Origin of the sequence: Pseudomonas sp. MD195_PC81_125, assembly GCF_014060985.1 — a bacterium.
GTDB lineage: Bacteria > Pseudomonadota > Gammaproteobacteria > Pseudomonadales > Pseudomonadaceae > Aquipseudomonas > Aquipseudomonas parakoreensis.
Window position 1 is genome coordinate 1 of the sequence record NZ_JABULD010000261.1, and the last position, 54389, is coordinate 54389.

General features: G+C 61.2%; 40 protein-coding genes and 9 pseudogenes. 19 read left to right on the top strand and 30 right to left on the bottom strand.

The window, feature by feature from the left end:
* Positions 1-496, bottom strand: a 496-nt coding sequence (locus HT737_RS11400) for a hypothetical protein (protein ID WP_182402577.1), incomplete at its 3' end; no start/stop codon positions are given.
* A gap of 451 nt (positions 497-947) precedes the next feature.
* On the opposite strand from HT737_RS11400, the gene HT737_RS11405 reads away from it, so the two are divergent.
* Positions 948-1811 (top strand): DMT family transporter, encoded by an 864-nt coding sequence (locus tag HT737_RS11405; RefSeq protein WP_182402580.1) that lies wholly within the window; start codon positions 948-950, stop codon positions 1809-1811.
* A gap of 113 nt (positions 1812-1924) precedes the next feature.
* Here the strand turns inward: HT737_RS11405 and HT737_RS11410 are convergent, their stop codons facing one another.
* Positions 1925-2818 carry a DMT family transporter gene (locus tag HT737_RS11410; protein ID WP_041070290.1) on the bottom strand — a complete coding sequence of 298 codons (894 nt, stop codon included), beginning with the start codon at positions 2816-2818 and terminating at the stop codon, positions 1925-1927.
* 219 nt (positions 2819-3037) lie between these two features.
* On the opposite strand from HT737_RS11410, the gene aceK reads away from it, so the two are divergent.
* From aceK to HT737_RS11425, 3 genes and pseudogenes are all read left to right on the top strand, one after another.
* A complete protein-coding gene (gene aceK / locus HT737_RS11415; RefSeq protein WP_047292357.1) occupies positions 3038-4759 on the top strand; it encodes a bifunctional isocitrate dehydrogenase kinase/phosphatase in 1722 nt (573 codons plus the stop codon).
* A gap of 288 nt (positions 4760-5047) precedes the next feature.
* A pseudogene (hrpA, locus tag HT737_RS11420) lies at positions 5048-8907 on the top strand (ATP-dependent RNA helicase HrpA).
* Between the two features lie 220 nt (positions 8908-9127).
* Complete coding sequence (locus HT737_RS11425) at positions 9128-9337, top strand: DUF2788 domain-containing protein (protein ID WP_003228500.1); 210 nt, start codon at positions 9128-9130, stop codon at positions 9335-9337.
* Here HT737_RS11425 and HT737_RS11430 read toward each other — a convergent pair.
* The 4 genes and pseudogenes from HT737_RS11430 to HT737_RS11445 form a co-directional block, all read right to left on the bottom strand.
* Positions 9332-9967 carry a pseudouridine synthase gene (locus HT737_RS11430; protein WP_041065061.1) on the bottom strand — a complete coding sequence of 212 codons (636 nt, stop codon included), beginning with the start codon at positions 9965-9967 and terminating at the stop codon, positions 9332-9334. The genes HT737_RS11425 and HT737_RS11430 overlap by 6 nt on opposite strands.
* A gap of 72 nt (positions 9968-10039) precedes the next feature.
* Positions 10040-11538: pseudogene (gene amn / locus HT737_RS11435) on the bottom strand (AMP nucleosidase).
* A gap of 192 nt (positions 11539-11730) precedes the next feature.
* On the bottom strand, positions 11731-13380 hold the full coding sequence (locus HT737_RS11440; protein ID WP_182402582.1) for an acyl-CoA dehydrogenase family protein: 1650 nt from the start codon (positions 13378-13380) through the stop codon (positions 11731-11733).
* Between the two features lie 97 nt (positions 13381-13477).
* Complete coding sequence (locus tag HT737_RS11445) at positions 13478-15832, bottom strand: hybrid sensor histidine kinase/response regulator (protein WP_182402584.1); 2355 nt, start codon at positions 15830-15832, stop codon at positions 13478-13480.
* Between the two features lie 473 nt (positions 15833-16305).
* Between HT737_RS11445 and HT737_RS11450 the strand changes: the two genes are divergently transcribed.
* The 4 genes from HT737_RS11450 (at position 16306) to HT737_RS11465 (ending at position 19824) form a co-directional block, all read left to right on the top strand.
* Positions 16306-17103, top strand: coding sequence for a hydroxymethylpyrimidine/phosphomethylpyrimidine kinase (locus HT737_RS11450; protein WP_182402586.1), 798 nt, complete (start codon positions 16306-16308; stop codon positions 17101-17103).
* An 18-nt stretch (positions 17104-17121) separates the two neighbouring features.
* Positions 17122-17745: a thiamine phosphate synthase gene (thiE, locus tag HT737_RS11455; RefSeq protein WP_041065048.1), complete on the top strand. Its 624-nt coding sequence runs from the start codon at positions 17122-17124 to the stop codon at positions 17743-17745.
* 15 nt (positions 17746-17760) lie between these two features.
* The gene (gene hemL, locus HT737_RS11460; RefSeq protein WP_121187372.1) at positions 17761-19044 is read left to right on the top strand and encodes a glutamate-1-semialdehyde 2,1-aminomutase; all 1284 of its coding nucleotides are present in this window, start codon (positions 17761-17763) and stop codon (positions 19042-19044) included.
* A 225-nt stretch (positions 19045-19269) separates the two neighbouring features.
* Positions 19270-19824, top strand: coding sequence for a tetratricopeptide repeat protein (locus HT737_RS11465; protein ID WP_047296791.1), 555 nt, complete (start codon positions 19270-19272; stop codon positions 19822-19824).
* Between the two features lie 166 nt (positions 19825-19990).
* Here HT737_RS11465 and HT737_RS11470 read toward each other — a convergent pair whose 3' ends face one another.
* The gene (locus tag HT737_RS11470; RefSeq protein WP_003185742.1) at positions 19991-20320 is read right to left on the bottom strand and encodes a DUF1820 family protein; all 330 of its coding nucleotides are present in this window, start codon (positions 20318-20320) and stop codon (positions 19991-19993) included.
* A 133-nt stretch (positions 20321-20453) separates the two neighbouring features.
* On the opposite strand from HT737_RS11470, the gene miaB reads away from it, so the two are divergent.
* The 5 genes from miaB to lnt all read left to right on the top strand — a co-directional run bounded on the left by miaB (position 20454) and on the right by lnt (position 26197).
* Entirely contained in the window at positions 20454-21782 is a 1329-nt protein-coding gene (gene miaB / locus HT737_RS11475; RefSeq protein WP_182402588.1) for a tRNA (N6-isopentenyl adenosine(37)-C2)-methylthiotransferase MiaB, read from the top strand.
* A 284-nt stretch (positions 21783-22066) separates the two neighbouring features.
* The gene (locus HT737_RS11480) at positions 22067-23065 is read left to right on the top strand and encodes a PhoH family protein (protein ID WP_097089326.1); all 999 of its coding nucleotides are present in this window, start codon (positions 22067-22069) and stop codon (positions 23063-23065) included.
* Positions 23058-23552, top strand: a complete 495-nt coding sequence (gene ybeY / locus HT737_RS11485; protein WP_182402590.1) for an rRNA maturation RNase YbeY — start codon at positions 23058-23060, stop codon at positions 23550-23552. Before HT737_RS11480 ends, ybeY begins: the two co-directional genes overlap by 8 nt.
* Before the next feature lie 5 nt (positions 23553-23557).
* Positions 23558-24397 carry an HlyC/CorC family transporter gene (locus HT737_RS11490; RefSeq protein ID WP_003228526.1) on the top strand — a complete coding sequence of 280 codons (840 nt, stop codon included), beginning with the start codon at positions 23558-23560 and terminating at the stop codon, positions 24395-24397.
* Positions 24398-24673: 276 nt separating this feature from the next.
* Positions 24674-26197 (top strand): apolipoprotein N-acyltransferase, encoded by a 1524-nt coding sequence (lnt, locus tag HT737_RS11495; protein WP_182402604.1) that lies wholly within the window; start codon positions 24674-24676, stop codon positions 26195-26197.
* 174 nt (positions 26198-26371) lie between these two features.
* Here lnt and HT737_RS11500 read toward each other — a convergent pair.
* Both HT737_RS11500 and HT737_RS11505 read right to left on the bottom strand, forming a co-directional pair.
* A pseudogene (locus tag HT737_RS11500) lies at positions 26372-27133 on the bottom strand (YdcF family protein).
* A gap of 105 nt (positions 27134-27238) precedes the next feature.
* Positions 27239-27508, bottom strand: a complete 270-nt coding sequence (locus tag HT737_RS11505; RefSeq protein ID WP_182402606.1) for a hypothetical protein — start codon at positions 27506-27508, stop codon at positions 27239-27241.
* Between the two features lie 311 nt (positions 27509-27819).
* On the opposite strand from HT737_RS11505, the pseudogene leuS reads away from it, so the two are divergent.
* The 5 genes and pseudogenes from leuS to HT737_RS11530 all read left to right on the top strand — a co-directional run bounded on the left by leuS (position 27820) and on the right by HT737_RS11530 (position 33927).
* Positions 27820-30425, top strand: a pseudogene (leuS, locus tag HT737_RS11510) (leucine--tRNA ligase).
* Between the two features lie 88 nt (positions 30426-30513).
* Positions 30514-31119, top strand: coding sequence for an LPS assembly lipoprotein LptE (lptE, locus tag HT737_RS11515; protein ID WP_041065019.1), 606 nt, complete (start codon positions 30514-30516; stop codon positions 31117-31119).
* Positions 31120-31158: 39 nt separating this feature from the next.
* A complete protein-coding gene (gene holA / locus HT737_RS11520; protein ID WP_025108700.1) occupies positions 31159-32196 on the top strand; it encodes a DNA polymerase III subunit delta in 1038 nt (345 codons plus the stop codon).
* 182 nt (positions 32197-32378) lie between these two features.
* Positions 32379-32543 carry an alternative ribosome rescue factor ArfA gene (arfA, locus tag HT737_RS11525; RefSeq protein ID WP_064390740.1) on the top strand — a complete coding sequence of 55 codons (165 nt, stop codon included), beginning with the start codon at positions 32379-32381 and terminating at the stop codon, positions 32541-32543.
* 61 nt (positions 32544-32604) lie between these two features.
* Complete coding sequence (locus tag HT737_RS11530; protein ID WP_095668222.1) at positions 32605-33927, top strand: lytic murein transglycosylase; 1323 nt, start codon at positions 32605-32607, stop codon at positions 33925-33927.
* 105 nt (positions 33928-34032) lie between these two features.
* Here HT737_RS11530 and HT737_RS11535 read toward each other — a convergent pair.
* From HT737_RS11535 to HT737_RS11595, 13 genes and pseudogenes are all read right to left on the bottom strand, one after another.
* Positions 34033-34979 (bottom strand): annotated as a pseudogene (locus HT737_RS11535) (LD-carboxypeptidase).
* Between the two features lie 127 nt (positions 34980-35106).
* Complete coding sequence (gene lipA / locus HT737_RS11540) at positions 35107-36105, bottom strand: lipoyl synthase (protein WP_162130488.1); 999 nt, start codon at positions 36103-36105, stop codon at positions 35107-35109.
* A gap of 25 nt (positions 36106-36130) precedes the next feature.
* Entirely contained in the window at positions 36131-36778 is a 648-nt protein-coding gene (gene lipB, locus HT737_RS11545; RefSeq protein ID WP_025108695.1) for a lipoyl(octanoyl) transferase LipB, read from the bottom strand.
* The gene (locus HT737_RS11550) at positions 36778-37053 is read right to left on the bottom strand and encodes a DUF493 domain-containing protein (protein ID WP_027612895.1); all 276 of its coding nucleotides are present in this window, start codon (positions 37051-37053) and stop codon (positions 36778-36780) included. Before HT737_RS11550 ends, lipB begins: the two co-directional genes overlap by 1 nt.
* 85 nt (positions 37054-37138) lie before the next feature.
* Positions 37139-38296, bottom strand: coding sequence for a D-alanyl-D-alanine carboxypeptidase family protein (locus HT737_RS11555; RefSeq protein ID WP_003228546.1), 1158 nt, complete (start codon positions 38294-38296; stop codon positions 37139-37141).
* A gap of 187 nt (positions 38297-38483) precedes the next feature.
* Positions 38484-39495: pseudogene (locus HT737_RS11560) on the bottom strand (septal ring lytic transglycosylase RlpA family protein).
* Positions 39495-40504, bottom strand: a pseudogene (gene mltB / locus HT737_RS11565) (lytic murein transglycosylase B). Before mltB ends, HT737_RS11560 begins: the two co-directional pseudogenes overlap by 1 nt.
* A gap of 17 nt (positions 40505-40521) precedes the next feature.
* A complete protein-coding gene (rodA, locus tag HT737_RS11570) occupies positions 40522-41625 on the bottom strand; it encodes a rod shape-determining protein RodA (RefSeq protein WP_047296919.1) in 1104 nt (367 codons plus the stop codon).
* A 31-nt stretch (positions 41626-41656) separates the two neighbouring features.
* A complete protein-coding gene (mrdA, locus tag HT737_RS11575; protein ID WP_182402592.1) occupies positions 41657-43552 on the bottom strand; it encodes a penicillin-binding protein 2 in 1896 nt (631 codons plus the stop codon).
* Between the two features lie 10 nt (positions 43553-43562).
* Positions 43563-44029, bottom strand: a pseudogene (gene rlmH, locus HT737_RS11580) (23S rRNA (pseudouridine(1915)-N(3))-methyltransferase RlmH).
* Positions 44030-44038: 9 nt separating this feature from the next.
* Positions 44039-44533, bottom strand: a complete 495-nt coding sequence (rsfS, locus tag HT737_RS11585) for a ribosome silencing factor (protein ID WP_007960601.1) — start codon at positions 44531-44533, stop codon at positions 44039-44041.
* A 72-nt stretch (positions 44534-44605) separates the two neighbouring features.
* On the bottom strand, positions 44606-45328 hold the full coding sequence (gene nadD, locus HT737_RS11590) for a nicotinate-nucleotide adenylyltransferase (protein WP_374011157.1): 723 nt from the start codon (positions 45326-45328) through the stop codon (positions 44606-44608).
* Complete coding sequence (locus HT737_RS11595; RefSeq protein WP_121187386.1) at positions 45297-46568, bottom strand: glutamate-5-semialdehyde dehydrogenase; 1272 nt, start codon at positions 46566-46568, stop codon at positions 45297-45299. Before HT737_RS11595 ends, nadD begins: the two co-directional genes overlap by 32 nt.
* A gap of 177 nt (positions 46569-46745) precedes the next feature.
* On the opposite strand from HT737_RS11595, the pseudogene HT737_RS11600 reads away from it, so the two are divergent.
* A pseudogene (locus HT737_RS11600) lies at positions 46746-47442 on the top strand (DNA-3-methyladenine glycosylase).
* A gap of 52 nt (positions 47443-47494) precedes the next feature.
* Here HT737_RS11600 and HT737_RS11605 read toward each other — a convergent pair.
* The 8 genes from HT737_RS11605 to HT737_RS11640 form a co-directional block, all read right to left on the bottom strand.
* Positions 47495-47887, bottom strand: coding sequence for a DUF2802 domain-containing protein (locus HT737_RS11605; RefSeq protein WP_007961680.1), 393 nt, complete (start codon positions 47885-47887; stop codon positions 47495-47497).
* Positions 47888-48373, bottom strand: coding sequence for a chemotaxis protein CheW (locus tag HT737_RS11610; protein ID WP_003222936.1), 486 nt, complete (start codon positions 48371-48373; stop codon positions 47888-47890).
* A gap of 90 nt (positions 48374-48463) precedes the next feature.
* Positions 48464-49402 carry a CheW domain-containing protein gene (locus HT737_RS11615; RefSeq protein ID WP_182402598.1) on the bottom strand — a complete coding sequence of 313 codons (939 nt, stop codon included), beginning with the start codon at positions 49400-49402 and terminating at the stop codon, positions 48464-48466.
* 105 nt (positions 49403-49507) lie between these two features.
* Positions 49508-50296, bottom strand: coding sequence for a ParA family protein (locus tag HT737_RS11620; RefSeq protein ID WP_182402600.1), 789 nt, complete (start codon positions 50294-50296; stop codon positions 49508-49510).
* A gap of 43 nt (positions 50297-50339) precedes the next feature.
* A complete protein-coding gene (gene motD, locus HT737_RS11625) occupies positions 50340-51230 on the bottom strand; it encodes a flagellar motor protein MotD (protein ID WP_003222931.1) in 891 nt (296 codons plus the stop codon).
* A gap of 15 nt (positions 51231-51245) precedes the next feature.
* A complete protein-coding gene (locus HT737_RS11630; protein WP_007967839.1) occupies positions 51246-51986 on the bottom strand; it encodes a flagellar motor protein in 741 nt (246 codons plus the stop codon).
* The gene (locus HT737_RS11635; protein ID WP_041072948.1) at positions 51986-53122 is read right to left on the bottom strand and encodes a chemotaxis response regulator protein-glutamate methylesterase; all 1137 of its coding nucleotides are present in this window, start codon (positions 53120-53122) and stop codon (positions 51986-51988) included. The genes HT737_RS11630 and HT737_RS11635 overlap by 1 nt, the downstream gene beginning before the upstream one ends.
* Before the next feature lie 49 nt (positions 53123-53171).
* Positions 53172-54389 (bottom strand): chemotaxis protein CheA (locus HT737_RS11640; RefSeq protein ID WP_182402602.1); only part of this gene is annotated, 1218 nt, incomplete at its 5' end.

Below are 54389 nucleotides of genomic sequence, written 5' to 3' on the forward strand. Positions count from 1 at the left end.
ACTCAAAACCCAGTTGCCTGTAAAGAGGAACTACTGCTGGAAGAGGTTCCTGAATTTCTATTTGTTCGCTGCCTATGATTCGTGCGAAGTGCGTAACGGCGGTCAAGGCAAACGTGGCGATGCGGCTCTTGAGAGGGTGATCCGTTCCCGGTTGGCCTTCAAGGCGCACGATTTTCACGCGCAACCTGCTCTGGTTAGGATTCGCGAAGCAAAGTCCGCAAAGCTCTTGATCAAACCAGATTGCCAAATCGAACGCCATCGGTTCTCTGGCCTTCCACCTGACAACTTCCTGCCAGGAAAAATGAGGATCAAGCCATTGTTCATAGGCATTCAGGGCCAGAGCATCGATGGCCTCAAAACGAACTCTGGAGTGGTCCAGATCCACGATCCCGTTCTGTTGCAGATCTTTCTGCAGTTTGGCAAAAGTAATACCGGCCTGCTTCCGCGCCTCTGACCGATAGACCTGATACCGCAAATATGTCCGTTCCCTTGGCATGTGATCCCGAGCATTCCGTGTCTCCCCATCAATGGGCCTATCCGTTGCTCATCAGCCTATTCACCTCGCCGCCAACTGTCCCTGCTGGCCCTTTGGCCAAATCATTGCAATCCATGTCCCGCGCTGGTTATAGTCGGCGCTCGTGAATCAGCTGATTCACATTTCAAATCCTTCAAAAAAGATCAGTCCCAATGCCTGCATCCCTCATCAACGCGGTAGTCGATTCAGCGGTCAACGCTGGCGTCGTGCCGTGCGGGAATCAGCAGCCCGGGCAGATCAGTCATTACCCTCCACCTGTCAGTAGCACGCCGGTGTGCGCCGTCGTATCACCGCCGGGCGTTGGCGTTTCGGGCTGATCGGCATTCTTTGCTGACCCCTGCGCCCGCCAGAAACACCTACTGAATTTCAGCCTCGGCTGAGTTGGCTATTTGCCTGACTACAGGTGGTATTCATGTTTGTCCTTTCGAAACAATCCGCGCTCGCGGCGATGTCCACGAGCCTGTTCGTTCTGCTGTGGAGCAGTGGTGCGATCTTCTCCAAATGGGGCCTGGCCCATGCCTCGCCCTTTGCTTTTCTATTGATTCGCTTTGTGATCGCCCTGTGCGGGCTGCTGCTGTTGACGCCGCTGCTCAAGTTGAAGCTGCCCAAGGGTGGCAAACCGATGCTGTTCGCGATTGCAACGGGCCTGGTGTTGTTGGGCGCGTATCAGATTTTTTATCTGTTGGCGCTCAACACCAAAGTCACGCCGGGGGTGATGGCGACCATCATGGGCGTACAGCCGATCCTCACTGTGGTGTTGATGGAGCGGCAGCGCTCGGCGAGCCGGATGTTCGGTCTGGCGCTGGGCCTGGCCGGGCTGATCATGGTGGTTTACCAGGGGATCGGTCTGGCGGGGATGTCTTGGGCCGGGATGCTGTTCGGCCTGCTTGCACTGGCGAGCATGACTCTGGGTTCGATCATGCAGAAACGCATCACCGACAATCCCCTCGGCACGCTGCCAGTGCAATACCTAGCCGGACTGTTGTTGTGCGGGATATTTGTGCCGTTTCAACCGTTCCACTTTGAGCACAGCGCCGGTTTCATCGTGCCGGTGTTGTGGATGGGACTGGTGGTGTCGGTGCTGGCGACGCTGTTGCTGTACCGCCTGATCGCTCGGGGCAATCTGGTGAACGTCACCAGTCTGTTCTATCTGGTGCCAGCGGTGACGGCGCTGATGGACTATCTGATTTTCGGCAATCGTCTGGCGACGCTGAGTGTGCTGGGGATGCTGTTGATCATTGTCGGTCTGGCGTTTGTGTTCCGTAAAACCGGCTGATCCGTAAACTGATCGCGGCTGTTCGGCCGCCTTCGCGAGCAGGCTCGCTCCCACAGGGGAATGCATTCCAAATGTGGGCTTGCTCGCGAAGACTGACTTATCGACGCCGCCAATCAGCGGGCGGTTGCTACCGCCGGCTTCAACACCAACCACAACGCCAGCGCAATCAACACCCCGCCGTACAAGTGAGCCATCGACAGCGGCTCATCCAGCAGTAACGCACCCCACAACACGCCGAACGCCGGGATCATGAAGGTGACGGTCATCGATTTGACCGGGCCGATGGAACTGAGCAAGCGGAAATAGATGATGTAGGCGAACGCGGTGCAACCCAGACCCAGGCCCAGCAGCGATAGCCATACACTCCAGCCGCCCCAGCTTGCCGGTGGTGCGGTGATCACGCTGTAGCCGAACAGCGGCAAGAGAAACAGCGAAGCGCCGAGCATGCTGCCCACGGCTGAGAGACGACTGTCGAGCCCACCGCTGTGATCCAGCCAGCGTCGCGTGAGAAATCCGGCGAAACCGTAGCAGGTGGTGGCAAGCAGGCAGGCGAGGGCGCCCATGAGCAATGGCAGATCGAAAGCCACCGGCCCTGCACGCGTCAGCACACCGACCCCGAACAAGCCGAGAAACACCCCGGTCAGCTTCGCGGCAGTGAGTTTTTCACTGAAAAACAGCCCGCCAATCAACACGCCCATCAACGGCGTGGTGGCGTTGAAGATTGCCGAGTAACCGGCCGGCAACACTTGCGCCGCCACCGAATACAGCGTCGCCGGAATCCCCGAGTTGATCACCCCCAGCAACATCACCGTTTTCAGTTTGCCTTTGAAGTCCCAGCTGATGCGCATCAACCCGAGAATCACCAGCAGCCCGACGGCCGCTATCGACACCCGAAAGAACGCGGTCGGAATGGTGCCGATCACCGGCGCAATAATGCGCATGAACAGGAAACTCGCGCCCCAGATGGCTGCCAGCGACAGCATGCGGAAAATATCGACAGCGCTCACGATGGCACTCCTTCCTTGATCGGGACGAGAGTGTTGCCGAGCGCCCCGGCGATGGCAACCGCTAATCGGGCATTTAATTCGCTGCAGCGGGTTGCCTGGTGAAAAATGCCAGCGATGTGCGCTGGCGTTCCGGTTTTGGCAGAAATTGCACTTCACCTGCACCCGGTTCCGTGGCTAAGCTCAGGCACAGATTTCCACTTGCACGCCGAGGTCTCATCTATGCCGCAGCAATGGCCAGCCACCGACATCGCCCGCATGATCCTCGATGGCTTTGACGATTACCGCGAGCACTTCCGGCGGATTACCGATGGCGCGCGCGAGCGCTTCGAGCAGGCGCGCTGGCAGGAAACGCAGACCGCCTCGGCGGCGCGGATCAATCTCTACGAGGAAAAGGTCGGCGAAACCATCGCCCGCCTGCGCGAGCATTTCGACGACGAGACGTTGATGAATGTCGGCAGCTGGCCGTTGGTGAAAAGTGCCTACATCAGCGTGATCGACCTGCGCTTCGACGATGAGCTGTCCGAGACCTGGTACAACTCGATCTTCTGCGGGCTGTTCAGCCACGACCTGATCAGCGACGGCTGCATGTTCATCCACACCACCCGGCCGAGCCTGCGCCGCGCCCGGGCTGCGCAAACCCGCACCTATAAGCCGCAGGGCCAGTTGTCGTCGATGCTTGCGAGCATCTTTGCCGACTACCGTTTCAGCGAGGATTACGCCGATCTGCCCGGCGATCTGCAGCGCCTCGAAGCGCAACTGCGCGAGAATTTGCCGGACTGGGTGTGCAAGGATCCGGAGCTGAGCGTCGAGCTGTTTTCCTCGGTGCTGTACCGCAACAAAGGCGCGTATCTGGTGGGGCGCATCTACACCCCCAACGAGCAGTGGCCGCTGGTGATTCCGCTGCTGCACCGCGAAGGCCGCGGGATTCAGATCGACGCGCTGATCACCGACGAAGCCGATGTGTCGATCATCTTCTCTTTCACCCGTTCGTATTTCATGGTCGATGTGCCGGTGCCGGCGGAGTTCATCGGTTTCCTGCGGCGCATTCTGCCGGGCAAGCACATCGCTGAGCTGTACACCTCGATCGGCTTCTACAAACACGGCAAGTCCGAGTTCTACCGCGCGCTGATCAATCACCTGGCCAACACCGACGATCAATTCATCATGGCGCCGGGCGTGCGCGGCATGGTCATGAGCGTGTTCACCCTGCCGGGCTTCAACACCGTGTTCAAGATCATCAAGGACCGTTTCTCGCCGTCGAAAAACGTCGACCGGGCGACGGTGATCGAAAAATACCGATTGGTGAAAAGTGTCGACCGCGTCGGGCGCATGGCCGATACCCAGGAATTCGCCGACTTCCGTTTTCCACTGAGCAAGTTCGATCCGGCGTGCCTGGAAGAGCTGCTTGACGTCGCGCCGTCGACGGTCTCGGTCGAAGGCGACACGGTGTTGATCCGCCACTGCTGGACCGAGCGCCGCATGACCCCGCTCAACCTCTATCTGGACAACGCCAACGAAGCGCAGGTGCGCGAGGCACTGGAGGATTACGGCCTGGCGATCAAGCAACTGGCGGCGGCCAATATCTTTCCCGGTGACATGCTGCTGAAGAACTTCGGCGTTACCCGGCATGGGCGGGTGGTGTTCTACGACTATGACGAAATCTGCTTCCTGACCGAAGCCAACTTCCGCCACATCCCCGCGCCACGCACCCCCGAGGACGAAATGGCTTCCGAGCCCTGGTACTCGATCGGGCCGCTGGACGTGTTTCCCGAGGAGTTTCCGCCGTTCCTGTTCGCCGATGCCGGGCAGCGCAAACTGTTCGATCAACTGCACGGCGAGTTGTACAACGCCGATTACTGGAAGGGTCTGCAGGAGGCGATTCGCGCCGGCAAAGTCATCGACGTATTCCCTTACCGCCGCAAAGGGCTGGATAATGAATGACGCCCGGGTAAACACATTGTGGCGAGGGGATTTATCCCCGATGGGGTGCGTAGCACCCCCCAAAAACCTTCAACTCAGACGCTTCAGTCCGACTTTCATATCCAGTCGGCGACTGCTGCGCAGCCGATCGGGGATAAATCCCCTCGCCACAAAAGCACCTCGCAGTCGTGTTCAGTGACGCAAATCTGCGACAATCGGCCCTCTGCACATATAGACGACCGAATTGCGTACCCGATGACCGACGAATCGCCCTCCATCGACAAACTGCTGAAAAACCTTGATCACGCCATGCTCGCCGACCGTCACCGGCTGCGGCGGCAGTTGCTCGAGCTGCGCAAGAAACCCGACGAGGCCAAACTGGCCCAGTGGGTGACGCGCCTGCAGGCGTCCAGTGATCAGGTGCTGGCGCGCCGTGCCAGCCTGCCGGTGATTCGTTACGACGACAGCCTGCCGATTGCCGCCAAGCGCGATGAGATCAAGGCTGCGCTGGAGAAGCATCAGGTCCTGATCATTGCCGGCGAAACCGGTTCGGGTAAAACCACGCAGTTGCCGAAAATCTGCCTGGAAATCGGTCGCGGTCAGCATGGCTTGATCGGCCACACCCAGCCGCGCCGAATCGCGGCGCGCAGTGTGGCCAGTCGGGTCGCCGAAGAACTCGGTACGCCACTGGGCGCGCTGGTCGGTTATCAGGTGCGTTTCGAAGATCAGAGCGATGCCAACACCCTGATCAAACTGATGACCGACGGCATCCTGTTGGCGGAAACCCAGAATGACCGTTATCTGGAACGCTACGACACGATCATCGTCGACGAAGCTCACGAACGCAGCCTGAACATCGACTTCCTGCTCGGTTACCTGAAAACCCTGCTGCCGCGTCGTCCGGACCTGAAAGTCATCATCACCTCGGCGACCATCGATCTGGAGCGCTTCTCCAGGCATTTCGATGACGCGCCGATTGTCGAAGTGTCCGGCCGCACCTTCCCGGTTGAAACCTGGTATCGCCCGCTGACGCTTGAGCAGGATGAAGAAGGCAACCGCGTCGAAGACGACCTGACCGTCGATCAGGCGATCCTCGCCACCCTCGACGAGATCGCCGCCTACGAGCGCAGTGAACGCCGCAGTCCCGGCGATGTGCTGGTGTTCCTGCCCGGCGAGCGCGAGATTCGCGACGCCGCCGACATGCTGCGCAAGGCTCAGCTCAAACACACCGAAATCCTGCCGCTGTACGCGCGCCTGTCGCCGGCTGAACAGCAGCGGATTTTCCAGTCGCATCCGGGACGCCGCGTGGTGCTGGCGACCAACGTCGCCGAGACCTCGTTGACCGTGCCGGGCATCCGGTACGTGATCGACAGCGGCACCGCGCGCATCAGTCGCTACAGCTATCGCGCCAAGGTCCAACGCCTGCCGATCGAAGCGATTTCCCAGGCCAGTGCCAATCAGCGTAAAGGTCGTTGCGGCCGGGTCGAACCGGGGATTTGCGTGCGGCTGTACAGCGAGGAAGATTTCCTCGGTCGCCCGGAATTCACTGACCCGGAAATTCTGCGCACCAACCTTGCCGCCGTGATCTTGCAGATGCTGCACCTGCGCCTCGGTGAGATCACCGCGTTCCCGTTCATCGAGCCGCCGGACGGCAAGGCGATCAGCGACGGTTTCAACCTGCTGCAAGAACTCTCGGCGGTGGACCGCAACAGTCAGCTGACCCCGCTCGGGCGCCAGTTGGCGCGCCTGCCGGTGGACCCGCGCATGGGCCGCATGCTGCTCGAAGCGGCCAGGCTCGGCAGCTTGCAGGAAGTGCTGATCGTCGCCAGTGCGATGTCGATTCAAGACCCGCGCGAGCGTCCGCCGGAGCGTCAGCAAGCGGCGGATCAGGCCCACGCGCAGTGGAAGGACAGCGATTCGGACTTCGCCGGTCTGGTCAATCTGTGGCGTGGTTTTGAAGAACAGCGCCAAGCGCTGACCGCCAGCCCACTGCGTAACTGGTGCCGGAAGAATTTCCTCAATTACCTGCGTCTGCGCGAGTGGCGTGATTCCCATCGCCAGCTGAGTCTGATCTGCCGCGACATGCAGTTGAGCCTCAACAAGGAACCGGCGGATTACCCGAAACTGCACAAAGCGGTGCTGGTCGGATTGCTCAGCCAGATCGGTCAGAAAACCGAAGACGGCGATTACCTTGGCGCCCGTCAGCGGCGCTTCTGGATTCATCCGTCGTCGGGCATCGGCAAGAAACGCCCGCAGTGGCTGATGACCGCCGAACTGGTGGAAACCACCAAGCTTTACGCGCGCATGGTCGCCAAGATCGACGCCGACTGGATCGAACCGCTGGCCGGGCACCTGATCAAGAAAAACCACTTCGAACCGCACTGGGAGAAGAAGCGCGGCCAGGTTGTGGCCTACGAGCAGATTACCCTGTTCGGGCTGATCGTGGTCGGTCGCCGCCCGGTGCATTACGGCCCGGTGGATCCGGTGGTGTCGCGTGAGCTGTTTATCCGCGAGGGCCTGGTGCGTGGCGAGATTCAGTCGAAAGCCAAATGCTTGAGCGCCAACAAACAATTGCTCGAACAGCTCGACGAACTGGAAGCCAAGGCCCGGCGCCGCGACATCCTCGCTGACGAAGAAACCCTGTACGCGTTCTACGATGCGCGGTTGCCGGCGGAGATTCACCAGACCGCGACCTTCGACAGTTGGTATCGGGTCAACAGCCAGAAGAACCCGCAGCTGCTGATCATGCGCGAAGAGGACGTGCTGGCCCGCGAGGCCAGCGAAGTCACCGCGCGCGACTACCCGGACACGTTGCACATCGGCGATCTGGAGTTGGCGCTCAGCTACCACTTCGAACCCAATCACCCGCGCGACGGCGTGACCCTGCGCGTGCCGGCACCGCTGCTGCCGATGCTGCCGCCGGAGCGTCTGGAATGGCTGGTGCCGGGGCTGATCGAGGCCAAGTGCATTGCGCTGGTGCGCAATCTGCCGAAAGCCCTGCGCAAAAACTTCGTGCCGGTGCCGGATTTCATCAAAGCGGCGTTGCAGCGCATGACCTTCGCTGAGGGTTCGTTGCCGCAATCGCTGGGTCGCGAACTGCTGCGCATGACCGGCGCCCGAGTCAGCGATGAGGCGTGGGCGGAAGCGGCGCAGCAGGTCGAAAGCCATCTGCGGATGAACCTGGAAATCGTCGACGGCCAAGGCAAGTTTCTTGGTGAGGGACGCGATCTGGCCGAGCTCACCGCGCGCTTCGCCGAAGCCAGTCAAGCGGCTTTGGCCGTGCCGCAAAGTGCGAAAAAGTCAGCAACCGGTGGAGGCCAAGGTCTTCGCTCCGGTGGCGGAAAAAGACTCAGCAGAAGATTGCCGGCCTGTCGATGACGGTCTATCCGGCACTGGTGGAAGAAGGCGGCACGGTCAAGGAAGGGCGGTTTTCGACCCCGGCCGAAGCCGAATTCCAGCATCGCCGCGCCTTGCAGCGGCTGCTGATGCAGCAACTGGCGGAGCCGGCGAAGTTCCTGCGCAGCAAACTCCCGGGCATCACCGAGCTGGGCCTGCTGTATCGTGAGTTGGGCCGAGTGGACGCGCTGGTGGAAGACATTCTGCTGGCCAGTCTCGACAGCTGCATTCTGGAAGGCGAAGACCCGTTGCCGCGTGACGGTGCCGGGCTGGCGGCATTGGCCGAACGCAAACGCGGCAGCTGGACCGAACACGCCGAGCGCGTGGCGCGGCTGACCCTGGAGATTCTCAAGCTGTGGCACGGCCTGCAAAAGCGCTTCAAGGGCAAGATCGATCTGGCTCAGGCGGTGGCGCTGAATGACATCAAGCAGCAAATCAGCCATCTGGTGTATCCGGGGTTCGTCCGGGAAACACCGATGCAATGGCTCAAGGAGTTGCCGCGCTATCTGAAGGCGGTCGAGCAGCGTTTCGAGAAACTCGGTGCGCAAGTACAGAAGGATCGCGTCTGGAGCGGTGAACTGGCCGGCCTCTGGGCGCAATACCAGGTCCGCGCGGCGAAACATGCCCAGGAAGGTAAACGCGATCCGCAGCTGGAGTTGTACCGCTGGTGGCTGGAGGAATACCGGGTGTCGCTGTTCGCCCAGCAGTTGGGAACGAAAGTGCCGATCTCGGACAAGCGGCTGAGCAAGCAATGGAGTCAGGTCGAGGCTTGATCCCCAACCCTGCATCGCCTCTGTAGGAGCTGCCGCAGGKCKGACGATCTTTTTTGATTTTTGCTTTTTCAAAGATCAAAAAGATCGCAGCCTTCGGCAGCTCCTACAGGGGGGCCGCGTGGTAGAGGTGCGGCACACCGACGCAGATCAATGCGTCCCCAGCCACCCCAGGCGTATAATCGCCCAGCCCTTTCAGCCCTGTGCGCGCCGGAGATGCCCGATGGATCCTGCAGTATTCGAAGAGTGGATGATGACTGGCCTGGTCAGCATCCTGATCATTTTCATGGGATTCATCGTCTGGGATCTGGCGAAGAAGTCCAAGGCCGGGCGCTTCGGCTCGTTCATTCTGTTCTTCGTGCTGGGTCTGGGCGTGGCCGCGTTCATCATCAAGAGCGTGGTAATCGGCCTGATCGAATCCGGCGCTCTATAACCGCGCCGGCACTTCCTTCCACTGGCCCTGATCGAGCCCTTCGAGCGTCCAGTCGCCAATCCGCACCCGCACCAGCCGCAACGTCGGCAGCCCCACCGCGGCAGTCATCCGCCGTACCTGACGGTTGCGTCCTTCACGAATCACCAACTCCAGCCAACGGGTCGGCACGCTTTTGCGAAAGCGTACCGGCGGATTGCGTGGCCACAGTTCAGGCTCATCCAGTTGCCGCGCCTCGGCGGGCAGAGTCATGCCGTCGTTCAGCTCGACACCGTCGCGCAGGCGCTGCAGTTGTTCAGCCGTCGGCTCGCCTTCGACCTGCACCCAGTACGTCTTCGGCAACTTGTGTTTCGGGTCGGCGATCCGCGCCTGCAACTGACCGTCATTGGTCAGCAGCAACAAACCTTCACTGTCGCGATCCAGACGTCCGGCCGGATAAATGCCCGGCACATCGATGAAATCCTTGAGCGTCGCCCGCCCGCCTTCGTCACTGAACTGCGTCAGCACATCGAACGGTTTGTTGAACAGGATCAGCTTCGGCTCGGCCGGCGGCGCCTTGGCGACACGACGTGGCGCTGAGGGGGAAGGCTTCGCGCCAGGGCGGCGGGAAGGAGGACGCGGGGGACGGGACATGGCGAAAAGAACATCTGACGGTCAGGGCTGCTAATGCTAGTGCCCCGACCGCCAAATGACCACGACTAACCGTTAACGGAACGGCGGCTCGTCGAAGCTGCGCAGTTTGCGCGAGTGCAGCGAGTTGAGTTCGGTGCGCAGCAGATCCACCGCCGCGATGCCGATCTTCAAGTGCTGGCTGACCGCGCGCTCGTAGAACGCGTTGGCCGAACCCGGCAGCTTGATTTCACTGTGCAGCGGTTTGTCCGAGACGCACAGCAACGTGCCGTAAGGCACCCGCAGGCGATAGCCTGGGCGGCGATGGTGCCGCTTTCCATGTCCACCGCAACGGCGCGGGACAGGTTGATCAACGGACGTTCCTGCGCCCAGCGCAATTCCCAGTTACGGTCATCGTAGGTCAGCACGGTGCCGGTGCGCAGACGCTTTTTCAGCTCCTCGCCCTTCTCGCCGGTGATATTGGCCGCGGCTTGTTGCAGCGCCAGTTGCACTTCGGCCAGCGCCGGAATCGGAATGTTCGGTGGCACCACGCGATCGAGAATCCCGTCACGACGCATGTAGGCGTGTGCCAGCACGTAGTCGCCGATGGTCTGCGACTGACGCAGGCCGCCGCAGTGGCCGATCATCAGCCAGCAATGCGGACGCAGCACCGCCAGGTGGTCGGTGATGTTCTTGGCGTTGGACGGGCCGACGCCGATGTTGACCAGGGTCACGCCATGGCCGTCGTTGGCGATCAGGTGATAGGCCGGCATCTGGTAGCGGTGCCAGACCACGCCAGCGGCAATCGCCGAGGCTTCGCCGTGATCCATGCCCTTCTCGATGATCACATTGCCCGGCAGGACCATACGCACGAAACGCGGGTCGTTGCGCAGTTGCTCCAGGCCATGGACGATGAACTGGTCGACGTAGCGATGGTAGTTGGTCAGCAGAATCCACGGCTGCACATGGCGCCAGTCGCTGCCGGTGTAGTGCACCAGACGACGCAGCGAGAAGTCGACCCGCGCGGCGTCGAACAGCGCCAGCGGCAGCGGATCGGTGTTTTCCCAGTCGTAGAGGCCGTCGGCGATGCCATCGGTGGCGGCGGACAGGTCGGTACTCGGGAACACTCGCGCCAGCACCGCAGCGGTGACGCCGGAGCCGGCCAGCTCATCGCCCTGCTCGACCACGTACGGGTACGGAATGTTCTGCTGGCTGACGCCGACTTCCACGGTCACGGTGAAGTCGTGCATCAACGGCACCAGTTGTTCCAGCAGGTATTTGCGGAACGCCTTGGGGTGGGTGACGGTGACGCTGTAAGTGCCCGGCAGTTGCACCTTGGCGTAGGCGCGGGTGGTCTGCGGGACTTCGCCCTGACACAGGTAGGTCAGACGCAGTTCGGGGTAACGAAACAGAGCACGCTGTTCGGCGTCAGGCTCGACGCGATCCTTGAGGTAACGCTTGAGCGCCGAGTTCAGCGCAGTGGTGGCCCGCTCATGCAGCTCGGCCAGACGATCCACGGCTTGCTCGGCGGTTTGAACGACAATAAACGCTTCGGTCACGATCAGCTTCCTGTGTTCTGACTTGCAGAGCTTCATCTTGCCTGCATCGTGGTCTCACGGGAACAGTGGCGTTGTGGCTGTACCCAAATCTTTCAAACAAAGCGAATCCCAGTGGGAGCTGGCTTGCCAGCGATGAGGCCGGCACATTCGATATCAATGTTGACTGACAGGTCGCCATCGCTGGCAAGCCAGCTCCCACAGGGTTTTGCAGTGTTCGAAGGACCGGGGTCAGAAACCCTGCGGGGTTGAGCGGGCGACGATGGCTTCGACATCAAGCCCACGCGGCAATGCGCCATAGACCCGGCCGCCACCGTTCAGACGGCTGGCAATAAACGCATCACTGACCGCCGCATTCCCCGCCTCCAGCAACAACTTGGCCTGCAACCCCAGCGCTATATCTTCAGTCAGTTGCCGCGCGCGGTATTGAATATCGCTGGTGTCCTTGAACTGCGCCTGCAACTGCTGAATATGCGCGGCCAGACGCTTGTCGCCATGGCCGTTGCCCAACTCGCTGAACAGCACATCGAGCACACCCGGCTCTTTCGACAGTGCACGCAGCACGTCGAGGCACTGCACGTTGCCCGAGCCTTCCCACGTCGAGTTGACCGGTGCTTCGCGATACAGCCGCGGCAAAATGCTCTCCTCGACATACCCGGCGCCGCCCATGCACTCGGCGGCCTCGTTGATCATTCCGGGGGCGCGTTTGCAGATCCAGTACTTGCCCACCGCCGTCACCAGACGGGCGAATTGTGCTTCGTGGCGGTCATCCAGATGATCCAGCGCCTTGCCCATGCGCAGGCTCAGCGCCAGTGCGGCCTCGCTTTCCAGCGCCAGATCGGCCAACACGTTCTGCATCAACGGTTGCTCGCTGAGCAGTTTGCCGCCGACCGAACGGTGCGCGCAGTGATGGCTGGCCTGAGTCAGCGCCTGACGCATCAGCGAGCTGGAGCCGACCATGCAGTCGAAACGGGTCATCGCCACCATCTCGATGATGGTTGGTACGCCGCGCCCTTCTTCGCCGACCATCCATGCCAGCGCGCCGCGAAACTCCACTTCACTGGAGGCGTTGGACTGGTTGCCGAGCTTGTTTTTCAGGCGCTGGATGTAGAACTGATTGCGCGTGTCGTCCGGACGATGGCGCGGCAGCAGGAAGCAGGTCAGCCCCTTGTCGGTTTGCGCCAGGGTCAGAAACGCATCGCACATTGGCGCCGAGCAGAACCACTTGTGCCCGACCAGTTCATAGGCCTGGCCCGGACCACTGGCGCCCACCGGATAGGCCTTGGTGGTATTGGCCCGCACATCGGTGCCGCCCTGTTTCTCGGTCATCGCCATGCCGATGGTCACGCCGGCCTTGTTCGCCATACCGACATTGCGCGGGTCATACTCGGTGGCAAGGATTTTCGGCAGCCACTGTTCGGCCAGATCCGGCTGCAAACGCAGGGCCGGGACGCTGGCGAACGTCATGGTCAACGGGCAACCGCTACCGGCTTCGGCCTGGCTGTGCAGATAGCTCATCGAGGCGCGGGCAACATGCGCGCCGTCCTGCGGATGAGTCCAGGGTGACGAGGTCAGGCCATGTTCGATCGCGGTGCGCATCAGCTCATGATAGGCCGGATGAAATTCCACCAGATCAATGCGATGGCCGTAACGGTCATGGCTGACGAACACCGGTTTGTTCTGATTGGCGAGGAACCCGGCTGTCATCAGCGGTCCGCCGGCCAGCGCACCGTAGGCATCGATCCGCGACTCAGCCCAACCGGCGCCAAAGCGGCGCGACCACTCCTGCAATGGCAGGTCGATGCGGTACAGGTTGGCGCCATCCAGCGATGGCGGCTGGTTGGTGACTTCGTGGGTTTCGGCGAACTGATGCAGGTTCATGACGGGGCTCCTTTGGTCAGCCAAGGAATCCAGTTAAGCACCGGCCCGTGGCTGATCAAAGTGTCATATGCGCCGAACTGTCGGCGCTTTCACCCTGTTACGCGCTGAGCACCCGACGCTCCAGCGCCGTCTGCAGGTCTTCGAATTTCACCGGTTTGTGCAGGTAATCGATGCGCGTACCCGGCGCGCAATGCTCGCGATCCGTGCCCTGCGCCAGCATGAACACCGGCAGACTGGCGCAGCCGGGCAACGCATGAATCTGGCAGCACAGCGACGCCCCTTCGTGGAAGGGCAACTGGCAATCGATCAGCACCGCATCGAAATTTTCCCGTTGCAGGCAATCGAGTGCCGCCGCGCCGTTGTCCGCCGTGCGCACGCGGAAACCGAGCTTGAGCAGCATGCCGCGCATCACCAGTTGATTGACGCTGTTGTCGTCGACCAGCAATACCGTGCAGTCCTGCGGCGCACGGATCCGCTCCTGCAGCGGAGCCGGGTTCGGCACCGCTTCGACCGCCGGCAGTTCGAATTCGACGTCCAGCTGAAAACGGCTGCCACGCCCGGGTTCGGAACGATGGGTGAGCTTGCCGCCGAGCAACTCCACCAGTTGCCGACAGATCGCCAGCCCCACGCCCAGCCCACCGTATTCGCGGGTCATCGAGCCGTCGAGCTGGAAGAAGCGCTGATACAGCGTCGCCTCGCCCAGATCGGTGAAACCGATGCCGGTGTCGATCACCGCAAATGACAACGCCAAACGGTTGTCCGCCGTCGGCTTGCCGGTCACCCGCAGCGCCAGACCACCGACCCGGGTGAACTTGATCGCATTGTCCAGCAGGCACTCCAGGCACTGCGCCAGTTTTGCACTGTCGCCGTGCAAGCGATCCGGCAGGGTCGGCAGCACCTCGACCTTGAAGTCCAGCGACTTGCTCGCCGCGTTGCCGTCGAACTGCACGCGCAAGGCCTCGACCACCGCGCGCAGGCTGAAGCTGCCCGGCGTCGCCTTGAGCTTGCCGGCCTGCAATTCGGTGAGGGTGAGGATGCCGTTGACCATGCGCATCATGTCCCGCGCAGAACCGGCGGCGGTTTGCTGGTATTGCTCCAGTTCAGGCTCCAGCTCGACGGTCTGCATCAGTTCCAGCGAACCGATCACGCCGTTCATCGGCGTGCGCAATTCGTGGGTCAGGGTCGCGAGGAATTCATCCTTGAGCTTGTTGCTGTGCGCCAGTTGCTGGTTGAGCACTTCGAGTTTCTGCCCGGCATCGAACAGGGTCTGCGCCTGTTGCTCGCGCATCGCGTTGATGCGGTCGGCCAGCGCCAGCGACAGCAGCGCGACTTCGATCGCCGAGCCGATCTGACTGGCGTACATGGTCAGGAACACGTTTGGCAGCAAGCCGAGCACCATCAGCGTGTTGACGATACCGCCGAGCAAAAACGCCGACCAGGCAATGATGAAATAACGCGCCACCCGCAAGCCGCGCCACCAGGCGAGGATCCCGGCAGCGAAAATCACCACGGTGAACACCAGCGCCAACAGGGTCGCCAGGCGCAGCGACAAGGCGTAACTGGTCATCAGCGACAGCCCGACCACCAGCGCACCGAACGCAATCAAAGCGATCAGCAGATAGTCGAGCCAGCGGCTGTGGGTTCTGGTCTGCAGGAAACTGCGGGCGAACTGGCTGCCGAACAGCCCGGCGCAACCGATGAAAAACGGCGTGGCGGCGTTGGCCCACCACGGATTGTCCGGCCAGAAATACTCGACCGCCGCGCCATTCACCGACAGTTGATAGAGGCCGAACGAGGCGATGTAGAAGATGTAATAAAGGTAGCTGGTGTCGCGCACGCTCAGGTAGATGAACAGGTTGTAGACCAGCATCCCCAGCAGCACACCATAAATAATCCCCAGCACATACAGGCGCACTGGCTGGTCTTCGAGGTAAGCCGTGCTCGACCATAACGTTACTGGGGCCTGGATCGAGCCTTCACTGGCCAGACGCAGGTACACGGTTTTTTGCTGGTCAGGGGCGAAGGTCAGGTCGAACAGGTAATTGTTCTGACGGATTTCGCGACTGGCGAACGGCAAAGCGTCGCCGGTTTGCCGGATCAGCCGGTAGTCGCCATTGGCATCGGCCATATAAAGGTCGAGGTGATCGAGCGGCGGATACGCCAGCTCCAGCAGCCAGGTGCGTTGTGCGGCCGGATTGTTCGGACGGTAATGCAGGTCGATCTTCAGCCAGAACGCCGAGCGCGAGTAACCGGCATTGAGCGTGGCTTTGTCGTGGGGTTTGAAATTGCCCGCCGCCGCTTGAGCGCGAACGTCGGCGATGTTCGCCTGACCGCTCGGGTCTTCGAACACCTGCAAGGAGCGGCCCAGCGGGAGGCTCTGGGTATTTTCGTCGAACTCGACGGCGCTTGCGAGAAGGGGCAAGCAGAACAGCAACATCAGCAAATAGCGCATTGAAGCCCCAGCGTGGCTCGTCCGGTTGTGTCAGGAAGCCCCCCATTCCCTTTGAGTAGACGTAAAACCGGTATTACCTGTTATTGGTTTGGATCCAGACTAGCATAGCCGTTGATGGCCATTGAGCACCATCGAAATTTTTCCTGCAAAGGCTCTAGAACGGGCGTTTCAGAGCAAAGCTGCGGACTAGAGCTGTTGAGTTGGTCAACTCGCTACAACGGCGCATGTTGTGCATACCTCTGTGGCGAGGGGATTTATCCCCGATGGGTCGCGAAGCGGCCCCAAACCATGCAACCAGATTCTTTCAGACACGATTCGTAAAATGGATTTGCGACTGCTTCGCAGCGCATCGGGGATAAATCCCCTCGCCACCATTGCTACCCGACTAATGGCCGCAATGTGTCAGACAATCTCTAGCCAAACACCGTCAGGACTGAACCCCAAAATCAGGTTTGGTGGTAAGCTCGCGCACCATGAATATTTACAGCTCCCGCCCCGTTGTCCTCTGTCTCTCCGGCCACGACCCCAGTGGTGGCGCCGGCTTGCAGGCAGATATCGAAGCCTTGCTCGCGCAGGGTTGCCACGCGGCTCCGGCCGTCACCGCCCTGACCGTGCAAGACACCGTCAACGTCACTGACTTCCGCGTCCTCGACCGTGAGTGGGTACTGGCCCAGGCCAATGCCGTGCTCAACGACTCCGAAGTCTCTGCGGTCAAACTGGGCATGCTCGGTTCGCTGGAAATGGTCGACACCGTGGTCGAACTGCTTTCTGCGCACCCGCACCTGCCGGTGGTCTGCGACCCGGTGCTGCGTGCCGGCGGCGGCGGACGACTGGGCAAGGATGAAGTCGGTTACGCGATGCGCGAGCGCCTGCTGCCACTGTCGATCATTGCCACCCCCAACCTGCCCGAAGCCCGAATCCTCGCTGAACTGCCCGAAGGCACCGCAGACGAGTGCGCGGAAAAACTCCTGCCGTTCGTCAAAAACCTGCTGATCACCGGCGGCCACGGCGACGAAACTGAAATCCACAATCGCCTGTACGGCCGTGACGGCCTGCGTGACACCTTCTATTGCCAGCGTCTGCCAGGCAGTTATCACGGTTCCGGTTGTACCCTGGCCAGCGCTATCGCCGGTCGTCTGGCCCAGGGCGAACACCTCGCCAGTGCCGTACGCACGGCACTGGATTACACCTGGCGCACCCTGCGCGATGCCGAACAACTGGGCAAAGGCCAGTTCGTGCCGCGTCGTCTGCCGCTGGATTTTTGCTCGTAACGTCGTGAGGTCTGCCTGATGAAACTACGTGGCCTGTACGCCATCACCGACAGCCAGTTGCTGGCGGGCAAGTTTCTGTCGTACGTGGAGGCGGCGCTGGAAGGCGGCGTCACCCTGCTGCAATACCGCGACAAAAGCAGCGACGAGGCCCGCCGCCTGCGCGAGGCCGAAGCCCTGCGTGACCTGTGCGAGCGCTACAAGACGCAGTTGATCATCAACGATGACGCCGAACTGGCCGCGCGCCTGAACGTCGGCGTGCACTTGGGGCAGACCGACGGCCCGCTGTCGCCGACCCGCGCCCTGCTCGGCTCCAAAGCCATCATCGGTTCGACCTGCCATGCGCAGCTCGAACTGGCTGAACAGGCCGCCAAGGAAGGCGCGAGTTATGTCGCCTTCGGTCGCTTCTTCAATTCCAGCACCAAACCCGGCGCGCCAAGCTGCAGCCTCGATCTGCTCGACGAGGCCAAGCGCAAGCTGCATCTGCCGGTCTGTGCGATTGGCGGCATCACCCTCGACAACGCCGCCCCGCTGGTGGCCCACGGTGTCGACCTGCTGGCGGTGGTCCACGGCTTGTTCGGTGCCCAGAGCACCGCCGAAGTGACCCGCCGCGCCCGCGCCTTCAACGAACTTCTGAAAATCTGATTTGAGAGCCCGAACATGTCTCGTTCCGAAACCCTGTTTGCCAATGCCCAGAAACACATTCCCGGTGGTGTGAACTCGCCGGTGCGCGCGTTCAAGAGCGTGGGCGGCACACCGCTGTTCTTCAAGCACGCCGAAGGCGCCTACGTCACTGACGAAGACGACAAGCGTTATGTGGATTACGTCGGTTCGTGGGGTCCGATGATCCTTGGCCACAGCCACCCGGACGTGCTCGACGCGGTGCGCAATCAACTGCAGCACGGCCTGTCCTACGGCGCGCCGACCGCGATGGAAACCGAAATGGCCGACCTGGTCTGCTCGCTGGTGCCGTCGATGGACATGGTGCGCATGGTCAGCTCCGGCACCGAAGCGACCATGAGCGCAATCCGTCTGGCCCGTGGTTACACCGGTCGTGACAGCATCATCAAGTTCGAAGGCTGCTACCACGGTCACTCCGACAGCCTGCTGGTCAAGGCCGGTTCCGGCGCACTGACTCAAGGCGTGCCGAGCTCCGCCGGTGTACCGGCAGCGTTTGCAAAACACACCTTGACCCTGCCGTTCAACGACATCGACGCGGTTGAGAAGATGCTCGCCGAAGTCGGTCAGGACGTGGCGTGCATCATCGTCGAGCCAGTGGCGGGCAATATGAATTGCGTGCCGCCGGCGCCGGGTTTCCTCGAAGGCCTGCGTGCGCTGTGCGACAAGCATGGCGTGGTACTGATTTTCGACGAGGTGATGACCGGTTTCCGGGTGGCCCTCGGTGGCGCTCAGGCGTACTACGGCGTAACCCCGGATCTGACCACGTTCGGCAAGATCATCGGTGGCGGCATGCCGGTCGGCTGCTTCGGCGGCAAGCGCGAAATCATGCAGCGCATTGCCCCGCTGGGCCCGGTTTATCAGGCCGGCACCCTGTCGGGCAACCCGCTGGCAATGGCCGCCGGTTTGACCACCCTGCGGCTGATCAGCCGTCCGGGCTTCCACGCCGAGCTGACCGATTACACCACGCGCCTGCTCGATGGCCTGCAACAACGCGCCGATGCGGCGGGCATTCCGTTCGTCACCACGCAAGCGGGTGGCATGTTCGGCCTGTACTTCAGCGGTGCCGACGACATCGTCACTTTTGAAGACGTGATGGCCAGCGACGCGGCATTGTTCGGTCGCTTCTTCCACCTGATGCTGGAAGGCGGCGTGTACCTCGCACCGAGCGCCTTCGAAGCCGGTTTCACCTCGATCGCCCACGGCGAAGCCGAGCTGAAAATCACTCTGGACGCAGCCGAGCGCGCCTTCGCCGCACTGAAGTAATCGCCGTGCCGCTGACGTTGGCCATCGCCAGCGTCAGCTTTTACCTACACCCAAGCCGTTTTTCCCACGCCTCTGCTAAAAATCGGCAAGAAAGTGGCCGATATATTCCCCGCGCAGCAGAAAAACGAGTAAAGACTTTGTAAGGTTGGCCCTGCTTATTTCATAATGCGCGCTTATTGGATCCCTCGATGGGTCCGCGTGCCCTTCAGAGGTAAGTCGATTCCCATGAACCGCACCGGCCGCACCCTTGCCTTGGGCTGCCTGTTGCTCCTTCAGCCCCTGCTCGCGCATGCACAAGCAGGCGGCAACTCGTTGTTGATCCCGGCGATGGGTCGTTGCACCCTCAATACCCAGCCGCAAGACGTCACGCAGGCACTGGCCGCCTGCCAGAAAGCGGCGGACGAAGGGGATGCACAAGCGCAATACGAGTTGGGTGAGTTCTACTACGACGGCAAGAATGCGCCACGCGATCTCAATCAAGCCCTGAGCTATTTCGAAAAGGCCTCGTTGCAAGGCCACGCTCAGGCGCAGTTCAAGCTCGGCACCATGTTTTTCCACGGCGAAGGCGTGCAGGCCAATAACATTCAGGCGTACATCGTACTGAAGATGGCCGCGGTCAACGGCGCTGAAGATGCGCTGGACACCGCCGACGAAGTCTCCGAAAAAATGTCCCGCGAAGACCTCGAAACCGCGACCCAGGTGCTGGGGCAAATTTTCCGTAAATACCTGATGGAACTGCAGAACGCCGATGGGCGCACGCCGTTTTCGCCATTGCCATAAGACCTTTTGTGGCGAGGGGATTTATCCCCGATGGGTTGCGTAGCAGCCCCAAAACCCTGCAATCAAGTTCCTTCTGACATACCTTGCTGAATGGACTTGCGACTGCTTCGCAGTCGATCGGGGATAAATCCCCTCGCCACAAATCATTTCAAATCCAGATCCGGGCTTACTTCTCAGGCATCGGCATCGGAAACGGCATCACATTGCCGACCGCACCGCGGGCTTCGCTGATTTTCGGGGTGCCCAGACGTTCCACCTCGTCGATGCGCACGATCGAATGCATCGGCACAAAGCTGCGCACCACGCCTTCGAACTGCGCCTTGAGCTTCTCTTCGCTCGGATCGACCACCACTTGCGTGCGCTCGCCAAAGACGAACTCTTCCACTTCCAGAAAACCCCACAGATCACTTTGATAGATCTGTTTGGCGTACATTTCGAACACCTGGCCCTGGTTGAGGAAAATCACCTTATAGATTGGAGCTTCGCGTTTGGTCATGGCGGGGGGATAACATCGGGGATAAAAATGAGGGCGCAAACTATAGCATAGCCACCGGACGCGCAGCGGTAGGAACCTGAGGGCTTGTTCCCTATAATGCCGGGTTCTTTGAATCACGTGACGACCCTACTCCATGGCCAAGAAGCTTTACATCGAAACCCACGGTTGCCAGATGAACGAGTACGACAGCTCGCGCATGGTTGATCTGCTGGGCGAACACCAGGCCCTGGAAGTCACCGCGCGCGCTGAAGATGCCGACGTGATTCTGCTCAACACCTGCTCGATCCGCGAGCGCGCCCAGGATCGGGTGTACTCGCAGCTCGGCCGCTGGCGCGAACTGAAACTGGCCAACCCGGACATGGTGATCGCCGTCGGTGGTTGCGTGGCCAGCCAGGAAGGTGCGGCGATCCGTGATCGCGCCCCGTACGTCGACGTGGTCTTTGGCCCGCAGACCTTGCACCGTCTGCCGGAAATGATCGACGCCGCGCGCAGCAGCAAGCTGCCGCAAGTCGACGTCTCGTTTCCGGAAATCGAGAAATTCGACCACTTGCCCGAGCCGCGCATCGATGGCCCGAGCGCCTACGTGTCGGTGATGGAAGGCTGCAGCAAATACTGCACGTTCTGCGTGGTGCCTTACACCCGTGGTGAAGAAGTCAGCCGGCCGTTCGATGACGTGATCGCCGAGATCATCCACCTCGCCGAAAATGGCGTGCGTGAAGTGACCCTGTTGGGGCAGAACGTCAACGGCTATCGCGGCCTGACCCATGATGGGCGTCTGGCCGATCTGGCCGAACTGATCCGCGTGGTTGCCGCCGTCGATGGCATCGACCGCATTCGCTACACCACTTCGCACCCGCTGGAGTTCTCCGACAGCCTGATTCAGGCCCACGCCGAAGTGCCGGAACTGGTCAAACACCTGCACTTGCCGGTGCAGTCGGGTTCCGACCGGATCCTCGCGGCAATGAAGCGCAACCACACCGCGCTGGAATACAAATCCAAACTGCGCAAACTGCGCGCCGCCGTGCCGGGCATCTGCATCAGTTCGGATTTCATCGTCGGCTTCCCGGGCGAGACCGAGAAAGACTTCGAACAGACCATGAAGCTGATTGCCGATGTCGGCTTCGACTTCTCCTATTCGTTCGTCTACAGCCAGCGTCCGGGCACGCCGGCGGCCGATCTGGCCGATGACACCCCGGAAGAACTGAAGAAAGAACGCTTGAATGCCTTGCAGCATCGTTTGAATCAGCAAGGGTTCGAGATCAGCCGACAAATGGTCGGTTCGATCCAGCGCATTCTGGTTACTGACTATTCGAAGAAAGACCCGGGCGAGCTGCAAGGGCGCACCGAGAATAATCGTATCGTCAACTTCCGCTGCGATAATCCGACCCTGATCGGCCAGTTCGCCAACGTGCACATCGACGCGGCGCAACCGCATTCGCTGCGCGGCTCGCTGGTCCAATAACATCGCGCGCTTTCTGTAGTAGGACTGTTGTGGTGAGGGGATTTATCCCCGATGGTTGGCGCAGCCGACCCAACGCTGAAGTTGCGGTGAATCTGCCATACCAAGAGCTCTGGTTTTGGGGCCGCTCCGCGGCCCATCGGGGATGAATCCCCTCGCCACAGATAACTCCACCCGCCACAGAAAGGCGCTCCAAACTCGCATCGATATTTAAGAGCTTTCGCACCCACGCCACTGGCGTTATCCTTGATTTCATCTTAATTGCCCCAGGGCGGCTAAATACGACCTTGAACGCACCCATAGAACCACATCGTTTTATCCTCGAGCCCTTTGAGGCTCGCCGCTTCGCCAATCTGTGCGGGCAGTTCGACGAGCATCTGCGCTTGATCGAACAGCGCCTGGCCATCGAGATCCGCAATCGCGGAAACCAGTTCGAACTGATCGGCGACCCCAAGCACACCACGTCTGCGGAAAACCTGCTGCGCCGCCTGTACCGCGAAACCAAGGGTACCGAGCTGTCACCGGACATGGTGCACCTGTTTCTCCAGGAATCGGCCGTCGTCGAACTGGACAATCACGCTCCCGCTGAAGCTTCCGTCGCCCTGCGCACCAAGAAAGGCATGATTCGCCCCCGTGGCTTGAATCAGCTGCGCTACGTGAAGGAAATCCTCGGCAACGACATCAACTTCGGCATCGGCCCGGCCGGTACCGGCAAGACCTATCTGGCGGTGGCCTGCGCAGTCGATGCCCTGGAACGCGAGCAGATCCGCCGCATTCTGCTGGTGCGTCCGGCGGTTGAAGCCGGTGAAAAGCTCGGCTTCCTGCCCGGCGACCTGGCGCAGAAGATCGACCCGTACCTGCGCCCGCTCTATGACGCACTCTACGAGATGCTCGGCTTCGAATACGTGGCCAAGCTGATCGAGCGTCAGGTGATCGAAGTCGCGCCACTGGCGTACATGCGCGGTCGTACGTTGAACAACAGCTTCATCATTCTCGACGAAAGCCAGAACACCACCGTCGAGCAGATGAAAATGTTCCTGACCCGGATCGGCTTTGGCTCCACCGCCGTGATCACCGGTGACATCACCCAGGTCGACCTGCCGCGCGGCACCAAGTCCGGCCTGCATCATGTGATCGAAGTACTCAAGGATGTTCCGGGCATCAGCTTCACCCACTTCCAGCCCAAAGACGTCGTGCGCCACCCGTTGGTGCAGCGGATCGTCGAGGCCTACGAACGCTTCGAGACCCGTGCCGAAGCCGCCAGGGAAACCTCGCGCGATGCTTGAGCTGGATCTGCAAATCGCTACCGAAGCGAACGCCCCGAGTGAAACCGAGTTCCGCCAATGGTGCGAACTGGCCCTGCGCCAGCGCAGCGCCGACTCGGAAATGACCATTCGCCTGGTCGACGAGGAAGAAGGCCGCGAACTCAATCACACCTGGCGCCACAAGGATTACGCAACCAACGTCCTGTCGTTCCCGGCGGAAGTCCCGGACGAATTCCTCGACATCCCGCTGCTCGGCGATCTGGTGATCTGCGTGGCGGTGGTCGAACGCGAAGCTGCCGAACAAGGCAAGGAACTCAAGGCCCATTGGGCACATCTAGTCATTCACGGCTGCTTGCATCTGCTCGGTTACGACCATATAGATGACGACGAAGCCGAAGAAATGGAAGCACTGGAACGCGAGTTGCTTGCCGAACTGGGCTATCCCGATCCGTACGCGGACGACGAAACCGAAACATCCCCTATCGTTACAACAAAGGATTCAGAGTAATCGCTATGAGCGAAGATCGATCGAGCAACGGGCAGAAGTCATGGCTGGGTAAACTGACCCAGGCTTTTGCCCACGAGCCGAAGAACCGTCAGGAGCTGCTTGAGCTGCTGCGTGATGCACATCAGAACAAACTGCTGGACAGCGAAGCGCTGGCCATCGTCGAAGGCGCCATTCAGGTGGCTGACCTGCAAGTACGCGACATCATGGTCCCGCGCTCGCAGATGATCAGCATCAAGGCGACCCAGACCCCTCGTGAATTCCTGCCCGCCGTGCTCGACTCGGCGCACTCGCGCTATCCGGTCATCGGCGAAAGCCATGACGACGTGATGGGCGTGCTGCTGGCCAAGGACCTGCTGCCGCTGATCCTCAAGGAGAACGGCGACAGCTTCAACATCAAGGACCTGCTGCGCCCGGCCACCTTCGTGCCGGAGTCCAAGCGTCTGAACGTGTTGCTGCGTGAATTCCGCGCCAATCACAACCACATGGCTATCGTCATTGACGAATACGGCGGCGTGGCTGGTCTGGTCACGATCGAAGACGTGCTGGAGCAGATCGTCGGCGACATCGAAGACGAGCACGACGTCGAAGAAGACAGCTACATCAAGCCGCTGCCCAGCGGTGACTTCCTGATCAAGGCCCTGACGCCGATCGAGAACTTCAACGAGTTTTTCGACAGCGAATTCTCCGACGACGAGTTCGACACGGTCGGCGGTCTGGTGATGAGCGCGTTCGGGCACTTGCCAAAACGTAACGAAATCACTGAAATCGGCGCCTATCGTTTCCGCATCCTGAATGCCGACAGCCGTCGGATTCATTTGCTGCGACTGACGCCAATCGCTCGTTAAATCTAAGGATTGGGGTATGTCATCAGCTATTTCCTGTATCGCGTTGCGCCTGAAAGCGGGCCAGGCAAGGCGCAGTCCGCAGGGAATGGCATTCCCTTTCCAAGGACTGCAACGCAGCATGGCCCGCTTTCAGGCGTAACCCGGAGGGCCGGGCCTGCTGTTACGCAGGGCTGCGTTGCTCGTCGTTCATTTGAAAAACCAAACTTCACTCCTCGCGCCTTGCCCTGCGTAACAGCAGACCCGGCGCGATACAGGAAATAGCTGATGACATACCCCCTGCGCTGGACAACCCGCCCCGGCTGGCCCGGTAACCTGCTGGCCGTGGCGGCCGGTGCAATCACCACCTTCGCCCTGGCCCCGTTCAACATCTGGCCACTGGCTTTGCTCGCGGTCGGCCTGTTCTACGCCGGCCTGCGTGAGCTGAAACCGCGTCAGGCGCTGGGCCGTGGCTGGTGCTTCGGTTTCGGACTGTTCGGTGCCGGCACCAGCTGGATCTACTACAGCATCCACCATTTCGGTGGTGCATCGGTGTTGCTGGCCGGGTTCCTGATGCTGCTGTTCACCGCAGCGATCGCGTTTTTCTTCGCCCTGCCCGCCTGGGTCTGGGCGCGCTGGTTGCGCCGCAATGAAGCACCGCTGGCCGATGCGCTGGCGTTTGCCGCACTGTGGGTCGGCCAGGAAGCGTTTCGCGGCTGGTTCCTCACCGGTTTCCCGTGGCTCTACTCCGGCTACAGTCAGCTCGACGGCCCGTTGGCCGGGCTCGCGCCGGTCGGCGGCATGTGGCTGGTATCGTTCGTTCTGGCGCTGACTGCAGCGCTGATCTGCAACGCGCCCCGCTTGTTGCAATCCGGTCGCAAGGGCTTTATCGCGGCTGGCCTGGTGTTGCTGGTCGGGCCATGGGTGGCGGGCATTGCGCTCAAGGGCCACGCCTGGACCAGTCCGTCCGGTCCGGCCCTGAGCGTTGCCGCGATTCAGGGCAACGTCGAACAAAGCATGAAGTGGGACCCGGCGCAGCTCAATGCGCAACTGGCGCTGTACCGCGACCTGAGTTTCCGCTCCAAACCGGTGGACCTGCTGATCTGGCCGGAAACCGCGGTGCCGGTGCTGAAGGAGTCCGCCGAGGGCTACCTGAACATGATGGGTAACTTCGCCGCCGAGCGTAAATCGGCGCTGATCACCGGCGTGCCGATCCGCGAAACGGTTCGTCACGAAAAACGCTTCTTCAACGGCATTACCGTGGTCGGCGAAGGCGATGGCACCTACCTCAAGCAGAAACTGGTGCCGTTCGGCGAATACGTACCGTTGCAGGATCTGCTGCGCGGGTTGATCGCGTTCTTTGACTTGCCAATGTCCGACTTCGCTCGCGGTCCGGCGGATCAGCCGTTGTTGCAGGCCAAGGGTTATCAGATCGCGCCGTTCATCTGCTACGAAGTGGTGTACCCGGAGTTCGCGGCAGGTCTGTCGGCACGCAGCGATCTGCTGCTGACGATCAGCAACGACACCTGGTTCGGCACCTCGATTGGCCCGTTGCAGCACCTGCAAATGGCGCAGATGCGCGCACTTGAGGCCGGCCGCTGGATGATCCGCGCCACCAACAATGGCGTGACCGGGCTGATCAACCCGTTCGGGCAGATCACCGAGCAGATTCCGCAGTTCGAGCAGGGCATTCTGTATGGCGAAGTGGTGCCGATGCACAACCTGACGCCGTACCTGCAATGGCGCTCGTGGCCGCTGATCATCATTTGTGTGCTGCTGTTTGGCTGGGCGCTGATGGCGAGCCGGATGTCGAAAACCCTTTAAAAGCAGGTCACTGACCTGTGGCGAGGGAGCTTGCTCCCGCTCGGCTGCGAAGCAGTCGTAAATCCAGCGCCCGCGATCTGTCTAAGACAGTGCGTTTACCTGGATCAGGCCTGCTGCGCAGGCCAGCGGGAGCAAGCTCCCTCGCCACAAAAGGCCTCACTGCCACTGAGTGATTTAGCGGTAAAACAACGAATACCCCACCTGCCCTACCGCCTCATTCAGCAACTGCCCGCTCTGCCAGATCGATTTGAACTCCGGCAGCCAGCCACCAAACGGTCGCGCATTATCGGTCCCGAGAAACCCTACGGGCGCCGGCACCACTTCAAATCCTGCCTGCTGAAAACACCACACGGCACGCGGCATATGCCAGGCCTGGGTGACCACGACCACGCGTTTTATGCCTTGAGGCAACAAGATGTCGGCGCTGAATTTGGCATTTTCCCAGGTTGTGCGACTCTCGCCTTCCTGCCAGCGCGTGGTCACGCCAAAGTCATCGCGCAGCGAATCGGCCATTAACTTCGCCTCGGTCGGCGGCGTGCCGTAATGCAGGCCACCGCTGGTCAGAATCGGCAGCCCGGAGGCCTTGGCCAGTCGCGCCGCATAGCGCTGACGCTCCAGCCCAACGCCAGTCGGCTGATCCTCACCCCAGGCCAGATCACCGCGCTCGCGCCCGGAGCCCAGCACCACAATGGCATCGGCCCGCTGCGCCAGGATTGACCAGGCATCACGGGGCAGCGGCGGCTCACGTTCCAGTGCCTTGGCGCCCCACTGCACGACCACCGGCAGGCTCATCAGCCAGAAACCACCCAGCCCAATGGCAAAACACAAGCCGGCCAGTCGCGGCCGGGAGCGGCGCAGCACCAGGCGACCAGCAACAGCAGCAAAAGAATGCCGGGCGGCAACAAAAAGTTGTTTGATGAAGTAACGAAAAGGCATCGGGGCATCTCCAGAGATGCCCGAAGCCTAAGAGTGTTAATGATGCGTTACAACCGACAGGCAGGATCCTGTTGGAAAAGATCCGTTATCTGACCTGCCATGCGTTTACTTGGCCTGTACAGAACGAACCTTGACGGTGTCTCTGCCGGGCGCCTTGTCCTTGAGCCAGATGACCTTGGCTGAATGTGCTGTATCGAGCTGTTTCACTGCCTGCGACAGGTATCCATGCGCTTCACGCTCACTGCGATCCAGATAGGCCTTGACCAGTTTGAACTCGGCGGGGCTCAAGCCACGCAATTCCAGTTCCACGGGGCGCTCGTCGCGCAGCCGGCCAGCGGTTTTGGCAGCGTCGAGCGCCATGCCCAGACGATCCATCAACCGTTCGTACAACTCGGGTTTCGTCACGTTTTTTTTGCCGTTGCTCCACCATCCCTCACCTCATTGAAGATAAGACTCACTCCCCAATAAGAGCTTAGCTTCGCTGCACAAACCGGCTGAACGCCGCGACCAACGGCCCTCGCCACGGTTTTCGGGGGCCAGACAGCTGTAATCAGGGTTTCCCTAGGCCAAGCGCGGTCATGTATGCTACGGCGCTTCCTGTCATTCCACTTCCAGCCTGTCCGGAGCATCCCCCGGAGGGCGCGTTGAAGAGGATTAGGCCACCCCTATCCAGTACAAAAGTAGCCATGCACGAACAATATCAGCCCCGTGAAATCGAAGCCGCCGCCCAGTCGTTCTGGGACGAGCAAAAGTCCTTTGAAGTCAGTGAACAGCCAGGCAAGGAAACCTACTACTGCCTGTCGATGTTCCCTTACCCCAGCGGCAAGCTACACATGGGGCACGTGCGCAACTACACCATCGGCGACGTGATCTCCCGCTACCAGCGCATGCAAGGCAAGAATGTTCTGCAACCGATGGGTTGGGACGCCTTCGGCATGCCGGCGGAAAACGCCGCGATGAAGAACAACGTGGCGCCCGCCAAGTGGACCTACGAAAACATCGCCTACATGAAATCCCAGCTGCGCAGCCTGGGCCTGGCGGTGGACTGGTCCCGTGAAGTGACCACCTGCAAGCCCGATTACTACCGCTGGGAACAATGGCTGTTCACTCGCCTGTTCGAAAAAGGCGTGATCTACCGCAAGAACGGCACCGTGAACTGGGACCCGGTCGACCAGACCGTGCTGGCCAACGAACAGGTGATCGACGGTCGGGGCTGGCGCTCCGGCGCGCTGATCGAGAAGCGCGAAATCCCGATGTACTACTTCAAGATCACCGCTTACGCGGATGAGCTGCTGGAGAGCCTCGACGAACTGACGGGCTGGCCGGAACAGGTCAAGACCATGCAGCGCAACTGGATCGGCAAATCCCGCGGCATGGAAGTGCAGTTCCCTTACAACGTCGACTCGATCGGCGAAGCAGGCACCCTCAAGGTCTTCACTACCCGTCCGGACACCCTGATGGGCGCAACTTACGTTGCAGTGGCTGCCGAGCACCCGCTGGCCACCCAGGCCGCGCAGAACAATCCTGAGCTGCAAGCGTTCATCGCCGAATGCAAGGGCGGCAGCGTCGCTGAAGCCGACGTCGCCACTCAAGAGAAGAAAGGCCTGCCGACCGGCCTGTTCGTCGAGCACCCGCTGACGGGTGAAAAACTCCCGGTATGGGTCGCCAACTACGTGTTGATGCATTACGGCGACGGCGCCGTGATGGCGGTGCCGGCGCACGACGAGCGCGATTTCGAATTCGCCCACAAGTACAACCTGCCGGTCAAATCGGTGGTGCGCACCAGCTCCGGCGACACCAACCCAGCTCCGTGGCAAGACGCCTACGGCGAGCACGGCACGCTGATCAACTCCGGCGAGTTCGACGGCCTGGACTTCACCGGCGCCTTCGACGCCATGGAAGTCGCCCTGATCAAGAAAAACCTCGGCGCCTCGCGCACCCAGTTCCGCCTGCGCGACTGGGGCATCAGCCGTCAGCGCTATTGGGGCTGCCCGATCCCGATCATCCACTGCGCCACCTGCGGTGACGTGCCGGTGCCGGAAGACCAGTTGCCGGTGGTCCTGCCGGAAGACGTGGTGCCGGACGGCGCCGGTTCGCCACTGGCGCGCATGCCGGAATTCTACGAGTGCAGCTGCCCGAAATGCGGCCAGCCTGCCAAGCGTGAAACCGACACCATGGACACCTTCGTCGAGTCCTCGTGGTACTACGCCCGTTACGCCTCGCCGCACTTTGAAGGTGGCCTGGTAGAAAAATCCGCAGCCGACCACTGGTTGCCGGTGGATCAGTACATCGGCGGTATCGAACACGCCATTCTCCACCTGCTGTACGCGCGCTTCTTCCACAAGCTGATGCGTGACGAAGGTCTGGTCAGCTCCAACGAACCGTTCAAGAACCTGCTGACCCAGGGCATGGTAATCGCCGAGACTTACTATCGTCGCGAAGCCAACGGTGCCTACACCTGGTTCAACCCGGCGGACGTGGAACTGGAGCGCGACAGCAAAGCCAAGGTCATCAGCGCCAAACTGAAATCCGACGGCTTGCCGGTGGAAATCGGCGGCACCGAGAAAATGGCCAAGTCGAAGAACAACGGCGTCGACCCCCAGTCGATGATCGATCAGTTCGGCGCCGACACTTGCCGCCTGTTCATGATGTTCGCTTCGCCGCCTGACATGAGCGCCGAATGGTCGGACTCCGGCGTTGAAGCTCGCACCGTTTCCTCAAGCGCGTCTGGCGTCTGGCGCAGACCCACGTCACCCAGGGCCTGCCGGGGAAACTGGATGTCGCCGCTCTTAACGACGAGCAGAAAACCGTGCGCCGCGCCATTCACCTGGCCATCAAGCAGGCCAGTCACGACGTCGGCCAGAACCACAAATTCAACACCGCCATCGCTCAGGTGATGACGCTGATGAACGTGCTGGAAAAAGCCGCGCAAGGCACCGAACAGGACCGCGCGCTGATTCACGAAGGCCTGGAAGCCGTGACGCTGCTGCTGGCTCCGATCACGCCGCACATTAGCCATGAGCTGTGGAAGCAACTGGGCCATGCTGACCCGGTGATCGATGCGGGCTGGCCTGCGGTCGATGAAAACGCACTGGTACAGGACAGCCTGCAACTGGTCATTCAAGTGAACGGCAAGCTGCGTGGCCAGATCGAAATGCCGGCCAGCGCCACCCGCGAAGAAGTCGAAGCGGCTGCCCGCGCCAACGAAAACGTGCTGCGTTTCGTCGACGGTCTGACCATTCGCAAAGTGATCGTTGTACCAGGGAAACTGGTCAACATCGTCGCCAGCTAAATTGGATTGGGCGCCAGGTTCGCCTGGCGCACTGTAAAACCTTTCGGGCCGCAGGGTCGGCCCACATGGTTTCAAGGGGAGCAACACAATGATCAAACGCAATCTGCTGGTGATGGGCCTCGCCGTTCTGCTGAGCGCCTGCGGTTTCCAGCTGCGTGGTACCGGCACCAATGAACTGACGATCAAGGAGCTCGACCTGAGCGCCCGCAACGCTTATGGCGAGACCGTCACCCAACTGCGTCAGGTGCTGGAGTCCAGCGGCGTCAAGGTTTACAACGGTGCACCGTACAAGCTGTACCTGGCTGACGAGCAGGAGAGCCAGCGTATCCTCAGCTACGCCGGGGCCGGCCGTACGGGCGAATACCAGGTCAGCACCGTGCTGAACTACGACATCGTTGGCGAACATAACCTGAACCTGCTGAGCGACAAGCTCGAAGTGCAGAAAGTGTTCATTCACGACGGCAACAACCTCGTCGGCTCCGATCAGGAAGCCAACGACGCCCGTCGCGAAACCCGTCGCGAATTGGTTCAGCGCATGATGCTGCGCCTGCAACAGCTGACGCCGGGCCAACTGCAGCAATTGCAGCAAGCAGCCAACGACCGTGCCCGGGCCGAAGCCGATGCACTGAAGGCGGCACAGAAGGCTGAAGCGGAAACACCGCGTCAGTCGCCGCTCGAACTGCCGCAGCAGTAAGACGTACGGGGCGCTGAAGCGCCCCGTTCGCCCTCTCTTATGAAGCTCGCTCCCGCTCAACTCGGCAAACACCTACAAGGCGCGCTCGCGCCCGTCTATATCATCAGCGGCGATGACCCGCTGTTGTGTCAGGAAGCCGCCGACGCCATCCGCAGTGCTGCCCGCCAACAAGGTTTCGACGAACGCCAGGTGTTCGCCGCCGACGCCAATTTCGATTGGGGTACCTTGTTGCAGGCCGGCGCCAGCATGTCGTTGTTCGCCGAAAAGCGCCTGCTGGAACTGCGCCTGCCTTCGGGCAAGCCCGGTGACAAGGGCGCTGCCGCACTGATCGAATACTGCTCACGCCCCGCCGAAGACACCGTGCTGTTGATCAGCTTGCCCAAGCTCGATGGCAGTGCGCAGAAGACCAAGTGGGGCAAGGCGCTGGTCGAAGGTCAGCAGACCCAGTTCATTCAGATCTGGCCGGTGGATGCCAATCAGCTGCCGAGCTGGATTCGCCAGCGCCTCTCCCAAGCCGGGTTATCGGCCAGTCAGGATGCGGTCGAACTGATTGCCGCACGCGTGGAGGGCAACCTGCTCGCCGCCGCGCAGGAAATCGAAAAGCTCAAGCTGATGGCCGAAGGTGGGCAGATCACCGTCGAAACCGTGCAGGCCGCGGTGGCCGACAGTGCGCGCTTCGACGTGTTCGGCCTGACCGATGCCGTACTCAACGGCGAACCGGCCCACGCCTTGCGCATGCTCGAAGGCCTGCGCGGTGAAGGCGTCGAGCCACCGGTGATTCTCTGGGCTCTGGCACGGGAGTTGCGCCTGCTGGCCAATATCTCGCTGCAGTACAGCCAGGGCACACCGCTGGACAAGTGTTTCAGTCAGGCGAAACCGCCAGTCTGGGACAAACGCAAACCGCTGATGAGCAAAGCCCTGCAACGCTACTCGGCGCCACGCTGGGCGCAGTTGCTGCTTGAAGCCCAACGCATCGATGCGCAGATCAAGGGTCAGGCCGCCGGCTCGCCATGGATGAGCCTGAGCCGATTGGCGTTGTTGATGGCGGGCCAACGCCTTTCGCTGCCCGCCGAATAATCCGTCATACCGCATAACGCCCCTTCGTGAGCAGGCTCGCTCCCACATTGAAATGCATTCCAAATGTGGGAGCGAGTCTGCTCGCGAAAGCGTCAGAACATTCCTACCTATCAGGGACTGGACAGGCGTCCAACATCGGCAGATTATTTCCCCCGCAAAACCACTCACTCGAGAGAATCATCATGAGCAAAAAGCCATCAAAACATGGCCCGAACAAGGCCAAATCCATCGTCGCCCAACCCCTGTTCCGCAGCCGCCAGGAACGACCGGCCAAGGGCAAAGGCAGCTACCGCCGCGAAGCCTTCCAGTCTGACAGCTGGGAGGCTTCTTACTTTCTGGCTGCCTGAAGCGCAGTACCCCCCGGTCATGTTAAGGTCTGTACCTGAATCGTATCCCCTGGAACCGTGCATGCCCTTTCGTCTTTCCCGTCGTTGGCCCGTTCGCCAACTGATCGCTGCCTCCAGCTTCATTCTGCTTGTCGCCTGCGCGGAAAAACCTACCGCCGCCGATGCGCAACCTCTCCAAGCCGCCCCTGTCGCAACAGCCCCGGCAATCATCCCGCCGGTAGTGCCGTCCGCCGACCCTCTTGATCTTCAGCCCACCCAGACCTTTGCCGAATGGCAGGCCGGTTTCCGCAAGGATGCCCTGGCGGCCGGGATCCGCGCCGAGCTGTTCGATCGCGCGTTTGCCAATGTCAGCTTCGATGCCAGCGTGATCAAGGCCGACCGCAGCCAGCCGGAGTTCTCACGTCCGGTGTGGGAATACCTCGACGGCGCCCTCTCGCCACTGCGAGTGCGCAAGGGCCAGGCGCTGATCAGTCAGTACGCCGACATCCTGCAAAGCATCGAACAGCGATATGGCGTCGACCGCCAGGCACTGGTGTCGGTGTGGGGCATGGAAAGCAATTTCGGCCAGTTCCAGGGCACCAAGTCAGTGATCAACTCGCTGGCGACCCTGGCCTACGAAGGTCGTCGTCCGGGCTTTGCCCATGCGCAACTGATTGCGGCGCTGCAGATCCTGCAACAGGGCGATATCACCCCAGAGAAGATGTTGGGCTCGTGGGCCGGTGCGATGGGCCAGACCCAGTTTATTCCGACCACCTACAATACCCACGCGGTGGATTTCGACGGTGACGGTCGCCGCGACATCTGGGGCAGCCCGGCCGATGCTCTGGCCTCTACCGCGCACTACCTGCAAAGCTCCGGCTGGCAGCGTGGTCAACCGTGGGGCTTCGAAGTGCAATTGCCGAACAGCTTCAACTACACCCTGGCCGATGGCGCGATTCGCAAAACTGTCGCTGAATGGCGTCAACTGGGCGTGAGCCTGCCCAATGGCAGTCAGGCACCGGCCGGCTCGGAACAATTGTCCGCCGCCCTGCTGCTACCAGCCGGTTATCGTGGCCCGGCGTTTCTGATCCTCGACAACTTCCGGGCGATCCTCAAATACAACAACTCGTCGTCCTATGCACTGGCGGTGAGCCTGTTGTCCGAGCGCTTCAATGGCGCTGGCCTGATCAACGGCACGTGGCCGAAAGATGATCTGCCACTGAGCCGTACCGAGCGTATCGAATTGCAGACCCTGCTGAGCGCACGCAATTACGATGCAGGCACGGCTGACGGGATCATCGGCGCCAATACGCGCAAGGCAATCCGCAGTGCCCAGCAGGCGTTTGGCTGGCCCGCGGACGGGTACCCGACGCATAAGTTGCTTGAGAGCCTGCGCGCTCAATAAAGCAAAATCAAAAGATCGCAGCCTTCGGACGCAGCTCCTACAGGGTATGTATCAATCCCATACAGGAGCTGCCGAACGCTGCGATCTTTTTGCGTCACCCGAGCATTATCGGGTGACCACATCCTGCTCCAGCATCAACTCCTTCTTCCCTGCATCCAAGCGAACCAGCGCCCCCATCGGCAGCGTCAGGTTCGGATCACAATGCCCGCTGCGCCACCCCGACAGCACCGGAATCCGCAACGGCTCGAACGTCTGCTTGAGCAGACGGTTCAACGCATCGATATCGACCCCGGCCACATCACCGACCAGCACCCCGCGCAATCGGGCCAGTTTGCCGGCCAGACGCATCTGCGTGAGCAAACGGTCGATGCGATACAGCGGCTCGTTGACGTCCTCGATCAGCAGAATCACCCCTTCCACGTCGATTTCATAAGGCGTCCCCAGCGTCGAGGCAATCATCGCCAGATTGCCGCCGAGCAAGCGCCCGTGAGCGATGCCCGGTTCGACCGTGGTCAACGGATAAGCCACTGGATGGCTCAGCACACTGCCCGCCTTCAACTGACCGCGCAGCATGGCGAAGAATGAGGTGACGGTCGGTGGTTCCTTGTCGCCCAACAGATCGGCGTTGAGCAGCGGGCCGTGGAAGGTCACGAACCCGGCGTAGCGACTGATTGCCAGATGCAGCGCGGTGATGTCGCTGTAGCCGACAAACGGCTTGGCGTGACGACTCAGCAGGTCGTAATCGATCCGGTCCAGCAAGCGCGGCGTACCGTAGCCGCCACGCAGGCAGATGATCGCGTCGACTTCTGAGTCGGCGAATGCCGCGTGCAGGTCATGGAGGCGTACGTCATCGCTGCCGGCCAGGTAGCCGTCCTTCTCGTAAACACCGGGGAATACCTTCAGCGCATAACCGCGGGTGCGCATCCACTGCACAGCCTTTTGCGTGTCCAGCGCGCCGGGGCCGGCGGGGGCAATCACGCCGATCAGCCTTCGGATGGTAGCGCTGGTACGGGTTTATGCGGAAAAAGGCTGTGGGTCGGTCGAACGGTCATCCATGGTCTCCCTGTGAACTCATGCACACACAGTAGTCAGGTACAAAGACAAACAAAAGAGTGCGCGGCAGGCGCAAACAAAAATACCCGCCGAGGCGGGTATTTTCGCAAAGCGCTCAGCGCCGGATCAGGAACCGAGCAGCTCGGCCTTGACCAGTTTCGCCTGCTCATCGGCGTGGTACGACGAACGTACCAGCGGACCGGAAGCGACGTTCTTGAAGCCCATCTTGTAGCCTTCTTCGGCGAACCAGGCGAAGGTGTCCGGGTGCACGAAACGCTGCACCGGCAAGTGGCTGCGCGACGGTTGCAGGTACTGGCCCAGCGTCAGCATGTCGATGTCGTGTTCACGCATGCGCTTCATGACTTCGATGACTTCGTCGTCGGTCTCGCCCAGACCCAGCATCAGGCCGGATTTGGTCGGAATGTGCGGCATCATCTGCTTGAAACGCTGCAGCAGAGTCAACGACCACTGGTAGTCCGAACCCGGACGCGCAGCCTTGTACAGGCGCGGCACGGTTTCCAGGTTGTGGTTGAACACATCCGGCGGCTCGGCGGCAGTGATTTCCAGGGCGATGTCCATGCGGCCACGGTAGTCCGGGACCAGGGTTTCCAGTTGCACATTCGGCGACAGCTTGCGGATTTCGCGAATGCAGTCGGCAAAGTGCTGGGCACCGCCGTCACGCAGGTCGTCGCGGTCAACCGAGGTGATCACCACGTACTTGAGTTTCAGATCGGCGATGGCGATGGCCAGGCTTTCCGGCTCGTTGACGTCCAGTGGTTTCGGACGACCGTGGCCAACATCGCAGAACGGGCAACGACGGGTGCAGATGTCACCCATGATCATGAAGGTCGCGGTGCCGCCGGAGAAGCACTCGCCCAGGTTCGGGCAGGACGCTTCTTCACAGACGCTGTGCAATTTGTGTTTGCGCAGCAGGCTCTTGATCCGGTCGACTTCCGGCGAAACCGGAATGCGTACGCGAATCCAGTCGGGCTTCTTCGGCAGTTCGGTGGTCGGAATGATCTTTACCGGGATGCGTGCAACCTTCTCGGCGCCGCGCAGCTTGACGCCGGCTTCAACCTTGGGACGCGGGGCCGGGCGCTCGGTCACGTCGAGCGTCGGGATCATGGTTTGCACTGCATCAGTAGTCATATCAGTCGATTCCGCCCGTCAGGGTCGTCTGCTCAGCATAGTCGAGGTGTTTGACGAGCTGCGCGCGCAGCCGGGCACTTACCTCGGCAAATTCAATCGATCCTGCGTGGTCGCTCAGCTGGGTCATTGCCAGCCCGGCATAGCCGCAGGGATTAATCCGTCGAAACGGCTCCAGGTTCATATCCACGTTCAGAGCCAGGCCATGAAAGGAGCAACCGTGGCGAATCCGCAAACCCAGAGAAGCGATTTTCGCTCCGTCGACGTAGACGCCGGGAGCATCTGGCTTGGCGGCGGCAGTGACGCCGTAGCTGGCCAGCAGTTCGATCAGGCACTGTTCCATGCGCGTGACCAGATCACGTACGCCGAAACCCAGCTTGCGCACATCCAGCAACAGGTAGGCAACCAACTGGCCCGGGCCATGATAAGTCACTTGCCCGCCGCGATCGACCTGTACCACCGGGATATCGCCCGGCAGCAGCAGGTGTTCGGCCTTGCCGGCCTGACCCTGGGTGAACACCGGAGGGTGCTCGACCAGCCAGATTTCGTCGGCGGCATTGCTGCCGCGTTCGTTGGTGAAGCGTTGCATGGCATGCCAGACCGGCTCGTAAGCCATCTGGCCAAGTTCGCGAAAGCCCAGCGTGCCCGGCATCACAACACCATGTGCACGAAACCGGAAGCCCGCAGTTCGCTGTTGATGTTGTACAGCTGATCCTGGTCTGTCGCGACGATGTGCAACTGGATGGTGGTGTACTTGCCGTTGCTGCTTTGACGCTCGTCGATGCGCTCATCATTGATGGTCGCGTGTTTCTTGACGATGTCGATGATCTTGTCTTTGTTGCCGACGCCCGTATCGCTGATCACCTTAATCGGATAATCAGTTTGCGGAAATTCGATCTTTGGCGCCTTTACTTCGGTATCGGTCATGGCGTAACGGCCTCTAGAGCGCAAGCCGTGGTAACGCACATGGCCCCGCACCGGAACGGGGCGGGGCCATGCAGGTCAACACAAATCAGTTGAACAAGCCGTAGAAGAATAGACGGATGCTATCCCACATGCGGCGGAAGATACCACCCTCCTCGACAGCGTCCAGAGCGATCAGGTCGGCGCTGTGCACCACCTTGTCGTCCAGTTTCACTTCGACTTTACCGATCACGTCGCCCTTGGCGATTGGCGCGGTCAGTTGCGGGTTCATGGTCATGCTGGCAGCGAGTTTTTTCAGCTGGCCTTTTGGCAGGGTCATGGTCAGGTCCTCAGCCAGGCCGGCCTTGACCTGGCTGGTGGTGCCTTTCCACACCGGGGCCTGAGCCAGTTCGGTGCCCTTCTGGTAGAAGGTCTGGGTTTCGAAGAAGCGGAAGCCGTAGGTCAGCAGCTTCTGGGTTTCAGCGGCGCGGGCCACTTCGCTGTTGGTGCCGAACACCACAGCAATCAGACGCTGGCCGTCACGTACAGCCGAGGACACCATGCAGTAGCCGGCTTCGTCGGTGTGACCGGTTTTCAGACCGTCAACGGTCTTGTCGCGCCACAGCAGCAGGTTGCGGTTAGGCTGCTTGATGCCGTTCCAGAAGAACTCTTTCTGCGAGTAGATCGCGTAGTGAGCCGGGTCTTCGTGGATGATCGCACGGGCCAGGATCGCCATGTCGTGAGCCGACGAGTAGTGCTCAGGGTTCGGCAGACCGGTCGGGTTCATGAAGTGCGAGTTGGTCATGCCCAGATCGGCGACCGTCTTGTTCATCAGGTCGGCGAACGCGTCTTCGCTGCCGGCGATGTGCTCGGACAGCGCCACGCTGGCGTCGTTGCCGGACTGAATGATGATGCCGTGCAGCAGGTCGCTGACGGTCACCTGCGAGCCGACCTTGATGAACATCCGCGAACCGCCGGTACGCCAGGCGTTTTCGCTGACGGTCACCGGGTCGTTTTCACCGATCTGGCCGCGACGGATTTCCAGCGTAGCGATGTACGCGGTCATCAGTTTGGTCAGGCTGGCTGGCGGCAGACGCTGGTCACCGTTGTTCTCCACCAGCACGTTGCCGCTGCTGGCGTCCATGAGCACGTAGGCTTTTGCAGCCAGTTGAGGTGGCGACGGCATCATCTCGGCCGCGAAGGCGGCTGGCGAGAGGAGCAGCGGGACTAGCAGACACAGGCGTTTGGCAAAGGTGGTGATGTTCATCCGTCTCTCGAAATCGCTAATGGAAACTTGCCCGAAGGCAAAACTATTCAGACAGCCTTCTAACGGGCCATCGCGTGTTCAGTTGCTCACTCCAGTCACCCTTGCCGGGCTTTTGTTCTTCGACGAGCCAACAACCTGGTCCACCCCCCAAAACCGCAAGTGAACCGTCAATCAAGTGCTACGTTTCTTACTCGGTGACCACGCTCGGCGAGCCGAGATTGGCCAGGCGTACACTGTTCTGCACCTGGGCGATTTCACCCGGCGAACCGATCGGCCCCAGGCGTACCCGGTGCAGGGTCTGCTGATTGCGCACGATCGAGCTGATGAACACCGGAGCGCTCACCATCCCGCTGAGCTTCGACCTCAGGAGTTCTGCAGCGTCCGGGTTGGCGAACGCGCCCACCTGCAGATACTGGCCAGACGCTGGTGCAGAAGCGTTTTTTTTTTGCGCTGATCTGTACAGGGACAGTGTCAGAGGCATGTTGCTGCGGCGGCGGGGTCCACTGCTCGATGGTACCGGCCGACGCCGTGATCACCGGGGCGTTATTCTGCGCGACTTGCGGCTCGTTGAGCATCAGCGGCGCCGGACGGCCCTTGGCGGCCCACCATTGTTGCGGATCGATACCTTCGACCTTTACTCGCGCGGTGCCGATTTCGGCATAACCGAGCTTCTTCGCGGCCGCGTAGGACAAATCGATGATCCGGTCCGAATAGAACGGCCCCCGATCGTTGACCCGCAGGATCACGCTCCGGTTGTTGTCCAGGTTGGTCACACGCACGTAACTGGGCAGTGGCAGAGTCTTGTGGGCGGCACTCATGCCGTACAGGTCATACACTTCGCCGTTGGCGGTGTTCTGCCCGTGGAACTTGGTGCCGTACCAGGAAGCGGTGCCCGAGGCGACGTAGGTCTTGGATTCCTGCAACGGGAAATAGGTCTTGCCCAGCACGGTGTACGGGTTGGCCTTGTAAGGACCGGTGTGCAGGGTCGGCGTGGCGTCGGGGATGCGCGAAACATCGACATCCCACCACGGCGCGCCATCTTTGTGCGCGCGGTTGATGTCCAGCCCCGGCTGCGCACGCACCGCAGTGGACGGGGTCTTCTGGGTCGGCGCGCGGCTGGTCGAACAGCTGGCGACCAGCACCGCCAACGCGGCGAATGCCACCAGCTTCAGGGGTTTATTGATAGGCAATGCCCGCATTACTTGACGCCCCGTGCTTTTACCAGCTCTTCAGACAGTTGATGTACGGCCATGGCGTACATCACGCTGCGGTTATAACGCGTGATCGCGTAGAAATTCTTCAGGCCCATCCAGTATTCAGGGCCGTTGTCGCCTTCGAGGCGAAATGCAGTAACCGGCATATCATCGCGCAGCGCATCATGACTTGACCAGCCCAGCGCCCGCAACTCTCCAACCGTTTTCGTCGGCTCGATGCCGGTGGTCAGACCTTCGTCGACCTGTTCGCCGCGCACGTCGGCGCGGCTCACCACCGGTTCCCCGGCGACCCAGCCGTGACGCTTGAAATAGCTGGCCACGCTGCCGATCGCATCATCCGGATTGGTCCAGATATTGATGTGACCGTCACCGTCAAAATCCACCGCATAGGCGCGAAAGCTGCTCGGCATGAATTGCGGCAAGCCCATCGCCCCGGCGTACGAGCCTTGAGGGTCAATGGATCGACCTGTTCCTCACGGGCCAGCAGCAGGAACTCACGCAATTCCTTGCGGAAAAATTCGGCACGGGGAGGATAGTCGAATCCGAGCGTGGACAATGCATCAATCACCCGGTAATTGCCGGTATTGCGTCCGAAAAAGGTCTCGACGCCGATGATCGACACGATGACTTGTGCCGGTACGCCGTATTCCTGCTCGGCACGGGCCAGTACGGCCTCGTGCTGGCGCCAGAAGTCCACACCACGGGCGATGCGCGCGTCGGTGATGAACATCGGGCGATATTCTTTCCACTGTTTGACCCGCTCGGCGGGCTTGGAGATGGCGTCGAGAATCGCCTGCTTGCGCTGGGCCTCGCGGAACACGGCCATCAGTTGCTCGCCGGCAAAACCGTAATCGCGGGTCATTTCGCCGACGAATTCAGCCACCTGTGGCGAGCCTTCGTAATCGCCGGCCAGCACTTCCTGCGCGCTGCCAAGGATGCCGACCAGGCCGACCCACGGCGCGTAACGAGTCGCCCAGCTGCGCATGACTTGCATTGAACTCTTCACCTTATTCAAACCTGTGCGATCCACTTGCGATGCGTATGAATCGACATCAAAACCCCAAACGCTGACAGCAGTGTCACCAGCGAAGTTCCTCCGTAGCTAATGAAGGGCAACGGCACCCCCACCACCGGCAACAGGCCACTGACCATACCGATGTTGACGAAAACGTAAACAAAAAACGTCATGGTCAACGCACCAGCGAGCAATTTGCCGAACAGCGTCTGCGCCTGGGCGGTGATCACCAGGCCGCGACCGATCAGCAACAGATAGATCAGCAGCAGCGCGCAGATGCCGACCAGACCGAACTCTTCGCCGAGTACGGCGATGATGAAGTCGGTATGGCTCTCCGGCAGAAAGTCCAGGTGCGACTGGGTGCCCAGCAGCCAGCCCTTGCCGAACACGCCGCCGGAACCGATCGCGGCTTTCGACTGGATGATGTTCCAGCCAGTGCCCAGTGGATCACTTTCCGGGTCGAGGAACGTGAGGATCCGCTGCTTCTGGTAGTCGTGCATGATGAAGAACCACATGGCGATCGCCACCGGCACGGCCGCAGCCAGCACGCTGAGGATCCAGCGCCAGCGCAGCCCGCCCATGAACAGCACGAACGCGCCGCCGGCCAGAATCAGCAGCGACGTCCCGAGGTCGGGTTGGCGCACGATCAGAATGAACGGCACACCGATCAGCATCAGGCTGATGCCGACGTGCTTGAGCTGCGGCGGCAGCGTGCGCTTGGACAGATACCAGGCAATCGTTGCCGGCATCAGGATCTTCATGAACTCCGAAGGCTGGAAGCGGATCACTCCGGGGATGTTGATCCAGCGCGTCGCACCCATGGCGTTGTGGCCCATGATGTCCACCACCATCAGCAGCACCACGCCGACCACATAACCGAGCGGCACCCAGCGGGCCATGAAACGCGGTTCGAACTGGGCGATGACGATCATCGACACCAGGCCGATGCCGAACGAAGTGGCTTGTTTGCCCAGCAGATCCCAGCTCTTGCCGCTCGCCGAATACAGCACGAACAGACTGCCCGCGGCGAGAATCAGCAGCAGGATCAACAGCGGGCCATCGATATGCAGACGTTGCAGCAGCGTCGCACGACGACGCATCACATCCTCACTGGAGAGCATGCGATCAAAATTATTCATCACGGGCCGAAGCCTCCGCACTGATAGGACCGGCGTATTCGGCCTTCAATCGACCCTCCTGATCCAGAAGCCAGGCATCCATGACCTGACGCACCACTGGCGCGGCGACGCCGGAGCCGGACTCACCGTTCTCGACCATCACCGACACAACGATTTTCGGGTTGTCGGCCGGAGCGAAACCGACGAACAAGGCGTGGTCGCGGTGGCGCTCCTGAACCTTGGACCGGTCGTATTTTTCACCTTGCTTGATCGCGACCACCTGAGCGGTACCGGACTTGCCGGCGATGCGGTATTGCGCACCGATTGCCGCCTTGCGCGCGGTTCCTCTGGCGCCGTGCATCACTTGCTGCATGCCGTGATTGACCTTGGTCCAGTCCGACGGATCGCGCAGAACGATATCCGGCATCGGGTTTTCATCTACCGGTTTGGCACCTTCGATGGTCTTGGCCAGGTGCGGCCGGTTCCAGATGCCTTTGTTGGCCACCAGCGCCGTGGCCTGCGCCAGTTGCAAGGGTGTGGACTGCATGTAGCCCTGGCCGATCCCCAGAATCAGGGTCTCGCCCGGGAACCACGCCTGTTTGCGCGTCGCACGCTTCCACTCGCGGGACGGCATCAGGCCGGGAGATTCTTCGAACATGTCCAGCGAGACCTTCTGGCCGATGCCGAACTTGTTCATGTAGGCCGACAACCGATCAATGCCCAGCTTGTGCGCCAGGTCATAGAAGTAGGTGTCGTTGGAACGCATGATCGCCGTGTCGAGGTCGACGAAGCCGTCACCGGTGCGGTTCCAGTTGCGGTACTTGTGATCGTAGTTGGGCAGCATGTAGTAACCGGGGTCGAACACCCGGCTCGACGCCGTCACCACACCGGCATCGAGACCGGCAATCGCCACCGCCGGCTTGATCGTCGAACCCGGCGGGTACAGACCGCGCAGCACCCGGTTGAACAGCGGCCGGTCGATGGAATCGCGCAGCTCGGCATAGGCCTTGAAGCTGATGCCGGTGACGAACAGGTTCGGGTCGAAACTCGGCTGACTGACCATTGCCAAGACTTCACCGGTGTTCGGATCGAGCGCCACCACCGCGCCGCGCCGCCCGCCCAGTGCAGCTTCCGCCGCTTCCTGCAGTTTGATGTCCAGACTCAGGACGATGTCCTTGCCGGGAATCGGATCGGTCCGCTTGAGCACGCGCAGCACGCGGCCGCGGGCGTTGGTCTCGACTTCCTCGTAACCCACCTGCCCGTGCAGTTCCGGCTCGTAAAAACGCTCGATGCCGGTCTTGCCGATGTGATGGGTGCCGCTGTAGTTGACCGGGTCGAGGGTCTTCAGCTCTTTCTCGTTGATCCGCCCCATGTAACCCACCGAGTGCGCAAAATGCGCGCCCTGCGGGTAATGACGCACCAACTGCGCGACCACTTCCACCCCGGGCAGGCGGAACTGGTTCACCGCGATCCGGGCGATCTGCTCTTCGGTCAGCTCAAACAGAATCGGCACCGGCTCGAACGGCCGGCGCCCCTGGCGCATGCGTTTTTCGAAGATCACCCGGTCCTCGGGCGTCAGCTGCAGCACTTCGACGATCACGTCGAGCACTTGCTGCCAGTCGCCGGAGCGTTCGCGGGTCATGCTCAGGCTGAAGCTCGGACGGTTGTCCGCCACCACCACGCCGTTGCGGTCGAAGATCAACCCGCGGGTCGGCGGAATCGGCTGCACGTGGACGCGGTTGTTTTCCGAGAGTGTCGAGTGGTACTCGTACTGGATCACCTGCAAGTAGTACAGCCGCGCAATCAGTACGCCGATCAACAGCATGACCGCAACAGCCCCGAACACGACGCGGCTACGCACCAGGCGGGCGTCCTTTTCGTGGTCCTTGATGCGGATCGGCTGAGACATGAGGGCAGGACTACTTGTGGTAAGGGTGACCGGACAGCACGGTCCAGGCACGGTACAGCTGTTCGCCGATCAGGATCCGCACCAGCGGGTGCGGCAAGGTCAGCGGCGACAACGACCAGCGCTGGTCGGCGCGAGCGCAGACTTCCGGCGCCAGCCTTCGGGGCCGCCGACCATGAAGTTGACCGTGCGCGAATCCAGCCGCCAACGGTCGAGTTCGACCGCCAGTTGCTCGGTGCTCCAGGGCTTGCCATGCACTTCCAGCGTGACGATCCGCTCGTTCGGCCCGACCTTGGCCAGCATGGCTTCGCCTTCCTGGCGGATGAAACGGGCCACGTCGGCGTTCTTGCCACGGGTATTGAGCGGAATTTCCACCAGTTCCAGCGCCAGCTCGGACGGAAGACGCTTGGCATACTCATGCCAGCCTTCTTCCACCCACTTGGGCATGCGTGAACCGACGGCGATCAGTCGCAGTCGCACAGCAATCCCTTACAGCTGGTCTTTGTTGAGCTTGGTGAAATGCTCGTGGGTGTTTTCCGGGCTGTGGTGCTTGGCGTCTGCCGCACGGCTTTGCTCGGCACCGGCCCACAGGCGCTCCAGGTCGTAGAACTGACGTGCCGAGGCAGTCATCATGTGCACGATCACCAGGTCCAGGTCGAGCAGCACCCAGTCGCTGTCGCCCTTGCCTTCTTCGCCCAGCGGCTTGGCGCCTTGCTTTTTGACCTCTTCACGGACCTTGTCCAGCATCGCATTGATCTGGCGATTGGAGGTACCGGTGGCGATGATCATGTAGTCGGTGATGCTCTGCTTGTCGCGAACATCGATGATCTGGATGTCTTGTGCCTTGACGTCTTCCAGGGCTGCCACGGCAACCTTGACCAGCTCGTCGCCCTTGAGCGGCTCGTTGGTGTTGGCGACTTCCGGCAGCGGCGCGCTCTTGAACGTGCCTTTGCGCTTAACTTTGCTTACATCTTTGTCGGTCATATAAAACTCGTTTTGCTCATGTATTCGGCGGCTTGGCGATACGTGGATTCGTATCAGTGAAGCACGCCTTGTTCAGTTCGACGCACGGTACAGACCGTGCGCATCGATGTAGGCCAGGACCGCGTCGGGCACCAGGAAACGTACCGACTTACCGCTGGCCAGCAGTTGACGGATCTGGGTGGCGGAAACCGCGAGCGGTGTCTGCCAGACGAATGCAATCTGTCCGCTCGGCCCTTTGAGGGCCAGCGGGTCGCTCACCGAACGCGCTGCCAGCAGGTTGCGCAAGGCATCCGGCGGTTCGCTGTCGGCGTCCGGGCGCTGTAGCACCAGGATATGGCAATGCTGGAGCAACTCCTCCCAGCGGTGCCAAGTGGGCAGGCCGCAAAATGCGTCCCAGCCCAAAAGCAGAAAAACCTGGGTCTCGGCGGCCATTTCGGCACGCATCAACTCCAGGGTATCGATGGTCCAGGACGGTTTGTCCCGCTGCAATTCGCGGGCGTCCACCACCAGCGGCGGCACTCCGGCCACCGCGCACTCAACCATGGCCAGCCGATCCTGCGCCGACACTTGCGGCGTATCGCGATGCGGCGGCCGGGCGCTGGGCATCATGCGCAGCTCGTCGAGCCCAAGCGCTTCAGCGACTTCCAGCGCACCGCGCAAATGGCCGATGTGCACCGGATCGAACGTGCCGCCCAGCACGCCAATGCGTTGCGGGCGAGACTCGCTGCCGGTTTGCGGCGCTGTCAGGTCGAAGTCGGTCAAGTCAGACCGTCGCCTGGCCGCGCAACTGGCCATCACCGACCACGATGTACTTCTCGCAGGTCAGCCCTTCGAGACCCACCGGGCCGCGGGCGTGCAGCTTATCAGTAGAAATGCCGATCTCGGCACCCAATCCGTATTCGAATCCATCGGCGAAGCACGTCGGGGTGTTGATCATCACCGACGCCGAGTCGACTTCCGCGACGAAACGCCGGGTGTCGGCGAGGTTTTCGCTGACGATCGAGTCGGTGTGGTGCGAGCCGTAATGGTTGATGTGTTCGATGGCCTGGTCCAGTCCGTCGACCACGCGAATCGACAGGATCGGCGCCAGATACTCGGTGCTCCAGTCATCTTCGCTGGCCGCTACCGCGTCAATGATCGCCCGGGTGCGTTCGCAGCCACGCAGCTCGACGCCTTTTTCGCGGAACTGGGCAGCCATCGCCGGCAGGAAATCCTTCGCAACACTTTGATCGACGAGCAGCGTCTCCATCGCGCCACAGATGCCATAACGGTAAGTCTTGGCATTGAAGGCAATGCGCCGGGCTTTCGCCAGATCGGCGTGGGCACTGACATAAACGTGGCAGATGCCGTCCAGGTGCTTGATCACCGGCACGCGGGCGTCACGGCTGATGCGCTCGATCAGGCCACGGCCACCGCGCGGCACGATCACGTCGACGTACTCAGGCATGGTGATCATCGCGCCGACGGCGGCACGGTCGGTGGTTTCGACCACTTGCACCACGGCTGCCGGCAATTCGGCCTCGGCCAGACCGCGCTGGATGCACGCGGCAATCGCCCGGTTGGAATGAATCGCCTCGGAACCACCGCGCAGGATGGTCGCGTTACCGGACTTCAGGCACAGGCTGGCGGCATCGATGGTCACGTTGGGCCGGGATTCGTAGATGATCCCGATCACACCCAGCGGCACGCGCATCTTGCCGACTTGAATGCCGGACGGGCGGAAGCTCATGTCACGGATCGCACCGACCGGATCCGGCAGTGCTGCCACCTGGCGCAGGCCGACGATCATGCCATCGATGCGCGCGGGAGTCAGTTCCAGACGTTCCAGCAAGGCTGGCTCCAGACCATTGGCGCGACCAGCGGCCAGATCCTGTTCGTTGGCTGCGGCCAGCTCGGCGCGCGCAGCGTCCAGCGCATTGGCAGCAGCCTGCAAGGCGCGGTTTTTCTGCGCGGTGCTGGCACGGCCGATGACCCGGGAAGCTTCGCGGGCGGCGCGACCCAATCGGGTCATGTAGTCAAGAACGGACTCAGTCATGGTCTGCTGGGGTCTTGGCAAAGAGGAAAGCGGCAGATTATAGCTGTCGCGTCCCGGGACTAACAGCGGTGACGGGCGGATGGTCGAAATGGACTGCAATTTGCCGACGTTCAGCCGTAATTAAGCCGCGGATTGTTATCATCGCGACCTCCTTCGCCTGGATAACCACCGTTTGCCATGTCCAACCTGACCGTTCGCGCCACCGCCGAGCACCTGCCACTGGGCCTTCCGGACACTTTTTTTCGACCGTGACGCGCAAGTGCTGGCGCGCGATCTGCTCGGCAAAGTCATCCGCCACCGGGTCGGCGATCTGTGGCTCAGTGCCCGGATCATCGAAACCGAAGCCTATTACTGCGCGGAAAAAGGCAGTCATGCCTCCCTCGGCTACACGGAAAAGCGTAAGGCTTTGTTTCTGGATGGTGGACACATTTATATGTATTACGCCCGTGGCGGCGATTCACTGAACTTCAGCGCTCAGGGGCCGGGCAATGCGGTGTTGATCAAATCCGCCTACCCATGGGTCGATGAGGTCAGCGGGCCGGCGAGCCTGGCGCAGATGCTGTTGAACAATCCCGATGCCCAAGGCCGCCCGCGTCCTTCGCAAAAACTGTGCGCCGGCCAGACGTTGCTGTGCAAGGCGCTGGGCTTGAAGGTACCGATGTGGGACGCCAAGCGTTTCGACCATGAACTGCTGCTGGTGGAAGACACCGGCCCGACGCCGACGCAGATCATTCAGACCACACGCCTGGGCATTCCCCAGGGCCGCGACGAACACCTGATGTACCGGTTCGTCGACGCCACGTATGCCCAGTGGTGCACGCGGAACCCGTTGCGCCGGGGTCAGGTCGAAGGGCGCGATTATTTCCTGCTGTAAACACGTAACCCTGCAGGAGCTGCCGCAGGCTGCGATCTTTTGATCTTCAGCTTCAGCTTCTGTGCAGCTTGCGCATCAACTCCGCCTCAGCCTGGGTCAAGCCACAGGACTGAGTCAGCTCATCGACACTCGCGCCCATGCCCACCAGTTTCGCCGCCTGGGCGAACGACAGGCTCGACGGGTCGCGCTGTTCCAGCGCCACAATCTTGTCCGGCAACGGACCGACTACCGAGCGCAGCTCGTGCAGGGCTTCGCCCATGCGCACGTTGCCGTTCTGATAGTCGTCGACGCGCTTGGCCAAGTCCTTGATGCGCTGGTCACGCAGCGCATCGCCCTGGGCCTGTTGCGCCGCGATCACCCGCTGCGCCTTGATGTACGCCAGAAACATTGCCAGCGTGCCTGCCCAGAACAGAAACAGGACAATGACCGCAACTTCGAGAATCAATCAGATGCTCTCCAGTTCCGACCATTCTTCTTCGCTCATCATCTTGTCCAGCTCGACCAGGATCAGCAACTCGTTGTTCTTGTTGCACACGCCCTGGATGAACTTGGCCGACTCTTCGTTGCCGACGTTCGGCGCGGTCTCGATTTCCGACTGACGCAGGTAAACCACTTCGGCCACGCTGTCGACCATGATCCCGACCACTTGCTTGTCGGCTTCGATGATGACGATACGGGTGTTGTCGCTGATCTCGCCACTGTTCAGGCCGAAGCGCTGACGGGTGTCGATCACGGTGACCACGTTACCGCGCAGGTTGATGATGCCCAGCACGTAGCTTGGCGCACCCGGTACCGGAGCGATTTCGGTGTAACGCAGGACTTCCTGCACGCGCATCACGTTGATGCCGTAGGTTTCGTTGTCCAGCTTGAAGGTCACCCATTGCAGGATCGGATCTTCAGAACCTTTTGCATTCGTCGCCTGACTACTCATACCCTGACCCCTCGAAAAAACCGCACTGAGCGGTGTGTGTTCTGTGTGGAGGCATTGAAAAATGCCATCGCCTGATTGTTATGTCGGCTGCTATGTCGATTTATGTAGCGGCTTGTGGCCGCCCATGTGCTTTGCCCCGCCGCTGGCGATCAACTCGGCCAGCGCGGCTACATCAAGTAATGCACACATGTGCTCTATCACCGTGCCGGCGAGCCATGGCCGCTGACCCCGGTGACTTCTCCATTTGATTTCATTCGGATCCAGACGCAACGAACGGCTGACCTGATGCACCGCCAGGCCCCATTCGTAACCTTGTACCGAAATCACGTACTGCAGGCCCTGACGGAAGTCATCGCGATAGCGATCCGGCATGACCCAACGCGCCGTGTCCAAGACTTTCAGATTGCCGGCCTGGCTCGGCAGAATCCCGAGGAACCATTCCGGCTGCCCGAACAGCGGCGTCAACTCGTGGCCGGCCAGCGAATAGATCGAGCCCAGGCACACCAGCGGCACCGCCAGCGTCAGCCCGGCGACATCGAACAACAGGCACTCGAACGCTTCGGCAGCCCAGGCCGGACGGCCATCGGTGTCCACCGGGGGCGGCGTGTTGCTCGGTGGCAGGTGAACTTCCACCACCGGCGGCACCCGCGTCTGTTCGACGGGTGCCGGCGCAACCGGCGCAGGTTCGGTCACAACCGGTTCCGGCGCGGTTTTCAGCAATTGGGTCTGCAGCAGCGGGGCGAGTGTCGAAACCGGCGCGCGCGGCGGCTCGGCTTGTTCGATCAGCGCCACCGGCGCTTTTGCAACGGGCGCCACGGCAGGTGCGGCAACCGGCTTCACAACCTTCTGCGCATCACGCGCCTGTTCTTCAAGCACGGCGGCCTGGAACTCATCCAGCGCTTCGGTACTGTCGACCACCTCGGCCGGTGCCTCGACCGGCAACTCATCAGGGACTTCCTGCAGCAAGCTATCCAGATAGGACTGCAACGCCAGCTGCGGCTTCGATGTCAACTTGATCGGGCGGTTCATCGGTCAACCGCGCCAGACAGGGAAACCGCGTCGCCTGCTTCGCGAGCAGGCTCGCTCCCACAGGATTTGTGCAAGTCAGGCATGCGTGATCGGAACACGGTCATCTCAGGCCACCTGCGGAACAAGTTGTTGCGCCAGCAGGTGCTTGAGCAACGCGCGGTACGCCAGCACCCCACGACTCTTGCCGTCGAATTGCGAAGGCGTGACCCCGGCCCGGCTGGCGTCGCGCAAACGGGTATCGACCGGGATGTAACCCTGCCAGATTTCTTCGGGGAATTTGTCGCGCAGTACGCGCAAAGTGCCCAGCGACGCCTGGGTGCGGCGGTCGAACAGGGTTGGCACGATGCTGAACGGCAGCGCCTGTTTGCGCGAGCGGTTGATCATCGCCAGGGTGTTGACCATGCGCTCCAGGCCTTTGACGGCCAGGTGCTCGGTCTGCACCGGGATCACCAGTTGTTGGCTCGCGGCCAGGGCGTTGACCATCAGCACGCCGAGCAACGGCGGGCTGTCGATGATCGCGTAATCGAAGTCCTGCCACAGCTGCGCCAGACTCTTGGCGATCACCAGGCCCAGACCACTCTGCCCCGGCGACTGGCGCTCGAGGGTGGCCAGTGCGGTACTCGACGGCAACAGGGAAATGCGTTCGTCGCTGGTCGACAACAGCAACTGCCCGGGCAAACCCTGCGGCACGCGGCCCTTGTGCAGAAACAGGTCGTAGTTGCTGTGTTCCAGGCTGTCGGGGTCGTAGCCGAAATAGCTGGTCATCGAGCCGTGCGGGTCGAGATCGACCACAACCACGCGCTTGCCCGCCTCCGCCAGCAACCCGGCTAAAGCGATGGAAGATGTGGTTTTACCGACACCACCCTTTTGATTGGCGACTGCCCAGACTCTCATTCGGTTCGTTCCTCCCGGCCGAGATCCTCGACCGAGACATGGCTCAGCGTATTAATGCGGGCGACGGAGAATTGACGGCACTCTCGCGTCCCGGCGTCTTGACCGGGGTCGGTGCAGTTTGTGTGCCAGCACGCTTCAATGCTGCGTCCGGTTGCGCATTGGCGGTCCCGGTACCGGTCAGACTGCGGCGCACATCGAGATTGCGCGACACCACCAGCACCACGCGACGGTTTTTCGCCCGGCCTTCGGCGGTGGCGTTATTGGCTACCGGCTGAAACTCACCGTAACCCACCGAGGCCAGACGCCCGGGGTTCACGCCCTGCATCGCCAGCATGCGCACGATGCTCGCCGAACGCGCCGAGGACAACTCCCAGTTGGTCGGGTACTGCGCAGTGCGGATCGGCTGATCGTCGGTGAAGCCTTCGACGTGGATCGGGTTGTCGAACGGTTTGAGGATCGCCGCGACCTTGTCGATGATGTTGAAGGCGATGTCGCTCGGCATCGCGTCGCCACTGCCGAACAACAGGCTGGAGTTGAGTTCGATCTCGACCCACAACTCATTGCCGCGCACGGTCATCTGGTTGGAAGCAATCAGGTCGCCGAACGCGGCACTGATGTCATCGGCAATGCTTTTCAGCGGATCGCTGGCCCCGGCGATACCGGCATCGACCTGCTCGCTGTCCTTGACCAGCGGCTTGGCCGGGGTCACGGTTTTCGGTCGTTCCTCACCAATCGGAATCGGCTTGAGCGAACGATCGGAGTCGGTGAAAACCCCGATCAGCGCTTCGGAAATGACTTTGTATTTGCCTTCGTTGATCGACGAGATGGAATACATCACCACAAAGAACGCGAACAACAGCGTGATGAAATCCGCGTAGGACACAAGCCAGCGCTCGTGATTAACGTGTTCTTCCTGATGCCTGCGGCGAGCCATAGTCCATTACCCCCATCAATCCATGAAGCCCTGAAGCTTCAGCTCGATAGAGCGAGGGTTTTCACCTTCGGCGATCGACAAAATACCTTCCAACAACATTTCGCGATAACGCGACTGCCGCAACGCGATTGACTTGAGCTTGGCCGCCACCGGCAGCAACACCAGGTTGGCACTGGCCACGCCGTAGATGGTCGCGACGAATGCCACGGCAATACCGCTGCCCAATTGCGTCGGATCAGCGAGGTTGCCCATCACATGGATCAGGCCCATCACCGCACCGATGATGCCGATGGTCGGCGCGTAGCCGCCCATGCTTTCGAAGACTTTGGCCGCTTCGATGTCGCGGGCTTCCTGGGTGTAGAAATCCACTTCGAGAATGCTGCGGATCGCTTCCGGCTCGGCGCCATCGACCAGCAGTTGCAGGCCCTTGCGCGAGTAGTTGTCCGGTTCGGCATCGGCGACGCCTTCCAGGCCGAGCAGGCCTTCCTTGCGCGCGGTGAGGCTCCAGTTGACCACGCGGTCGATGCCGCCAGCCAGATCCACCCGTGGCGGAAACAGGATCCAGGCGAGAATCTGCATGGCGCGCTTGAAGGCGCTCATCGGCGATTGCAGCAGCGCTGCACCGATGGTGCCCCCGAGAACGATCAGCGCCGCCGGGCCGTTGGCCAGCGCGCCGAGGTGACCGCCTTCAAGGAAGTTGCCGCCGATGATGGCGACGAACGCCAGGATAATCCCGATAAGGCTTAAAACATCCATCAGATACACGCCTCGACAATGTGCTTGCCGATGTCGTCCAGGCCGTAGACCGCGTCAGCCAGATCGGCTTTGACGATGGCCATCGGCATGCCGTAGATCACGCAGCTTGCTTCGTCTTGTGCCCATACCGAGCTGCCGCCCTGCTTGAGCAGACGCGCGCCTTCACGGCCGTCGGCGCCCATGCCGGTGAGGACCACCGCCAGAACTTTGTCGCCGTAGGACTTGGCCGCCGAACCGAAGGTGATGTCCACGCACGGCTTGTAATTCAGACGCTCGTCGCCTGGCAGGATTTTCACCGCGCCACGGCCGTCGATCATCATCTGCTTGCCACCCGGGGCCAGCAGCGCCAGGCCCGGACGCAGGATGTCGCCATCCTCGGCTTCCTTGACGCTGATGCGGCACAGCTTGTCCAGACGCTCGGCAAAGGCTTTGGTGAACGCCGCGGGCATGTGCTGGATCAGCACGATCGGCGCCGGGAAGTTTGCCGGCAACTGAGTCAGCACCCGTTGCAGCGCAACCGGACCGCCCGTGGAGGTACCGATGGCAACCAGTTTGTAGGCTTTGCGTTTCGGTGCCGGCGACGACGCGCTGGCGGCTGGCGCGCGAGCAGGTGCTGGAGCCGGCGCCGGACGCGTCGGAGCAGCAGTGCTGTGGCTGCTGAAACTCGAAGCCGCCGGGGCTGGCGCAGGCGTCGGTGCAGCGGCCGGAGCCGGCGCACTGTAGGCACTGAAACGACGATTGCTGCGCGAGATGCTGTGGACCTTCTCGCACAGCAGCTGCTTGACCTTCTCCGGGTTACGCGAGATGTCTTCGAAATTCTTCGGCAGGAAATCCACCGCGCCAGCGTCCAGCGCATCCAGGGTCACCCGGGCGCCTTCGTGGGTCAGCGAGGAAAACATCAACACCGGGGTCGGGCAGCGCTGCATGATGTGCCGCACGGCCGTGATGCCATCCATCATCGGCATCTCGTAGTCCATGGTGATCACGTCCGGCTTGAGGGCCAGGGCCTGATCGATCGCCTCTTTACCGTTGGTAGCGGTGCCGACCACCTGGATGCTCGGATCCGCTGAAAGAATTTCCGAGACGCGGCGGCGGAAAAAACCCGAATCGTCCACCACCAGGACTTTGACTGCCATAAACACTCCATTAGGTGCAGCGGGACGTCGTCGCCCCACCGCCCCGGATTCAAATACGCTTCGTCGCGTAACGCTTGAGCATGCTTGGAACATCGAGGATCAGCGCGATGCGGCCGTCACCGGTGATGGTGGCGCCGGACATGCCCGGAGTGCCCTGCAGCATTTTGCCCAATGGCTTGATGACCACTTCTTCCTGGCCGACCAGTTGATCGACGACGAAGCCGATCCGCTGGGTGCCCACCGACAGGATCACCACATGGCCTTCACGCTGCTCTTCGTGAGCGGCGGAGCTGACCAGCCAGCGCTTGAGGTAGAACAATGGCAGCGCCTTGTCCCGCACGATCACCACTTCCTGGCCATCCACCACGTTGGTGGTCGACAGGTCGAGGTGGAAAATTTCGTTGACGTTGACCAGCGGGAACGCAAACGCCTGATTGCCGAGCATGACCATCAGGGTCGGCATGATCGCCAGGGTCAGCGGCACCTTGATGACGATCTTCGAGCCCTGGCCCTTGGTCGAGTAGATGTTGATCGAGCCGTTGAGCTGGGAAATCTTGGTCTTCACCACGTCCATGCCGACACCACGGCCAGACACGTCGGAGATTTCGGTCTTGGTCGAGAAACCCGGGGCGAAGATCAGGTTGTAGCACTCGGTATCGCTCAGGCGATCGGCCGCGTCCTTGTCCATCACACCGCGCTTTACCGCGATCGAACGCAGGACGTTCGGGTCCATGCCCTTGCCGTCGTCGGAGATCGACAACAGGATGTGGTCGCCTTCCTGCTCGGCCGCCAGTACCACGCGACCGCCACGGGCCTTGCCCGAAGCTTCGCGTTCTTCCGGCGACTCGATGCCGTGGTCGACCGCGTTGCGCACCAAGTGGACCAGCGGGTCGGCCAGGGCCTCGACAAGGTTTTTGTCGAGGTCGGTTTCTTCACCCACCAGTTCCAGGTTGATCTCTTTCTTGAGCTGACGCGCCAGGTCACGAACCAGACGCGGGAAGCGCCCGAAGACCTTCTTGATCGGCTGCATCCGGGTCTTCATCACCGCGGTCTGCAAGTCAGCCGTGACCACGTCGAGGTTCGACACGGCCTTGGACATGGCTTCATCGCCGCTGTTGAGACCCAGGCGCACCAGGCGGTTACGCACCAGCACCAGTTCGCCGACCATGTTCATGATTTCGTCGAGACGCGCGGTATCGACCCGCACGGTGGTCTCGGCTTCGCTGGCCGGTTTTTCCGGCGGCGGTGCAGCGGGCGCACGGGCCGG

Bases quoted from the DNA above. Each gene is read 5' to 3' on its own strand.
- HT737_RS11405 (WP_182402580.1), top strand. From the start codon at position 948: ATGTTTGTCCTTTCGAAACAATCCGCGCTCGCGGCGATGTCCACGAGC.
- aceK (WP_047292357.1), top strand. From the start codon at position 3,038: ATGCCGCAGCAATGGCCAGCCACCGACATCGCCCGCATGATCCTCGAT.
- HT737_RS11425 (WP_003228500.1), top strand. From the start codon at position 9,128: ATGGATCCTGCAGTATTCGAAGAGTGGATGATGACTGGCCTGGTCAGC.
- HT737_RS11430 (WP_041065061.1), bottom strand. From the start codon at position 9,967: ATGTCCCGTCCCCCGCGTCCTCCTTCCCGCCGCCCTGGCGCGAAGCCT.
- HT737_RS11440 (WP_182402582.1), bottom strand. From the start codon at position 13,380: ATGAACCTGCATCAGTTCGCCGAAACCCACGAAGTCACCAACCAGCCG.
- HT737_RS11445 (WP_182402584.1), bottom strand. From the start codon at position 15,832: ATGCGCTATTTGCTGATGTTGCTGTTCTGCTTGCCCCTTCTCGCAAGC.
- HT737_RS11450 (WP_182402586.1), top strand. From the start codon at position 16,306: ATGAATATTTACAGCTCCCGCCCCGTTGTCCTCTGTCTCTCCGGCCAC.
- thiE (WP_041065048.1), top strand. From the start codon at position 17,122: ATGAAACTACGTGGCCTGTACGCCATCACCGACAGCCAGTTGCTGGCG.
- hemL (WP_121187372.1), top strand. From the start codon at position 17,761: ATGTCTCGTTCCGAAACCCTGTTTGCCAATGCCCAGAAACACATTCCC.
- HT737_RS11465 (WP_047296791.1), top strand. From the start codon at position 19,270: ATGAACCGCACCGGCCGCACCCTTGCCTTGGGCTGCCTGTTGCTCCTT.
- HT737_RS11470 (WP_003185742.1), bottom strand. From the start codon at position 20,320: ATGACCAAACGCGAAGCTCCAATCTATAAGGTGATTTTCCTCAACCAG.
- miaB (WP_182402588.1), top strand. From the start codon at position 20,454: ATGGCCAAGAAGCTTTACATCGAAACCCACGGTTGCCAGATGAACGAG.
- ybeY (WP_182402590.1), top strand. From the start codon at position 23,058: ATGCTTGAGCTGGATCTGCAAATCGCTACCGAAGCGAACGCCCCGAGT.
- HT737_RS11490 (WP_003228526.1), top strand. From the start codon at position 23,558: ATGAGCGAAGATCGATCGAGCAACGGGCAGAAGTCATGGCTGGGTAAA.
- HT737_RS11505 (WP_182402606.1), bottom strand. From the start codon at position 27,508: ATGGATCGTCTGGGCATGGCGCTCGACGCTGCCAAAACCGCTGGCCGG.
- lptE (WP_041065019.1), top strand. From the start codon at position 30,514: ATGATCAAACGCAATCTGCTGGTGATGGGCCTCGCCGTTCTGCTGAGC.
- holA (WP_025108700.1), top strand. From the start codon at position 31,159: ATGAAGCTCGCTCCCGCTCAACTCGGCAAACACCTACAAGGCGCGCTC.
- arfA (WP_064390740.1), top strand. From the start codon at position 32,379: ATGAGCAAAAAGCCATCAAAACATGGCCCGAACAAGGCCAAATCCATC.
- HT737_RS11530 (WP_095668222.1), top strand. From the start codon at position 32,605: ATGCCCTTTCGTCTTTCCCGTCGTTGGCCCGTTCGCCAACTGATCGCT.
- lipA (WP_162130488.1), bottom strand. From the start codon at position 36,105: ATGATCCCGACGCTCGACGTGACCGAGCGCCCGGCCCCGCGTCCCAAG.
- lipB (WP_025108695.1), bottom strand. From the start codon at position 36,778: ATGCCGGGCACGCTGGGCTTTCGCGAACTTGGCCAGATGGCTTACGAG.
- HT737_RS11550 (WP_027612895.1), bottom strand. From the start codon at position 37,053: ATGACCGATACCGAAGTAAAGGCGCCAAAGATCGAATTTCCGCAAACT.
- HT737_RS11555 (WP_003228546.1), bottom strand. From the start codon at position 38,296: ATGAACATCACCACCTTTGCCAAACGCCTGTGTCTGCTAGTCCCGCTG.
- rodA (WP_047296919.1), bottom strand. From the start codon at position 41,625: ATGCGTCGTCGTGCGACGCTGCTGCAACGTCTGCATATCGATGGCCCG.
- mrdA (WP_182402592.1), bottom strand. From the start codon at position 43,552: ATGTCTCAGCCGATCCGCATCAAGGACCACGAAAAGGACGCCCGCCTG.
- rsfS (WP_007960601.1), bottom strand. From the start codon at position 44,533: ATGACCGACAAAGATGTAAGCAAAGTTAAGCGCAAAGGCACGTTCAAG.
- nadD (WP_374011157.1), bottom strand. From the start codon at position 45,328: ATGGCCAGTTGCGCGGCCAGGCGACGGTCTGACTTGACCGACTTCGAC.
- HT737_RS11595 (WP_121187386.1), bottom strand. From the start codon at position 46,568: ATGACTGAGTCCGTTCTTGACTACATGACCCGATTGGGTCGCGCCGCC.
- HT737_RS11610 (WP_003222936.1), bottom strand. From the start codon at position 48,373: ATGAGTAGTCAGGCGACGAATGCAAAAGGTTCTGAAGATCCGATCCTG.
- HT737_RS11615 (WP_182402598.1), bottom strand. From the start codon at position 49,402: ATGAACCGCCCGATCAAGTTGACATCGAAGCCGCAGCTGGCGTTGCAG.
- HT737_RS11620 (WP_182402600.1), bottom strand. From the start codon at position 50,296: ATGAGAGTCTGGGCAGTCGCCAATCAAAAGGGTGGTGTCGGTAAAACC.
- motD (WP_003222931.1), bottom strand. From the start codon at position 51,230: ATGGCTCGCCGCAGGCATCAGGAAGAACACGTTAATCACGAGCGCTGG.
- HT737_RS11630 (WP_007967839.1), bottom strand. From the start codon at position 51,986: ATGGATGTTTTAAGCCTTATCGGGATTATCCTGGCGTTCGTCGCCATC.
- HT737_RS11635 (WP_041072948.1), bottom strand. From the start codon at position 53,122: ATGGCAGTCAAAGTCCTGGTGGTGGACGATTCGGGTTTTTTCCGCCGC.